This is a genomic window from Sedimentibacter sp. (assembly GCF_038562225.1).
Lineage (GTDB): Bacteria > Bacillota > Clostridia > Tissierellales > Sedimentibacteraceae > Sedimentibacter.
In genome coordinates this window covers 1-57,671 of record NZ_JBCFAS010000007.1, presented here as the reverse complement: position 1 = coordinate 57,671, position 57,671 = coordinate 1, and the positions used below count along the sequence as shown (strand labels likewise).

60 protein-coding genes and 1 riboswitch are annotated in these 57,671 nt (G+C 37.2%); of the genes, 13 read left to right on the top strand and 47 right to left on the bottom strand.

Annotated elements, in window-relative coordinates; all coding sequences use genetic code 11:
• Positions 1–297 precede the first annotated feature (297 nt).
• Genes AAGU76_RS18705 through AAGU76_RS18695 form a run of 3 tightly spaced genes read left to right on the top strand, consistent with a single transcriptional unit; the run spans position 298 to position 4,154 of the window.
• Positions 298–1,377, top strand: coding sequence for an ABC transporter ATP-binding protein (locus AAGU76_RS18705; protein WP_342487042.1), 1,080 nt, complete (start codon positions 298–300; stop codon positions 1,375–1,377).
• Entirely contained in the window at positions 1,374–2,240 is an 867-nt protein-coding gene (locus tag AAGU76_RS18700) for an ABC transporter permease subunit (protein ID WP_342487041.1), read from the top strand. The genes AAGU76_RS18705 and AAGU76_RS18700 overlap by 4 nt, the downstream gene beginning before the upstream one ends.
• Entirely contained in the window at positions 2,241–4,154 is a 1,914-nt protein-coding gene (locus tag AAGU76_RS18695; protein ID WP_342487040.1) for an extracellular solute-binding protein, read from the top strand. It begins immediately after the preceding gene.
• 146 nt (positions 4,155–4,300) lie between these two features.
• On the opposite strand, the gene AAGU76_RS18690 is transcribed toward AAGU76_RS18695, so the two are convergent.
• The 8 genes from AAGU76_RS18690 to AAGU76_RS18655 form a co-directional block, all read right to left on the bottom strand.
• Positions 4,301–5,005: a peroxiredoxin gene (locus tag AAGU76_RS18690; RefSeq protein ID WP_342487039.1), complete on the bottom strand. Its 705-nt coding sequence runs from the start codon at positions 5,003–5,005 to the stop codon at positions 4,301–4,303.
• A gap of 161 nt (positions 5,006–5,166) precedes the next feature.
• A complete protein-coding gene (locus tag AAGU76_RS18685; protein ID WP_342487038.1) occupies positions 5,167–6,087 on the bottom strand; it encodes a DUF2935 domain-containing protein in 921 nt (306 codons plus the stop codon).
• 120 nt (positions 6,088–6,207) lie between these two features.
• Positions 6,208–7,392 (bottom strand): acetyl-CoA C-acetyltransferase, encoded by a 1,185-nt coding sequence (locus AAGU76_RS18680; RefSeq protein ID WP_342487037.1) that lies wholly within the window; start codon positions 7,390–7,392, stop codon positions 6,208–6,210.
• A 347-nt stretch (positions 7,393–7,739) separates the two neighbouring features.
• The gene (locus AAGU76_RS18675) at positions 7,740–8,093 is read right to left on the bottom strand and encodes a helix-turn-helix domain-containing protein (RefSeq protein ID WP_342487103.1); all 354 of its coding nucleotides are present in this window, start codon (positions 8,091–8,093) and stop codon (positions 7,740–7,742) included.
• Between the two features lie 93 nt (positions 8,094–8,186).
• Positions 8,187–9,431 (bottom strand): AraC family transcriptional regulator, encoded by a 1,245-nt coding sequence (locus AAGU76_RS18670; protein ID WP_342487036.1) that lies wholly within the window; start codon positions 9,429–9,431, stop codon positions 8,187–8,189.
• 113 nt (positions 9,432–9,544) lie between these two features.
• Entirely contained in the window at positions 9,545–11,425 is a 1,881-nt protein-coding gene (locus AAGU76_RS18665) for an FAD-binding protein (protein ID WP_342487035.1), read from the bottom strand.
• A gap of 336 nt (positions 11,426–11,761) precedes the next feature.
• The gene (locus AAGU76_RS18660) at positions 11,762–12,691 is read right to left on the bottom strand and encodes a substrate-binding domain-containing protein (RefSeq protein WP_342487034.1); all 930 of its coding nucleotides are present in this window, start codon (positions 12,689–12,691) and stop codon (positions 11,762–11,764) included.
• Positions 12,692–13,150: 459 nt separating this feature from the next.
• Positions 13,151–14,920 (bottom strand): bifunctional diguanylate cyclase/phosphodiesterase, encoded by a 1,770-nt coding sequence (locus tag AAGU76_RS18655; protein ID WP_342487033.1) that lies wholly within the window; start codon positions 14,918–14,920, stop codon positions 13,151–13,153.
• 220 nt (positions 14,921–15,140) lie between these two features.
• On the opposite strand from AAGU76_RS18655, the gene AAGU76_RS18650 reads away from it, so the two are divergent.
• Positions 15,141–16,937: a HAMP domain-containing methyl-accepting chemotaxis protein gene (locus AAGU76_RS18650; RefSeq protein ID WP_342487032.1), complete on the top strand. Its 1,797-nt coding sequence runs from the start codon at positions 15,141–15,143 to the stop codon at positions 16,935–16,937.
• Between the two features lie 62 nt (positions 16,938–16,999).
• Here AAGU76_RS18650 and AAGU76_RS18645 read toward each other — a convergent pair whose 3' ends face one another.
• The 7 genes from AAGU76_RS18645 to AAGU76_RS18615 all read right to left on the bottom strand — a co-directional run bounded on the left by AAGU76_RS18645 (position 17,000) and on the right by AAGU76_RS18615 (position 20,931).
• Positions 17,000–17,452: a GNAT family N-acetyltransferase gene (locus AAGU76_RS18645; protein WP_342487031.1), complete on the bottom strand. Its 453-nt coding sequence runs from the start codon at positions 17,450–17,452 to the stop codon at positions 17,000–17,002.
• Positions 17,453–17,488: 36 nt separating this feature from the next.
• Positions 17,489–18,379: a DUF3658 domain-containing protein gene (locus AAGU76_RS18640; protein ID WP_342487030.1), complete on the bottom strand. Its 891-nt coding sequence runs from the start codon at positions 18,377–18,379 to the stop codon at positions 17,489–17,491.
• Complete coding sequence (locus AAGU76_RS18635; protein ID WP_342487029.1) at positions 18,376–18,879, bottom strand: GNAT family N-acetyltransferase; 504 nt, start codon at positions 18,877–18,879, stop codon at positions 18,376–18,378. The genes AAGU76_RS18640 and AAGU76_RS18635 overlap by 4 nt, the downstream gene beginning before the upstream one ends.
• A gap of 23 nt (positions 18,880–18,902) precedes the next feature.
• Complete coding sequence (locus AAGU76_RS18630) at positions 18,903–19,865, bottom strand: hypothetical protein (RefSeq protein WP_342487028.1); 963 nt, start codon at positions 19,863–19,865, stop codon at positions 18,903–18,905.
• 55 nt (positions 19,866–19,920) lie between these two features.
• On the bottom strand, positions 19,921–20,049 hold the full coding sequence (locus AAGU76_RS18625; RefSeq protein WP_342487027.1) for a hypothetical protein: 129 nt from the start codon (positions 20,047–20,049) through the stop codon (positions 19,921–19,923).
• 25 nt (positions 20,050–20,074) lie between these two features.
• Positions 20,075–20,290: a hypothetical protein gene (locus AAGU76_RS18620; protein ID WP_342487026.1), complete on the bottom strand. Its 216-nt coding sequence runs from the start codon at positions 20,288–20,290 to the stop codon at positions 20,075–20,077.
• A gap of 62 nt (positions 20,291–20,352) precedes the next feature.
• On the bottom strand, positions 20,353–20,931 hold the full coding sequence (locus AAGU76_RS18615) for a hypothetical protein (protein WP_342487025.1): 579 nt from the start codon (positions 20,929–20,931) through the stop codon (positions 20,353–20,355).
• Between the two features lie 211 nt (positions 20,932–21,142).
• On the opposite strand from AAGU76_RS18615, the gene AAGU76_RS18610 reads away from it, so the two are divergent.
• Together AAGU76_RS18610 and AAGU76_RS18605 are read left to right on the top strand one after the other, a co-directional pair.
• Complete coding sequence (locus AAGU76_RS18610; protein ID WP_342487024.1) at positions 21,143–22,237, top strand: PfkB family carbohydrate kinase; 1,095 nt, start codon at positions 21,143–21,145, stop codon at positions 22,235–22,237.
• Positions 22,231–23,148, top strand: a complete 918-nt coding sequence (locus AAGU76_RS18605; RefSeq protein WP_342487023.1) for a pseudouridine-5'-phosphate glycosidase — start codon at positions 22,231–22,233, stop codon at positions 23,146–23,148. Before AAGU76_RS18610 ends, AAGU76_RS18605 begins: the two co-directional genes overlap by 7 nt.
• A gap of 62 nt (positions 23,149–23,210) precedes the next feature.
• Here AAGU76_RS18605 and AAGU76_RS18600 read toward each other — a convergent pair whose 3' ends face one another.
• The 6 genes from AAGU76_RS18600 to AAGU76_RS18575 form a co-directional block, all read right to left on the bottom strand.
• Positions 23,211–23,918, bottom strand: a complete 708-nt coding sequence (locus AAGU76_RS18600) for a B3/4 domain-containing protein (RefSeq protein ID WP_342487022.1) — start codon at positions 23,916–23,918, stop codon at positions 23,211–23,213.
• Between the two features lie 47 nt (positions 23,919–23,965).
• Positions 23,966–24,058, bottom strand: a riboswitch (guanidine-I (ykkC/yxkD leader).
• 321 nt (positions 24,059–24,379) lie between these two features.
• Positions 24,380–25,096: a redoxin domain-containing protein gene (locus AAGU76_RS18595; protein ID WP_342487021.1), complete on the bottom strand. Its 717-nt coding sequence runs from the start codon at positions 25,094–25,096 to the stop codon at positions 24,380–24,382.
• Between the two features lie 145 nt (positions 25,097–25,241).
• Positions 25,242–25,844 carry a manganese catalase family protein gene (locus AAGU76_RS18590; protein ID WP_342487020.1) on the bottom strand — a complete coding sequence of 201 codons (603 nt, stop codon included), beginning with the start codon at positions 25,842–25,844 and terminating at the stop codon, positions 25,242–25,244.
• Between the two features lie 17 nt (positions 25,845–25,861).
• Positions 25,862–26,125: a spore coat protein CotJB gene (locus AAGU76_RS18585; protein WP_342487019.1), complete on the bottom strand. Its 264-nt coding sequence runs from the start codon at positions 26,123–26,125 to the stop codon at positions 25,862–25,864.
• Between the two features lie 11 nt (positions 26,126–26,136).
• The gene (locus tag AAGU76_RS18580) at positions 26,137–26,379 is read right to left on the bottom strand and encodes a spore coat associated protein CotJA (protein WP_342487018.1); all 243 of its coding nucleotides are present in this window, start codon (positions 26,377–26,379) and stop codon (positions 26,137–26,139) included.
• Positions 26,380–26,619: 240 nt separating this feature from the next.
• The gene (locus AAGU76_RS18575) at positions 26,620–27,159 is read right to left on the bottom strand and encodes a hypothetical protein (protein WP_342487017.1); all 540 of its coding nucleotides are present in this window, start codon (positions 27,157–27,159) and stop codon (positions 26,620–26,622) included.
• Between the two features lie 612 nt (positions 27,160–27,771).
• Here AAGU76_RS18575 and AAGU76_RS18570 point away from each other — a divergent pair.
• Complete coding sequence (locus AAGU76_RS18570) at positions 27,772–28,329, top strand: TetR/AcrR family transcriptional regulator (protein WP_342487016.1); 558 nt, start codon at positions 27,772–27,774, stop codon at positions 28,327–28,329.
• Between the two features lie 80 nt (positions 28,330–28,409).
• On the top strand, positions 28,410–29,090 hold the full coding sequence (locus AAGU76_RS18565) for a hypothetical protein (RefSeq protein WP_342487015.1): 681 nt from the start codon (positions 28,410–28,412) through the stop codon (positions 29,088–29,090).
• A 163-nt stretch (positions 29,091–29,253) separates the two neighbouring features.
• Here AAGU76_RS18565 and AAGU76_RS18560 read toward each other — a convergent pair whose 3' ends face one another.
• The 7 genes from AAGU76_RS18560 to AAGU76_RS18530 form a co-directional block, all read right to left on the bottom strand.
• A complete protein-coding gene (locus tag AAGU76_RS18560; protein ID WP_342487014.1) occupies positions 29,254–30,741 on the bottom strand; it encodes a tripartite tricarboxylate transporter permease in 1,488 nt (495 codons plus the stop codon).
• A gap of 18 nt (positions 30,742–30,759) precedes the next feature.
• On the bottom strand, positions 30,760–31,212 hold the full coding sequence (locus tag AAGU76_RS18555) for a tripartite tricarboxylate transporter TctB family protein (RefSeq protein WP_342487013.1): 453 nt from the start codon (positions 31,210–31,212) through the stop codon (positions 30,760–30,762).
• A gap of 104 nt (positions 31,213–31,316) precedes the next feature.
• On the bottom strand, positions 31,317–32,342 hold the full coding sequence (locus AAGU76_RS18550) for a tripartite tricarboxylate transporter substrate binding protein (RefSeq protein WP_342487012.1): 1,026 nt from the start codon (positions 32,340–32,342) through the stop codon (positions 31,317–31,319).
• 103 nt (positions 32,343–32,445) lie between these two features.
• Complete coding sequence (locus AAGU76_RS18545) at positions 32,446–33,273, bottom strand: DUF6282 family protein (RefSeq protein ID WP_342487011.1); 828 nt, start codon at positions 33,271–33,273, stop codon at positions 32,446–32,448.
• A 45-nt stretch (positions 33,274–33,318) separates the two neighbouring features.
• Entirely contained in the window at positions 33,319–34,572 is a 1,254-nt protein-coding gene (locus tag AAGU76_RS18540) for an SLC13 family permease (protein WP_342487010.1), read from the bottom strand.
• Between the two features lie 93 nt (positions 34,573–34,665).
• Entirely contained in the window at positions 34,666–35,367 is a 702-nt protein-coding gene (locus AAGU76_RS18535; protein ID WP_342487009.1) for an RraA family protein, read from the bottom strand.
• A 21-nt stretch (positions 35,368–35,388) separates the two neighbouring features.
• Positions 35,389–36,363: a hydroxyacid dehydrogenase gene (locus tag AAGU76_RS18530; protein ID WP_342487008.1), complete on the bottom strand. Its 975-nt coding sequence runs from the start codon at positions 36,361–36,363 to the stop codon at positions 35,389–35,391.
• Between the two features lie 255 nt (positions 36,364–36,618).
• Between AAGU76_RS18530 and AAGU76_RS18525 the strand changes: the two genes are divergently transcribed.
• On the top strand, positions 36,619–38,535 hold the full coding sequence (locus AAGU76_RS18525; RefSeq protein WP_342487007.1) for a sigma 54-interacting transcriptional regulator: 1,917 nt from the start codon (positions 36,619–36,621) through the stop codon (positions 38,533–38,535).
• A 101-nt stretch (positions 38,536–38,636) separates the two neighbouring features.
• Here the strand turns inward: AAGU76_RS18525 and AAGU76_RS18520 are convergent, their stop codons facing one another.
• Together AAGU76_RS18520 and AAGU76_RS18515 are read right to left on the bottom strand one after the other, a co-directional pair.
• Entirely contained in the window at positions 38,637–39,272 is a 636-nt protein-coding gene (locus AAGU76_RS18520; RefSeq protein WP_342487102.1) for an ABC transporter ATP-binding protein, read from the bottom strand.
• A gap of 1 nt (position 39,273) precedes the next feature.
• Positions 39,274–39,825: an ABC transporter permease subunit gene (locus tag AAGU76_RS18515; RefSeq protein WP_342487006.1), complete on the bottom strand. Its 552-nt coding sequence runs from the start codon at positions 39,823–39,825 to the stop codon at positions 39,274–39,276.
• A 139-nt stretch (positions 39,826–39,964) separates the two neighbouring features.
• On the opposite strand from AAGU76_RS18515, the gene AAGU76_RS18510 reads away from it, so the two are divergent.
• The 3 genes from AAGU76_RS18510 to AAGU76_RS18500 all read left to right on the top strand — a co-directional run bounded on the left by AAGU76_RS18510 (position 39,965) and on the right by AAGU76_RS18500 (position 41,396).
• A complete protein-coding gene (locus AAGU76_RS18510) occupies positions 39,965–40,411 on the top strand; it encodes a MarR family winged helix-turn-helix transcriptional regulator (protein ID WP_342487005.1) in 447 nt (148 codons plus the stop codon).
• 77 nt (positions 40,412–40,488) lie between these two features.
• Positions 40,489–40,677: a DUF1858 domain-containing protein gene (locus AAGU76_RS18505; RefSeq protein ID WP_342487004.1), complete on the top strand. Its 189-nt coding sequence runs from the start codon at positions 40,489–40,491 to the stop codon at positions 40,675–40,677.
• A gap of 119 nt (positions 40,678–40,796) precedes the next feature.
• Entirely contained in the window at positions 40,797–41,396 is a 600-nt protein-coding gene (locus AAGU76_RS18500; RefSeq protein ID WP_342487003.1) for a nitroreductase family protein, read from the top strand.
• A gap of 68 nt (positions 41,397–41,464) precedes the next feature.
• On the opposite strand, the gene AAGU76_RS18495 is transcribed toward AAGU76_RS18500, so the two are convergent.
• The 5 genes from AAGU76_RS18495 to AAGU76_RS18475 form a co-directional block, all read right to left on the bottom strand.
• Positions 41,465–41,830: a hypothetical protein gene (locus AAGU76_RS18495; RefSeq protein ID WP_342487002.1), complete on the bottom strand. Its 366-nt coding sequence runs from the start codon at positions 41,828–41,830 to the stop codon at positions 41,465–41,467.
• Between the two features lie 38 nt (positions 41,831–41,868).
• Positions 41,869–42,048, bottom strand: coding sequence for a hypothetical protein (locus AAGU76_RS18490; RefSeq protein ID WP_342487001.1), 180 nt, complete (start codon positions 42,046–42,048; stop codon positions 41,869–41,871).
• A 76-nt stretch (positions 42,049–42,124) separates the two neighbouring features.
• The gene (locus AAGU76_RS18485) at positions 42,125–42,649 is read right to left on the bottom strand and encodes a hypothetical protein (protein ID WP_342487000.1); all 525 of its coding nucleotides are present in this window, start codon (positions 42,647–42,649) and stop codon (positions 42,125–42,127) included.
• A gap of 119 nt (positions 42,650–42,768) precedes the next feature.
• The gene (locus tag AAGU76_RS18480; RefSeq protein ID WP_342486999.1) at positions 42,769–43,017 is read right to left on the bottom strand and encodes a DUF2249 domain-containing protein; all 249 of its coding nucleotides are present in this window, start codon (positions 43,015–43,017) and stop codon (positions 42,769–42,771) included.
• Between the two features lie 129 nt (positions 43,018–43,146).
• The gene (locus tag AAGU76_RS18475) at positions 43,147–43,680 is read right to left on the bottom strand and encodes a hypothetical protein (RefSeq protein WP_342486998.1); all 534 of its coding nucleotides are present in this window, start codon (positions 43,678–43,680) and stop codon (positions 43,147–43,149) included.
• A gap of 603 nt (positions 43,681–44,283) precedes the next feature.
• Here AAGU76_RS18475 and AAGU76_RS18470 point away from each other — a divergent pair.
• Positions 44,284–45,354, top strand: coding sequence for a DegT/DnrJ/EryC1/StrS family aminotransferase (locus tag AAGU76_RS18470; protein ID WP_342486997.1), 1,071 nt, complete (start codon positions 44,284–44,286; stop codon positions 45,352–45,354).
• A 105-nt stretch (positions 45,355–45,459) separates the two neighbouring features.
• On the opposite strand, the gene AAGU76_RS18465 is transcribed toward AAGU76_RS18470, so the two are convergent.
• The 12 genes from AAGU76_RS18465 to AAGU76_RS18410 form a co-directional block, all read right to left on the bottom strand.
• A complete protein-coding gene (locus AAGU76_RS18465; protein WP_342486996.1) occupies positions 45,460–46,215 on the bottom strand; it encodes a creatininase family protein in 756 nt (251 codons plus the stop codon).
• A 42-nt stretch (positions 46,216–46,257) separates the two neighbouring features.
• Positions 46,258–47,334 carry a M42 family peptidase gene (locus tag AAGU76_RS18460; RefSeq protein ID WP_342486995.1) on the bottom strand — a complete coding sequence of 359 codons (1,077 nt, stop codon included), beginning with the start codon at positions 47,332–47,334 and terminating at the stop codon, positions 46,258–46,260.
• 14 nt (positions 47,335–47,348) lie between these two features.
• The gene (locus AAGU76_RS18455; protein WP_342486994.1) at positions 47,349–48,107 is read right to left on the bottom strand and encodes a creatininase family protein; all 759 of its coding nucleotides are present in this window, start codon (positions 48,105–48,107) and stop codon (positions 47,349–47,351) included.
• 65 nt (positions 48,108–48,172) lie between these two features.
• Positions 48,173–49,756: an ABC transporter substrate-binding protein gene (locus AAGU76_RS18450; RefSeq protein ID WP_342486993.1), complete on the bottom strand. Its 1,584-nt coding sequence runs from the start codon at positions 49,754–49,756 to the stop codon at positions 48,173–48,175.
• 54 nt (positions 49,757–49,810) lie between these two features.
• Positions 49,811–50,770, bottom strand: a complete 960-nt coding sequence (locus AAGU76_RS18445) for an ABC transporter ATP-binding protein (RefSeq protein ID WP_342486992.1) — start codon at positions 50,768–50,770, stop codon at positions 49,811–49,813.
• Positions 50,771–50,786: 16 nt separating this feature from the next.
• Entirely contained in the window at positions 50,787–51,746 is a 960-nt protein-coding gene (locus tag AAGU76_RS18440) for an ABC transporter ATP-binding protein (protein WP_342486991.1), read from the bottom strand.
• 22 nt (positions 51,747–51,768) lie between these two features.
• Positions 51,769–52,671 (bottom strand): ABC transporter permease, encoded by a 903-nt coding sequence (locus AAGU76_RS18435; RefSeq protein WP_342486990.1) that lies wholly within the window; start codon positions 52,669–52,671, stop codon positions 51,769–51,771.
• 8 nt (positions 52,672–52,679) lie between these two features.
• A complete protein-coding gene (locus AAGU76_RS18430; protein ID WP_342486989.1) occupies positions 52,680–53,627 on the bottom strand; it encodes an ABC transporter permease in 948 nt (315 codons plus the stop codon).
• Positions 53,628–53,806: 179 nt separating this feature from the next.
• Positions 53,807–54,619, bottom strand: a complete 813-nt coding sequence (locus AAGU76_RS18425) for a Nif3-like dinuclear metal center hexameric protein (protein ID WP_342486988.1) — start codon at positions 54,617–54,619, stop codon at positions 53,807–53,809.
• A 79-nt stretch (positions 54,620–54,698) separates the two neighbouring features.
• Positions 54,699–55,592 carry a MurR/RpiR family transcriptional regulator gene (locus tag AAGU76_RS18420; protein ID WP_342486987.1) on the bottom strand — a complete coding sequence of 298 codons (894 nt, stop codon included), beginning with the start codon at positions 55,590–55,592 and terminating at the stop codon, positions 54,699–54,701.
• A gap of 598 nt (positions 55,593–56,190) precedes the next feature.
• Positions 56,191–56,694 carry a hypothetical protein gene (locus AAGU76_RS18415; protein WP_342486986.1) on the bottom strand — a complete coding sequence of 168 codons (504 nt, stop codon included), beginning with the start codon at positions 56,692–56,694 and terminating at the stop codon, positions 56,191–56,193.
• A gap of 241 nt (positions 56,695–56,935) precedes the next feature.
• Positions 56,936–57,385: a hypothetical protein gene (locus AAGU76_RS18410; RefSeq protein WP_342486985.1), complete on the bottom strand. Its 450-nt coding sequence runs from the start codon at positions 57,383–57,385 to the stop codon at positions 56,936–56,938.
• Positions 57,386–57,671 lie beyond the last annotated feature (286 nt).

Below are 57,671 nucleotides of genomic sequence, written 5' to 3'. Positions count from 1 at the left end.
CAGAAAAGATTCCAAACCAAGCTGATAGCCTCAATGTTTTTCAACTATAATTTCTGAATTGCAAAGCAAGGTTCATGACCTTGCTTTTTCATTGAAATCTTGCCAACTCCGGCAGAAAATTCACCCTCAGTAAACGAATTCAAAATTTTTTTATAAAAATGAAAATTTTATATTGTAAAACTTTGCATCTGCTACTATAATTATAACATTCTGAATAAATTCTAATTTATCCAGCAGCAATTTTTTCAGAGTGCAAATCAATACTTTTTATTTTAAGGAGGAAGATAATTAAATAAAATGGTAAGACTTTTGAATGTCTCGAAGGATTTTGGGGAGCAAAGAGTCATTGAAGACCTGAACCTTGACGCTGAACAAGGCGAGTTTCTGACTTTGCTGGGCCCAAGCGGTTGCGGAAAAACAACTACATTAAGAATGATTGCAGGATTTGAACAGCCCACGGACGGACAGATTCTGCTGAACGGAGAAGATGTTTCTCACAATCAGCCTTATGAAAGAGATGTAAACACTGTATTTCAAAGTTACGCTCTCTTTCCTCACATGAATATTTTCGAAAATATAGCCTTCGGTCTTAAGTTGAAGAAACTGAACAAGGACGAAATTAACAAGAGAGTCATGGAAGCATTGAGATTAGTCCGATTGGATGGTTATGAAAGCAGAAAGCCCAATGAAATAAGCGGAGGCCAAAAGCAAAGGGTAGCAATTGCCAGAGCCATAATCAACAATCCAAAGGTGCTTCTTTTGGATGAACCCCTCGGTGCCCTGGATCTTAAACTTAGGAAAGAAATGCAGATAGAGCTGAAGCATCTTCAGCAAAAGCTGGGCATTACCTTCATCTATGTAACCCATGACCAGGAAGAAGCCTTGATCTTGTCTGATAGAATTGCCGTCATGAACGGCGGAAAAATAGAACAGCTGGGTACACCCAGCGAAATTTATGAAAAACCAAGAACCAGGTTTGTTGCTGACTTCATAGGTGAGACAAACATATTTGAAGGAACGGTCCGCTCCCTGTCACAAGACTGCGTAGCACTGGCGGTTGACTGCGACAACGAAATAACCGTGTCAGGTCCTTGGGTTGAAACATTGTCACTTAGGGTGAACCAGCAGGTTTATGCAGCGGTTCGTCCTGAAAAAATGCAGTTGGTGAATTCACCTGAACATGGCAAAAATAAAATTAAGGTTAAAATAAAGGAAAGAATTTATGCAGGTTCCGTAAACAAAACCATAGCCATAATGCCAAACGGCAGCGAAGTGATAGTAAACGAGCTGAGGGACAACGCAGGCATTTCCGGCGATGCAAACAGCAACGTGTTTGTGCAGTGGGATTACGGCGACGGGGTGGTGATTCTGCCATGACTGTAAAGGCAATAAGAAAAAATAAAGGTCCCCTGTGGACGCTTTCACCCCTGGTAGTGTGGCTTTCAATACTGGTAGCCATTCCTCTGTTGTTTGTTGTTGTTATGGGTTTCTTGAGCCGCGGAGTTTACGGCAATGTGGAATTTAAGTTGACGATTGAAAACTACTTGCGCGTATTTAATCCCATGTACCTTAAAATGCTGCTTTCATCGCTGTGGCTTTCTTTGGTGACAACCGTAATTTGTCTGGCGGCAGGTTATCCGTTTGCATACTTTATAGCAAACGCACCTAAGAAAATACGCGGAATACTGCTGATGCTCATAATAATACCCTTTTGGACAAACTCACTCATAAGGACTTACGCCTGGATTATTCTGCTGAGGACAAGCGGCATCATAAATTCCTACCTTATGCAGTTTGGAATCATCAGTGAGCCCATACAGTTTCTGTACACAAACGGAGCCGTGGTGCTTGGCCTTGTCTACACGCTGTTCCCTTTCATGGTTCTGCCTCTGTTTGCATCCATAGACAGCCTGGATAAGAGATATCTTGAAGCTGCCTCTGACCTGGGAGCAAGACCATGGATGACATTTTGTAAAATCACCGTTCCTCTTACCATGCCCGGAATCGTGGCAGGCTGCATATTGGTATTCATACCAACCCTGGGTCTGTTCTTCATACCGGATCTGATGGGAGGAAGCAAAATAATGCTCATAAGCAACTTCATCAAGAACCAGTTCCTGACTGCAAGAGATTGGCCTTTCGGCTCAGCAGCCTCTATCGTATTGATAGCGCTCACGTTTGTCTTGCTCGGAGTATACATCAGGATTCTAAAGAAGAACAAAAACATGGAGGTGATGTAAATGAACAGAAAATCAAGCGGAAAGTTTTTATCGTTATATTCGTTTTTCATATATTCAGTCATATACATTCCGATTGTCATATTGATAGTGTTTTCTTTCAATGATTCAAAGATAAACGCCATGTGGCAGGGATTCACCTTCAAGTGGTACCTGCAGCTTTTGAGCGACAGGGACATAGTATCAGCCATGACCAACAGTCTGGTGGTTGCATTTGCCAGCTCACTCATATCAACTGTCATCGGAACTCTGGCTGCGGTGGGAATGTATAAGTACAAATTCAGAGGAAAAACAGTTCTGGACGGGTTGTTGTACGTTCCAATCATCATACCTGAAATTGTAATGGGCATAGCTCTGCTCATGTTTTTCTCTCAGATTAAAACGCTGGTCAGTATTCCTTCAGGAGCTCTGACCCTCATATTGGCCCATACCACATTCAGCGTTTCTTACGTTGTAATAGTGGTGAAGGCAAAGCTTGAAGGTTTCGACCCTTCCTTGGAGGAAGCGGCAATGGACCTGGGCGCCAGACCCTTTGAAATATTCTGCAGAATTACGCTGCCCATAATTGCACCGGGCATACTTGCAGGCTCTCTTCTGGCATTTACGCTTTCCATGGATGACGTGATCGTAAGCTTTTTCGTTTCAGAGCCGGGATTCACTACCCTGCCTCTGAAGATCTTCTCTATGGTTAAATTCGGCGTAAGCCCGGAAATCAACGCCTTGTCCACGGTGATGCTCGTCATAACCCTGAGCATAGCGCTGATGTCCGAAAAATTGCGTTTCAAATCCGATAAGGAAGTAAAGATAAAAGAAAAAATAATTTTAAAGGAGAAAATTAACTTGAAGAACATTAAAAAAATCGCTGCCTTGATTTTTTCTGTCCTGTTGATGGCAGGTGTGTTTGCAGGCTGCAGCAAATCCGAAAGCGGAGCACAATCAAACAACGGCAGCGAAGAAGCCGTGCTGAACGTTTTTAACTGGTCAGAGTATCTACCGGAAGAAGTTATTCAGAAGTTCGAGGAAAAGTACAACATAAAGGTTAACTACACAACATATGCCTCCAACGAAGAAATGCTTGCCAAGATAATGGCCGGAGGTTCACAGTTTGACATAGCAGTTTCAACGGACTACATGGTGGATGTTATGATAAAACAAAATCTGGTTCAGGAAATCAACATGGACAACATACCAAACTACAAGAACATCGGCGATGAGTTCAAGAGTTTGACATTTGACCCTGAAAACAAGTATACTGTTCCTTATATGTGGGGTAATGTAGTTGTAGCTGTGAATTCAAAGATGGTTGATACAGAAATAAACAGCTATGCGGATCTCTGGGACAGCAAATTTGAAAACAGCATGGTTGTGCTGGATGACCAGAGAGCAGTCATAGGCATGGCGCTGAAGAAACTTGGCTACTCATTCAACGAGACTGACCCTGCAAGGCTTGAAGAAGCTAAGAACGAACTTATGAAAGTGAAAAACAACATAAAGATATTTGACTCAGACAGCCCCAAGACTTCGCTTATAAACGGAGAAGCATCCGTAGGATTAGTCTGGGGAGCTGAAGCAGTGCTGGCACAGAAAGAAAATCCGGACATCAAGGTTTACTTCCCTAAGGAAGGGCTGTACCTGTGGCAGGACAACTTCATAATACCAAAAGGCGCTCCTCACAAAACCAACGCAGAGCTGTTCATCAACTTCCTGCTTGAACCTGAAATCAGCGCAGAAATTTCAGAGAGTTTCCCTTATGCCAACCCCAATGTGGAGGCACACAAGCTGATGGATGCAGAAACACTTGCCAACAAGGTAATTTATCCTGACGCTGAAGTTGTCCAGAAAGGCGAACATCTGCAGGATTTAGGAGAAACCACAAGGCTGTACGATCAGATCTGGACCGAAATGAAAAGCAACTAAAAAGCAAATGGGATACATTATACAATCCCTCTTAACAAAAAGCTTCAGGCAATAGCCCGAAGCTTTTTTGTCTGTATCTGAACAGGAACAAAAATAGCAGAGACAGCTCTGCTATTTTTCATCAATAATATAATTTTCAGCTTTGATTAGGTAGTATTGATTGCTGTATTGTAATCCTCATAGCACAAGTACCAGTCCATGCAATTTCGCCCTGAAATTTCAGCTTGCGAATTCCTCTTCAATGCTTCTTCCAACGTATGGGGAGGAGGGACAATAACCGGCTGTCCAGGCATCCAATCTGCAGGAGTATAGAAATTGTGCTCCTGCGTTAATTGTATGGAATCTATGACTCTCAACAGTTCATATGTATTCCGGCCGCATGAAACAGGATATGTTATGATGGCGCGTATCTTTCCTTCAGGATCTATAATAAACGCATCCCTCACACTTTCTTCAAATACCCTGTCCGGGTTGACCATACCGTAAAGATTTGCAACTGCTGCATTTCTGTCGGACATTAGCGGGAACGGAATAATGAGTCCTGTCTTTTCGTAAATGTCCACAAGCCAGTCAATGTCTGAAAAAGTGCTGTCTATTGTTATAGCTAAAAGCTGTACATTTCTATTTATGAATTCCTGATGCAGCTGAGTAAATGATATCAATTCGGTTGTGGAAACGGGAGTAAAGTCTCCGGGCTGGCTGAAAAACAGCACCCACTTTCCCCTGTACTGTGATAAAGTAATGACCCCCTGAGTGGATGAAGCAGTAAAGTCAGGTGCCAGCCTTCCTATTGTAATGCAGTTTTTCGGTCTTTCATTTTCGGTTTCGGAAGCAACATAATTAGAAATCATAACCCCTCCGTGACAATCCTCATATAGAATTATATGTTTAAAAATTGTGTCTATGAAGATGAAAATGAAAAATATAATAAAATCATAAAACATCAGACCATATAGTATAAATAGTTTAAAGGTGCCGGAAAAACCGGCACCTCATATCATATTGTTATTGATTACATCATCCGCAATGATTTCAAATAATGGTTTGCTTCCCTTAATACGTGGTCACTTAACAACGGAAGTATGGTTGATCTTATCTTGCATTCCAGAATCCCCATGGTTCCCTGCTGTTTGAAGTTTCTGAGGTTGGTTGTGGCAGTAATGCTTCTGTTTGTGGTTCCCTGCAGGGCTGCAAGATTGTTCATCGCTTCCCTGGCGGCATTGGTGAGTTCTTCAAACTCCATAGCATACCCGTTTGACAGCCTTATAAGCTCTTCTTCCGTAGGATCAAGCATACCTCTTATGAACTTTGCATGTTCTCCCATTATGTTATTCCAGAACATTTCATGCATCGCCATCTCATTAGGACTGTCCATCATATCCTCGCCTTTTTGCAATGCCATCAGATGCTCCAGGTAATGTTCAGCTTCTCTGGTTACATGATCCAGCATCAGCGGATACAAATGAGTGTACATTTTGCAGGAGAGCACGTTGTTAAGGACAGCATTCTGAGTTTGAATGGTAGCATTAAGCAATGCTATTATCTGCTGATTAAGTGCATTGACTGCATTAACAGTTTGTTCATTGATGTTGTTTCCATATGTTACATTTGCCATATCCGCTTCCATGCGGGTAATATCAGTGTTTATAGGAATACCCGTGAAGTACTGCGTTGCAATTTCTGCATTTAAAGTGAACGGTGTTATGATGTCACCTGCTGCAAGAAGCTGCGGGCTCATCATTCCTCTGGAAAGTGACATGGTGTTAATGAGCAGCTGTTCGAATCTATTTTTCATATCGAGCAGGGAATTTGCCATATTTGCATCCTTAAATGTAAGAGCGGCGGCAGCAAAAATCATGTGCTCCTTCATGATTCTTAGAAAAAATAAGTTTGTTTCGATAGATTTCCTGATATATTCAGTTCTATTCAACATATATAGCCTCCTTATTGTAATTATACAATTCATTATATGTCGAATTTCTAATTTGTACTCTAAGTGCTGCACAGTTGATTTCACAAATTCCTCGGATACACCATGGCGTGATGGATATGATTAACCGTTAATACGCTCTACAATCATTGATGTTCCCATTCCTCCGCCTATACACAATGTTGCCAGTCCGTATCTGGATTTTCTTTTTTGCATTTCAAATAACAAGCTGACCAGAATCCTGTTTCCCGATGCTCCAACCGGGTGCCCCAAAGCAATAGCACCTCCGTTGACATTGACCTTTTCCATATCAACCCATCCCAGGTCCCTGGCTACAGCTATTGACTGGGCTGCAAACGCCTCATTTGCTTCAATCAAGTCCAAATCCGTTATCTGCATTCCAATTTTCCTCAAAGCCATTTGCGTTGATGAAACAGGTCCTATTCCCATTATGCGTGGCTCCACGCCTGATGATGCATAGCTTAGTATCCTGGCCATTGGTTTAACACCCAGTTCCTTAGCCTTTTCTTCCGACATTACCAATACAGCAGAAGCCCCATCATTTATGCCTGATGAATTTGCAGCTGTAACACATCCTCCCTGCTTGAATGCCGGTCTCATAGCCGACATTTTTTCCAGTGTTGAAGCACGGGGATATTCATCCGTATCAAAAATGATGTCTTCTTTTTTATCCCTTATTTTAACGTGAACTATTTCATCCTTGAACTTTCCTTCTGCAATGGCAGCAGCGGCTCTCTGCTGACTCCTGAAAGCAAATTCATCCTGCTCTTCCCTGGTGATTCTCCATTGTTCGTTTATGTTTTCGGCAGTGATGCCCATGTGGCAGTTTTCAGACAATTCGCACAGGCCGTCATGTATCAGCGTATCTATTACAACTCCATCCCCCATGCGGTATCCGTTTCTAGCTTTTGTCAGGGCATAGGGTGCTGAACTCATGTTTTCCATTCCGGCAGCCACAATGCAGTCAGCATCTCCTGCCTTTATTATCTGTGCTGCCAGACTGACAGCTCTTAACCCTGAACCGCATACCTTGTTAATTGTCATGGCTGTGGTTTCTATGGGAAGACCTGCCTTCAGCGAGGACTGTCGGGCAACATTTTGTCCCTGTGCCGCCTGCAGCACACAGCCGCATATGACTTCTTCCACCGTTTCAGCCTTGATGCCGGCTCTTTTTACTACCTCTTCTATAACAATCTTTCCAAGCTCCACCACCGAAACATCCTTAAGGCTGCCGTTAAAAGATCCTATGGGTGTTCTGCATGCACTTACAATAACTACATCTTTCATGGAAATTCATACCTTTCTCATATAATTTTACAACAATCAGTTGTTATAATTGTAAGTTTCTTCATTTGTTTACCAAATATACAAATATAGCCCCTCCATGCACTAATTTCAGTAAAGAACAAATAAACCATGTTACATTCTCAAGCATTTCAATCTGCACAACAAAAAAGGAAAGGCACTGTTGTTAAAAATCATCAGCATGTATAACACCAGTGAAATAATTTTTTTGTACATATTACTCTTCCTTATTTGATAATTTTAACTATTAATCATCAAAAGTTTAACATGCACAAAAAACTTCACAAGCTAAAACATTCAGAAAAGTCAGAAATATTTAATTCTATTTACTATTTGTCAATATTCTTATTTTTGTATTGTTCTCCCCATAAAAACATTGAATCAAGTATCGGTTTTAAGCTTTCTCCTGTTTCCGTAAGGGAATATTCTACCCTTGGAGGTATTTCTGCATATGCCTTTCTGTTAACAAGCCCATCTTCCTCCATATCCCGAAGCTGTTGTGTAAGAATCTTCTGGCTTATGGAACCGATGGATTTTTTTAATTCGCCGAAACGCTTGGTTCCGTCAATCAAGTCCCTCAGTATAAGTATCTTCCACTTATCACCTATGATGAACAGGGTGGTTTCAACCGGGCAAAGCGGTAATTCTTTTACCTGGAAAACGCAAAAGCAACAATTGCAGATTTTTCAGGAAATCCCCCATTGGAATATTCCCTTTAGCAAAAAAACTCACTGCCTGTGTAAGGGCAGTGAGTTTGTCAATTTATAGACCATAACTTAATTTCTGTTGTCCTCGTGATATTGCTGCGGTGTTACACCAACATGCCTTTTGAAAATCTTACCGAAATAATTTGCATCTTTTATACCGACAGAATTTGCAACTTCAAACACTTTCATTCCGGTTTCACTTAACAGTTTCTTTGACTTTTCAATTCTTAATCTTGTAAGGTACTGTGGAATGCTCATTCCGATTTCCTTATTAAAAATCTCACTCAAATAAGTAGGTACAACTTTAACATGGGAAGCAATATCATTTAAGGAAATTTCATTATTGTAATTGTTTTTAATAAATCTGATGGCATGCTGAGAAATATAACATATCCCGTTACCGTTTTTAAGTGCCGCATGTGAACATGTCTGTATGATTTCATCCAACGCTTCATACATTTCAAAAATATTCGAATATGAACTCAATTTGAATTTGCTTTCAAGTTCATCGTCTAAATTCAAATCATATAAAATATTGAATTGATAAACCTGCCTCTTTAGTTCAGTTAAAATGTCCCAGCACAGTGAAATATCATATGAATGTCTCATATTTTGAAGAAATAAGTCTTTTGCCTTTTCCTGACACTGCTGCACCTGACCGGTTGATATCAGTTCAATTATTTCCGACATCAAATTGTTGGCTTGAGCATATGTGAAATTCCTTTTTATGTCCATTAATCTTTTATGGTCCATAACCATTGACTTGTTATGAAAAAATGACAGCTTTCCGATTTCCTGAAGGTCAATGAAAGCTTGTGAAATCTCACTGTAATCATTTAATATATTGGACACAACCGTGAAGTTATAGTATCTTTTTTCTCCCTTAAATATTATCTGTTCATACATGTTTTGAAGAACATTATTGATGTACTCTGTACACCCTTCCACTTCAGAATCAGAATTATTATTTCTATTAAAGAATATACACATTTGCTTTGTATTGAAATAAAGGTACAAAAATATCTCATAATCAAAGCCTTTTTCTGTAAGATATTCAGAAATGGAATCCCTCGCTGAATTGAATATCTTCATGTAATCTCCGGCCTCTATGTGATAGGCACCATAATACACTTCTTTTTTTAGTCCTGTAAGCAATATGTAATAATCACTGAACCTGACATTCAATTCAGCACTGCCATGTGAAATCAGTTCATTTCTTACATATTCTTCCTTTTGCCCAATAACAATTTCGTTCAGTAAAATCATACGGACAAATTCATCGTTATCCCTGAATTCTTGGTCAATACAATCCATAAATTGCCTCCATGTTAATATTATAGCATATTACAACAAAAAACCCGCAGTATTTTCTTTGGGTTTCTTGTCACTTGAAGGATATGCGAAATCAGATTTTACTGTTATATATACTATTTTGTTTTCGACAATGCATCCTTTACCGCTTCGATTATTGCCTTGCTTGTAACAGTGGCTCCGGAAATTGTATCAACATCTGCAGACTGAGCCTTCACAATGGCTGCTGGAATATCAGAAATTGCCTTGTCAGATATATTAGGTGTTTCGCTGTGCTTTAATATTTCAACAGAAGCTATCTTGGTTCCGTCCATTGTCACCTTTACTGTCAATGTACCTCCCATGCCTGAGCCTTCGCCTGAATATTCATTTTCACCCAGTTTTATATCATCTTCAGCATTCAGGTCTGATGGTATTGTATTTTCCACAACTGTAGCAGGAGCGTCATCTTTTGGCTGAGCTGCATTTTTTCCTGAAATTCTTCCAAAGAATATGCACTCAGCCAGGTTTCCGCCTCCATTATATATATCAGCATACACTGATCCGAGTTCTCCGGCACTGTACAAATGCGGAATAGGGTTACCGTCCAGGTCAAGCACTTCTCCATTTTCGTTACGAACAGGGCCTCCCTGAGTGTTGGTGAATGATGGAACAAGTTTTAAAGCATAGTATGGACCGCTTTCAGAAAGGGATTTCAGGTTTTCAGGAGCACGGTCAAATTGAGGGTCATCTTTGTCTGCACAATATGAATTGTATTCTGATACCTGATTTGTCAGGCCTTCGGCATTTACTCCTACTTTTTCCGCAAGTTCCTTAATAGAATCAGCTTTGATGATCCAGCCCTTTTCAATTTCTTCAGAACTGTCCTTGCTCCAGGACGGATAGATTGGTCCTTCCAAACGTGCAGCTTCATCAAATACAGCATAGGCTGGAGACGGGATCTGCATTGAAACCCATGTGCCGCTGTTGTTTATATGCCCGTGTCTTGGGAAAAATGCTTCATTGACGAAACGAGTGCCGTCAGAGCCTACAAAAATTATGCTCTTCTTATTAAATCCATATAGTTGCAACGCATACCCAAATGTAGTTTCACTGTCAGGATCCTTGAAATTCAGGTCAGGTCCGGACAAAGTGCTCATGTGCCACAAATCGGCTCCAACCCTCATAGCCATTTTTATTCCGTCCCCGGTGTTGTAATGAGCGCCTTTGGAGAAACATTCCGGCATCTGTGTATAATTTTCTACCATTGTTTCATTGTTTTCAAATCCTCCGGTAGCAAGAACTATACCGTTTTGTGCACGGACTTTCAAAGTCTTCCCGCCCTTTTCAACTTTTATGCCAAGAACTATCTTGCTTTCAGGATCCTGAATCAGTTCTGTTCCGGGAGCCTCAAACCACACATCAATATTGTCCTTGTGCTCTTTTACATTCTTTTTGAGAAGACTCCAGAATTTGCCTGTGAATATTTCTTTTTCGTCAATTATTACAGAGCTGATTCCATCAGAACCCGGTGCTTCAGGATATTCTATTAAAGGATATTCTATTATTTCCTTTGCGCCGTGGGCAGTCAGCCATTCTCTTATGGCCATGCTGCCGTCAACAATGGTTTCAACTATTGCATCACTTTGATTGTCATAACCTCCACGGATTGCTTTAAAGTAAGTCAGGGCTTTTTCCCTATCTGTTGGAGCCAGTATTATCTGTGCCGCATATTTTGTGTTTCCGCCTTCCTGTCCTTCAGGTGCCTTTTCAAGAAGCAATACCTTAGCTCCTTCTTCAGCAGCTGTTAAACTGGCTACAGCTCCTGCTCCTCCATAACCTACAACAACTACATCATATGCCGCATCCCATTTTATTGTATCAGCATATGACTTTACTTCTGGTTCAGAAGCTGATGGTTCTTGAGCTGCAGTTTGCTTTTCTTGAGAACATGCTGCAAGTGAAAACATCATAGCTGCAACTATTACTAATGAAATTAATCTTTTTAAATTTTTCATTTTGTTTCTCCCCTTACTGGTGATTTTGTACATATGTTAATATAATAACATTCTTGTGCATTATTGGTAGAGTAAAGAGTTATAAACATAAGGAAAATATTAGGTTTTTTCAGATAAAATTCTTGTTATATCGATTGTTGCCTAAAAACATTTTATATGAAGCTGGAATTAATACAAATTTCCATGATAATAATACAACCTAAATATTGCTTCTTCTATGTTATTGTACAGTATTGCCTTTCCTCAAATGTTTCAACTACAAATAAAAAACACCAACCTGTTGATTGGCGTCTTTCATCATGCGTTTGTTATTTATATTTTTCCTGGAAGGACCAACTATTTTACTTCAGACCAATTTGTTATTTCGCCTGTGTATATTTTTGTTATAGTTTCAGATGACAAGTCTTTTACCGGATTTTCCTTGTTCAATATAACCGCAATGCCGTCTATTGCAAGCGTGTATTCCTTCAATTGGGACTTTTCTTCATCTTTCAATGCTCTTGAGCTCATGCCTATATCATATGTTCCTTCAATGGCTGCCTTTATTCCCTGTGATGAGCCGTTTGACTGCATTTCAAATATAACGTTCGGATTAAGTTCCTTGTAAACTTCCTGAAGCTTTTCCATCAGGGGTGTTACTGATGTGGATCCTGCAACCTTGATTGTTCCGGACAGGTTTGAAGCCTTGTATTCAACCGGGCTGTCTACTGACGGTATATAGTGCTTTCCTGAAACAATTTCCTGTCCCTGCACGGATTCAGTAAAGGCTATGAAATCTTTAACCAGCTCGCTTTCTGTTCCTTTGGTTACCAGGAGGAAGGGTCTTGCAACAGCATACTTGCCGCTTTTTACATTTTCGATTGTGGCTTCAACACCATCAACGCTGGCTGCTGAAATTCTTTCGCTCACTGAGCCCAAAGATATATATCCGATGCCGTACTTGTCTCCTTCAACAGCAGTGATTACCTTATCGGTTCCGTCAAACTCCAAGGCTCCTACTACCAGCTTGTCAACCTCGGTATCTCCTTCTTTAACCTTTATTTTCATAAGTTCATGAAACGCACCTCTTGTTCCGGAAGCCGCATCTCTTGCTATAACAGTTATGTCGCCATCAAATGCTGCCGGCTGCTCTGATTTCTGCTCTGTCTTTTGTTCTGCAGGCTGCGAAACTGCCTGCGCCTGTGAATTGTCCTTTGCACATCCTGTGAATGCCATTGCCATTACTATTACTGATGATACTATGGATAATATTTTTTTTGCTCTCATCTGAATTTTCTCCTTCAATTTTTATCTGTCCTAAATATATCCCTCACCGGTAAAAAGACAATCATGAGAATGTAAATATTGTGTAAATATCTTCGGCAGCAATTTTTACATACACCCTGCAAATATATACCTGATTTTAACATACAATACACCTTTAAATTATTTAATCTTACAAACATGCTTTCAAGACGTTGACGTATGTTTTTTCAATGCAATAATATCATGTATTCGGGATGCAAAGCATGTTAGTGTCTTATGGTGAATTTAAAACTGATTTTACAAAAGATCTGGCTGAAATAAACAGCAAGACAAAGAATATTACGATTATTTCTAGATAGTTGTGTACAAATTGAAATAAGCAAAGTCACAAGGAGGTACGACAAAGAGTTTTAATACATACGGTAGCGAAAATTATTAAGTATTTTAAACTCCGCTTCAAAACGAAGCGGATATTTTTTGTCAGCTGAATTCATATGTTAAGCATTTGATGTTAAGCATTCTTAAATGTTGCTTTGCAGTTTTTTTTAAATTTGCAAGCCTTTCTGTAAGATCAAATATGTTTCTTGAATTTCCATCATTACTGCTAACAACCACGCAGGTAAGTGTCATGAGAGGAAATTTCTCAGCTTCACCTCTTCTGTTTACAGATTCAATATATCCTTTTTCTCTGTCTTCCACACTATAGTATTTCAACACTTTACTTTTGAATTCATTTTTGATGCTTCTGAAGTAATCACAGCTTAAGCACTTTGCCGCAATAGCCACAAAATCATCTCCACCCACATGACCGATGAAATGCAGTTCCCCTGAATGTCTTCTTAATATATCTGACAGCAGCATGATAATCCTGTCTCCCTTTTCGAATCCATAGACATCATTAAAGGCCTTAAAATTATCAATATCCAGATAAGCAACACTGTATTCCGCAAAATCTTTCAACAGCCGGCTTAGAGTCTGCTCTATTATTATATTGCCCGGAAGCCCGGTTAAAGGATTTTGATGCTTTGCTGTTGAAACCTCAAGTTCAGTGGATTTTTGAAGCAAATCTTTAATTGTGACTGTTCCAATGTACTTCCCCCCCTCTGTTACAACTATAAAATCATAAAGTCTCTCGTTGGAGCGTTCCATAGCCATATTAGATACAACCTTTATAGGTACATCCTGTTCAACGGATAGAAATTGCCGATCCATTATATCTGAAATGCTCTTGTTGTTATAAAGAGAATATCCGTAATTGCCGCTTAATTTCAATGCAATGCCTTCTCTTGTGGTTATACCTACGGGCACAAATCCATCCAATACACAAATTCCGAAACAATCATTGTTTCTTTTGAAAATTTCATAAACACTTCCAACTTTCTCAAAGTTCTGAACAACAAATGTTTTTTTTTGCAATTCTTTTATACAGGTGCCTGAGACTGTATCCAGAAATTTGAAATTCTTCCTTGAATTGATTTCCCTTATGGTTCTCTGAACGCTCTCGCCCATTTCTCTCACTATTTCATCCGGTCTTTGAAGGTAGTATCCCTGACCATATGGAACCCCAAGGTTTATTAATGTGTTCAATTCCTCATATGTTTCAATACCTTCCGCTATTATTGAAATATTTGAAGCCTTTGAAAACTCCACCATGCCTTTAACCAATGAATATTTCAGCCTGTCCTTGTTTATTCCGCGTATAAGGTTCATGTCAAGCTTTATGAAATGAGGATTTACATCACTTATAAGATTCAGTCCTGAATATCCGGATCCCGCATCATCTATTGCAATGCTGTAATCCTGGCTTTTGTAATACATAATTGTGGATTTGAAACTGTTGATGTCCGTTATGGCATCTTTTTCAGTTATCTCAAAAATTATGCTCCTGGGATCAATGTTGTATTGCTTCAAAAATTCTTTAGTAAATCCTTTTTTGAAGTTTTCGTCGTGCATGGTGTGAGGATTTACATTAATGAACAGCTTTTTGCTGTATGGAGGAATCATGAAAACAAATGCAGCTTCCAACGCTTTTGTTCTGCATAAAAGCTCCAGCTGCCACAATCGGTTGTATTTTACGGCTGCTGCAAACAATGTTTCCGGATCCCTTATTTCGCATTCACATGTGATTCTACTCAATGCCTCATGGCCGAATACACTGCCGTCCTTGAGTGAGACTATTGGCTGAAATACAGTTTTTATGTATTTATTGTCAATAATATTATCCAATGCTTCTAGTGTTTTTTCTGTCATATTTCAACTCCATTTCATATTAATCGACGCATATACTACCGGATTCATATCATTTTTGAGGCAAATACATGTAAATGTTGTGTTATTTTATGGTAAAATAAGATTAAATTTAAATATTTACACTAATTTTACATTCTCCTGCCTTCGTTTTTACCCGATTAGCTTATATTTATGGTTGGTTTTACACTTAAACCGCAACTTACATAAAAGGAGACCAATCATGTTCAGCAAAATCTGTAAAATAATCAAAGAAAAAAGCAATAAAATCATATCATCAGTTTCAGAAATAAGAAAGCAACGGATATCTCAAAGGAAATTTGTAAAACCTGGAAAACATGAATTCAATCTAAAAAAAATAAGCTACGGTAACCTGGAGTTGGAAACTAAGCTTACAGTTTCTTTTGCAGCATTGATCATATTGTTCATCTTTCCTATTTCTGTAAGCCTTTTAAAGTTCAACGAAACTGTCAAGCTGCTGAATGAAATCAATTCCGTTACAATATCAGAAGTAAATACGGCATCATCTGTTTCTGTAAATCTTAAAGAAATAGAGAAAAATTTGTATGCATCGGCACTAACAGACAACATCACAAAAAAGGAAGATTACGCACAAGCCAGCGAAAACATACATAACGTATTGATAAGCGAACTGCAGAATCTGAAAAGTCTGCTTCCAGAAGATATTAACCTTATCGATAAAGTGCTCGCTATGCTGAAAAAGGAATCGGCTATAAGGTATGAGATTATGAACAGCAAGTACAAGAGCGATGCAACCAGGATTATATTCAATTCATACGAGCCCGTAATAAATGATATAAACTCGAGTCTGAACATTATAACAGAAAACATTAATGTTTCAGTGCAGGAAAAAGCGGTTGAATCTCTACAAACAGTCAAATTTTCTCTTTTGATGACTGTCTCTGCTGCTTTTTCCGCATTAATGCTGGGCATTATAATATCAAAAGTAATAACTAAAAGCTTTTCAGACCCAATCAACCAGATAGAAGGGCTGGCTATGGCCTTATCCGAGGGAAATCTCAGCTATGAAATAACATATGAATCAAAAAATGAATTAGGCAGATTAGCTGAAAATTTAAGAAAGTCAACCAACTCACTGACATCATACATCAATGAAATTGACGCTGTCATGAACCAATTGTCTGAAGGAAGACTTGATATTAAATCCGACAGCAAATTCAACGGAGACTTTAATAAAATAGAACTCTCCATCAGCAAATCTTTTAACATGCTTTCCGAAACGCTTGAGGACATAAACCGCCTGTCATCGGAAGTATCTGAACGTTCAAGTCACCTGATGAAAAACTCTCAAAACATATCCAAAGGTGCAGCCGACCAGTCAAGTTCAATTGAGGAATCTTATGCAGCCATCGAGGAAATTTCCGACTATGTGAAAGCCAACACTGAAAACACATATGATGCTAAAAACAAATTGATAATTATTGACAGCGAAATTGCAATCTGCAGCGCCATCATGAACGAAATGGTTGGAGCCATGTCTGAAATTAGCATCAAGTCAAGAGAAATAGAAAAAATAATTAAGGTCATTGACAACATTACCTTTCAAACAAACATACTGGCACTAAACGCAGCTGTGGAAGCAGCCCATGCAGGAACAGCAGGCAAAGGGTTTGCAGTGGTGGCTGACGAAGTCAAAAATCTTGCTTCAAACAGCTCAGAAGCAGCCAAAAACATAGCCTTGCTTATTGAAGAAACAAGGAAAGCTGTATTAAAAGGAGACGAACTTGCCAATAAAACCGCATCCTCTCTGTCCAGGGTTATTGTAAGCGCTAATGACGCAACCGATAAAGTTAAGGAAATTTCAAAGGCATCGGAAGAACAATCTGCGGCCATTGAACAAATTAAGGCAGGAATTCAACATGTTTCAAATGTTGTGCAGGCAAATTCATCTGCAGCAGAACAGTCCTATTACGAAAGCCGTGAGTTATTCTCGAGTTCACAGTCACTTTACAGCCTGGTGAACAAATTTGTTTTCTGATAACATCAGGACCTCATAATTAATAATCTCCTTCGGATACTCTGAAGGAGATTATTGTTTCGTTACAGACTTTTACTAAAGCAAACGCTGTTCGTATTGCCGATGTATGGTCCGAAATTATCTGTTGACTCATAGCCCATACTTTTGTACAGGTTGATTGCTTCAAGTTGCTTTATTCCTGTTTCCAAAATCGCATTCTTATATCCTTTGACTTTAGCCGATTGTTCCAGCTCAGAGATTAACAGTCTTGATAACCCCTGATGCCTTTTATCCTTTCTCACAAATATACGTTTCAACTCAATGGTGTCTCTGTTGTATTCCTTGTATGCCCCGCAGGAAACAGGTTCGTCATTTTCATATATGACCAGCGCTTTATTTAAGTTATCAGCCTTATTTAGTTTGTCATATTGCTTTTGTGCTATCCCATATCTTTCGGACAGGTCATCATCCAACATTCTTGTAAGATTTAAAAAATCCAAGTTAGTGTAGTCCGTGTCCATTATTCTTAAACGCATGCATTCAACCTCCTTTATTTTCTGATTATATAATCATTACGGCCTTCTTAGCACCTGACTGTAAATCTCTTTATTTTTTTGTACTATCTCCAGGTCGCCCTGTTCTATCATGTAGTTGATTCTCTTGGCGTACCACCAGTCCCCTACTCCAAGCTGATATTTGCCTAGAACCTTTCCGATGAGGCGAGCCATGACAAATTCTCCCTCCGGTATCTCTTTTTTTATTAGGTGATCATAAAAGTCTTCCGGAACACCGATCACTTTGCCGCTTACAACTGCGCGTAGGGAACTGTCCTCACCCTTCAATTCACCCCATGCAGATGAAAAGGAACTCAGTTCGCATTCAGATAACTCCTTTGCCAACGGAAGAAATTTATAAAACTTTCCGGCTTCCACTTCACCCCAGGACGAATAAAACTGAATTTCATTGTCTGAAGTTTTAACATGATCAGGTAGCTTTACCATAAACACCCTGCAACTATAATCTTTCAGAAGGCTACATGCATAATGAAACCCACAGGCAGAATATGGGGCATCGCTGTACCATAAGCGGATGTTCTCTCCGTGTTCTGCAAAATTCTTCAGCCTCTCCACCTCTGATAAATACTTGTTCCAAGTCTTTTCAAGACTTTTTAAGGTGTTTTTATCATCAATTCCGTTTATGGTGTACATGTCCATTATGATGTTTTTTCTGTGCTCGTTTTCTACCGGAACGTTTATGTCCCCAATATCCAGCATGAAAGGAATACAAATCACCTCTGACGAATTACCGCCCACTGCTTCTCCGTCAAACATTTTATCAAGCTCTTCCCTGGATGGCTTTTCCCCAAACCAACCTATTGCCATATTGTCTATATCCGGCTTTTGGTAATTCTTCGCCATCTTCATGGCTCCACCTTCACTCTCTCCGAACATTACTTCTATCATGAAATTTCTCCTTCTTCATTTTTGTCAGCTTCGTTAAAGTTCTTTACAAAAAAATGCATATCCGCAGACTTATATCCCAACTTGGTGTAGAATTCATATGCAACCGGGTTGCTAAACTCCGACTGGAACTGCAATCTCTTATATCCATTTTCCTTAGCGTAATTTTCAATGTATGCCAAGGCCTGCCTGCCCAGTCCTTTTCCCCGATGCTCATCGCATATGAAAAGGTCATCAAGTATCAAGGCCTTACCGTGAGCCCATACGCTGAATATGGTCATCAGATTGGCAAATCCGACAGCTTCCTTTTCCTCTTCTATCATCATCATGGTAATTAATTCAGGGTTTTTCAATGCTACTTTAAAAATGGTTCCAAACTGCTCATCCGATATTGCATCAGCATTATTCCAAAACCCTTCATCGGACATCTCATAGGCCATAAATGCCCTGTTGAGCCTGATCCAGTTATTCCTGTCATTTATGCTGCATAATCTGATATTCATTCCATACCTCAGAAAAAATAGTATTATATGTTCAAAACACTGAAGCGGACCACATATATGGGCTGACCGTTATAAAAGACCATTGTGATGTTGTGGTCCCGTTCAATATATAATTCATCAGCACTTAGTGAAGTCATCTGCAAAAATACATTAATCCTGCCCGTACTATCCACCAATTCTGCGCTCAAGTATTTGTCCCTATTTGGTTTCAGGAAGCTTGACTTTGTATTTGCCAGCGATTCGGGAACAGCTTCTATTTCCTTGATTTTTTCTAAACGTCCGTGTATAACAAGTTGTTTTAAATAAATATCTCCATCAGCAATAGGCGGAGCTTCTTCCTTCATTTCAGCCACAGTGCTGTTGTGTATTATTATGTTTTCAGCCTCAGCGAATTTTTTCCAACCTTCATTTAATGAAATCAAATAGTCTTCATAGGACTCATCAGGCATAATGAGCAACGATACAATCTGATTTTGGTTCTGGTCAAGCATTGGCTTAATTTCAGCTTTTATGTGATCATCACCTGCTCGTCCTGCCCAATAAACACTTTTCTCATAGTTGCTTTCACTGGTAAGGTAATACTCCAGCAGCTCCTTTAATTCCTTGTCTGTTTCTTTTTTGTTGCCGTAGAACGTACCCGACAAATCAAAGATTTCCGGCAATTCATTGCGGTAAAAATCATCATAATCGCTTTTGGTTAAATCGCCCGGCAAAAAACACACCATGCTCAGAATTTTTTTGTTATCTCTCATTTGTGAATCTATGCCAAATGATATTGTATCACCCTTTGTTAATGTGATTATGCTTTGAGCCTCACTTACTGCATTGACATCCTTGATGAACCAGTCTGAATTCTGTTTAGCCAGCACTTCTTTCATAGCCTGCTCGCTGATTGGAAAATCATATTCTGCTTCCTTGCTGCCGCATGAAGTGCTGAACAATATCAGGACTGTTACAAACATAATTAATGAACTTCGTATGGACATAATCCGCACCCTCTTAATATATTCCACCTCCCCCCAGGAGATGTTTAAGATTCCATTAAAGGATATTATCGTCTTTCAATTCTTTTATTGCATGTTTGACTGCCAGCTTAATTACAAAATACAGAATAACCGCTGGGATAACTAAGTATATCGGAACTAAAACAATACCAATTCTTGACATCATGATTTCCTCCTCTCTCACTTTTGTGCTAATCTTGTTTTTCTTTCATCAGCTGCTCGATTTTCTTTTCAAGCTCGTTGATTCTGGAATCCTGATTTATGAATCCATTGGCAATTATCGATAACACCAGTGACACCACAAAAAAAGCACCCCAAATATTTTCTAAAATAAAACCTCCAAAGAAAAAGGTAACAACTACACATGCAACAAAGCACATTATAAACACTGCAATAAAATCCTTCATTATATTCGCTCCTTCACCAACATGTTAAATAAACACTTAAACTGCTGTCTGTTTCTCTTATGCTAGATATTGTATAAATTGTACAAATAGTACATCGCCAATAAAAAGGCACCCATGAGTGCAGCCGGCACCGCTGCTGCTTTTATATAGTAAATGAGGTAGTCTTTAAAAGTGTATTTTTTCCTGTTATCATACAGGTATTTCCCAATCAATGATAAGCATTCTTTTATTTGTGGTTCACTGACCTTTTCAAATATGACTTTGTTAGATCCCAGTGATATGTCAGATGTGCCTTGCAGATTTTGACACTTATATTCCTGTATTATCTCTGTTATCTCATTTCTGTTTTTCTTGACAAATTTTTTATCCATGCCCTTGAAAAAATAAAATTTTGCCTTAATGAACACAATATTGATTAAGATAAAAACTGCCGGAAAAATCAGCAGATTAAAGGAATCGTGTGAATCAAAAGAAAATCCGCTGAAAGACCACCTGACGACAAAGACAACAAGATACAATAAAATTACCAATAAATTGTTGTAGGTCCCCGGTATGAAGTTTTTTAGCCTAAAATCCATTGTCAGCGTAATAGCTATGGATAACACGAAAACTAAATACATCTTTACTAATAAACCTTCCATAATCCCTCCGAAATTTAGAAAATACTACCAATAAGTATGACGGGATTAATGAGGAATAAGTTCACTGACTGAATCATTTATTTGAAGTTCTTATCTATTTTAACGACGGATTAAAAAAGAAAAAGAAAACAGTTGTAAAACAATCTGAGTCGTGTTACAATTTTATAAACAATAGCTTAGTATGTAAGCATATACTTATTCGGAGGAACCAATGACCAACAGGGAGCAGGAAATACTTGATTTGATAAAAAAAAATCCTATGATTTCACAAAATGAACTGGGAGAAATCCTTGGAATAACAAGGTCGTCTGCCGCAGTCCACATAACGAATCTTGTTAAGAAAGGCAAAATTTTGGGCAAGGGCTACATAGTCCAGGATAATCCCTATGTCACGGTGGTTGGCGGAGTCAATATGGATATTCACGGTGTTCCGAAAAACAAACTGATACCGGGTGATTCTAATATAGGGTCTGTTAGGATGTCCCTTGGGGGAGTTGGAAGAAACATCGCTGAAAATCTAGTAAGACTGGGGATAGAGACCAAGCTCATAAGTGTGCTGGGCGATGACATGTACGGCTCTAAAATAATTGAAGAGTCCGCTTTGATAGGATTGGACATGAAGGACAGTCTCATACTGAAAGGCGAAAGCACTTCAACCTATCTTGCTGTGTTGGATGAAACCCATGACATGTCTGTAGCCATTTCCAGCATGGACATCTATGAAAGAATGACAGTTAATTTTATTAAGGAAAAAAAACATGTAATTGACAACTCAAGGCTTTGTGTACTAGATACAAACATTCCTGCAGGTGTAATAGAGTATCTGCTAAGCAATCACAGAAGTACGGATTTTTTCCTAGACACCGTTTCAACTGCAAAGGCAAAAAAAGTTAAGCACTTAATAGGAAACATTCACACCTTGAAATCAAATACCATTGAAGTTGAATCCATTACTGGAATTGAAATCAAAACTGAAGATGACTTGAAAAGAAACTGTGACTATCTCATGAACAAGGGAGTTAAGGAAATATTTATCACCCTTGGAAAAAACGGTGTATTTTATTGCAACCAAACAACAATGAACCATATTAAGGCAGACAATGTTAAACCCGTCAATACGACAGGAGCCGGTGATGCGTTTATGGCTGCACTGGCATATTGCTACCTTAACGATATTGACATAAATGAAAGTGCAAAAATAGCCACGGCTGCATCTGTAGTGGCACTGTCCCACGAAAATACCATAAACCCAAACATGTCTGTTGAAAACATAAAATTAAAAGTGAAGGAGTTAGAATTATGTTAGAAAAATACTTGGAAGTAAACCCTGAGGTCAGGGAAGCAATAGAAAGCGGTAAACCTGTAGTCGCATTGGAATCAACAATTATATCACACGGAATGCCTTATCCGAAAAACGTAGAAACAGCACTCAATGTTGAAAGAATAATAAGAGATAACGGTGCAATTCCTGCAACTATTGCCATTCTCAAAGGAAAACTCAAGATTGGTCTTACAGCAGAGGAAATTGAATACCTGGGCAAAGCTGATAATGTAATAAAGACATCGCGAAGAGATATACCCTTTATTATTGTCCAAAAGGCAGATGGAGCCACAACGGTAGCTTCAACCATGATAATTGCTGCTCTTGCAGGAATTAAAGTATTTGCCACAGGCGGCATAGGCGGTGTTCATAGGGGAGCCACTGAAACATTTGACGTTTCTGCCGACCTGGAAGAACTTGCGCATACTGATGTTGCGGTTGTATGTGCAGGAGCAAAATCCATATTGGACATTGGCTTGACTCTTGAATACCTTGAAACCCATGGAGTGCCTGTGGTAGGGTACCAGACTGAAGAAATGCCTGCATTTTATACAAGAAAAAGCGGTTTTCGCGTTGACTATCGCGTAGATAGTCCTGAAGAAATTGCCGGTGCATTAAAAGCAAAATGGGACCTTGGTCTTGAAGGAGGAATGGTAATTGCCAATCCTATCGAAGAACAATATCAGATGGACTATGACACCATTACCTCAGCCATAGAAAAAGCTCTTGAAGAAGCTGAAGAAAAAGGAATCAGGGGCAAGGAATCCACACCGTTTCTTCTGTCTAAGGTTAAGGAGATCACCGGAGGAGACAGCCTCGAATCCAACATAAAGCTCGTATACAACAATGCGGCACTGGGAGCAAAAATAGCTTCAGAGCTTTCAAAACTTTCTTAAATTAAATTATTAAAATGCCGTAAGGTTTTAATCTTACGGCATTGAAATATTCCAGGACTACGTTACATTATTGATATTTCTTTGTTGCCGGAGTCAAGGATTGAAACCTTGCATGCTCCTCCTAAATTTTCCTGTACTGCTTTTGCCAGATCGTTCAAGGCACTCTCAAATTCCGTTAATCTTCCTTCATCAACCAGTTCAATGCACAGAAAAGCATTTTTCGTATTTTCAGTCAGCATTGTCCTTACCGACTCGCGCCAGTTCCAGCATCTGCAGATTGCCCCTTCATCATCCTTGTATACCACTTCCCCTTCATAGGGCGGTTCGCTTTTATCCGATCCCAGTGTAACAAAATCTTCATTTCCAACTGCCTTGGTAAGCCTGATATCTCCGGCGAAAGTATCGATGTCCTCACCACCGCAGGGCAATGCATATCTTAATGAAACAGAGTTGTAAATATCCACCAGAGGATTGATATTTCCCAGGTTGTTGCCATTATGTATTCGCTTTAGCAATGCCTCGATGGATGACCTGGCACCCTTCTTAGTCTTGAATTTCTGAAACGCCTCTCTCCACACCTTTATGACTTCGTTGCTGCTGAATTCAGCATTGCTCAGATATTTTAATGCTTCCTTTTCTGAACTGCTTATCATTTCCTTATATCTTTCAGTATCCTTTACGGAGTTATCTATGCCATGGCAAACAACAACCCCAATCCTTGCGTTTGGAAACAGGTTCCAAAAATCATCTTCAACGACAAATTTTTTCATTACTACCTCCTAAATAAAATAAAAAAGCCATAGAAATATTATTAAATATCTCCCAGGCTTTTATCCTTCCGTGTACACAGTCACTGTGTGTTTTCTCTCGGACCTGCCAGCTAAACTGCGGAACCCTAGAAAACTTAAACATATTCACATATTCATAAATTTTAAATTTGTATTAAAACTTTAGCACATTGTAAAGAGTAAGTCAACAATATTCTTTTTCATAGCGATCAATCCTGTAATTAAGCCTGTCCAGAATTATTTTTGTTTCAAACGATTTTTGTTGCATCATCGGATGCTTTACTGAAAATGATCTGGAAGGCTTGGCTGTAATCAATTGCCTGAAGGCTACGAGCATGCCTCTAAAAGAAATTACAACATTCATGGATTGGTGCGTTCAAGGAAACTCAACTTTAAGATATTCAACTTTGTATCTTCATATTTTATATACTGCCGCAAAACTATTAATCGCTGCTATTTATACTGGAATTGTCCTGATTGATGCCTTCCAGCGAATAATAATCAATATAGCAGTTATACCACGATACACAATTAAGTCCCAGCCTTGTATCTTTTTGATTTCTTAACATGGCTTCATCGGCAGTGTGAGGAACAGGAACAATAACCGGGTCTCCAGGCATCCAGTTCATAGGGGTATATACATTATACTTTTCAGTCAATTGAAGCGAGTCAATTACTCTGAGCAGTTCATATGAATTTTTACCGCAAGAAGTAGGGTAAGTGATTATTGCTTTAATTCTTCCGCTTGGATTTATAATAAAAACATCTCTTACACTTTCTTCGTATATTCTGTCGGGATTTACAATATTATACATTCTGGCTATGGTTGCATCTCTGTCCTCCAATAATGGAAAGAGAACCCTTATTCCATAATGGTCATAAATATCTACCACCCATTCAATATTGGCGAAATTGTTGTCTATTGTCAAAGCAAGAATTTGTACATTTCTTTTTCTGAACTCTTCATACTGCTGAGACAGTCCTAAATACGTCGTGGTTGTAACAGCCGTAAAATCTCCGGGATCACTTAACAATATCACCCATTGCCCTCTAAATTGTGATAATGTCAGAACCCCTTGTGTAGAAATTGCAGTAAAATCAGGAGCCATTCTTCCTATAGTAATACAACCGGTACCAGTATTGTCATTATTCATGCTCATAATTACCTCCTTTAGTTTACCATATATAGTATGTTAACTATTTTATAAGGTTAATTACAATGCTGTAATTACCTGACATCCAACGAAAAAATCTCCATACATTTTTGGGCATGGAGATTATATTTCATTGCAAGTTAATCTTATCTTATTTTTTCATAAAATCAGGCACCGGCATTATAAACAGACGGGGCTCCTGCAGGTAGTCCTGAACTCCTCTCAATGCTTCGCCAAACCTTTGATAATGTACAACTTCCCTTTCTCTTAAATATTTCAACGGCTCAATCACATCAGGATCATCAGCCATATTTATCAGCCATTCATAAGTACCCCTTGCCTTTTGTTCGGCTGCCATGTTTTCTGTTAAATCAATTATCGGGTCACCCTTCACTTGTATATGTGCTGCCGTGAACGGTGATCCTGCCGCACTTTGGGGATATACCCCCTTGCCGTGATCCGTATAGTAATCACCGGCTCCGGCTCTTTCGATTTCTTCGGGCGTTGCATTTTTCATGAGCTGGTATATCATGGAGCCTACTATCTCCAAATGTGCCAGTTCTTCCGTACCGATATCATTCAATGTTGCAATGGCCTGTGGAGTAATCATTGTAAACCTTTGACTCAAATACCTGATGGATGCTGCCAGTTCTCCGTCCGGTCCGCCGTACTGAGATATTATCATCTTTGCCATTGCCGGATTAGGATTTTTAATTTTAACAGGATACTCCAATATCTTGTCATATGACCACATATTATTTTCCTCCTACCTTATAATTTGAAGTTCGCATCATATTCCCAAGGCCACGGTTCTTCAATCCATTGCCACGGACTTTGGCTCAGCGAGTCATCTTGATTAATCATTCCATAACGTTTATTGTATTCATCCTTAAGAATTTTAAGCTGTTTGGCAAATGCATTGCGTTTTGCTATGGCACCTTGATCGGCAGGATGAGTGTTAAGATATAGCTGCAAATCTTCCAGCATCATGTGTACTGCTGTAATTTCCTTCTTCAATTCCATCATATCATTCATATCAAATCCTCCTAATCATACTGAGCATACCTGAAAGGCGTAGGTTTTTTGTCTTTCCTGTCATATGGGCTGTACAGTTCCGGAAATGCTGTTCCCTTTGCTAATGCTTCCATCGGATTAAAAAGGTCGCACAGAAACTGGAAAGGAACATATCCTGCCGATAATCTTACGTTTTCGATTGACATTTCCTGCGGTATGCAGTTGGCAGGGCCGGCAATGTAGGAATTGTCTCTGAATCTTCTATTATTAATCATGTCGCGGGTTCCTCCTTATACGTTAACCTATTCCATAATATGACAAAATATCTCTTATGTTCTCTGATACTGACCAAAAACAAAAAAGGACACAACCTGAAGGCTGCTCCTCTTCTTATTATTAAACAAATTTTATCAATATTTACATTCAGCTTCCAGCTTACGGGCAAATGTTTTTGCATTCTGCGCTTTTCATCTGACATGAAAACAGAACTATATCCCAAGTCCCTTTACACTTTTTTAATTCACCACTATTTCTTTTGGATACTCCAACCCTCTGTAGTCGGATACCTTCCAATCATTTCCTTCTTTTGTGAGCCTCATAAAGCCCTTGCCGGAATCTGTATCCAATACAGTACCGTCCTTTGATACGAATCGGACTTTAACTTCAAAGTCGTAATCAACTCTGCCTGCTTCAGCTCCGCCTTCTTTTTCGGTTAATTTTACATCCATAACCTGCATAGTGCAATCATTTAAGGCGCAATACTGCGCAAACATGAGATTCTGCCTGTTGTTGACCAACACATTGTACGACTTGTCCGTCATCATGGATTTCAAGGCATCGTCATTTGCTTCTATGGCTTTTACAAGTTCATTTACATCAGCAGGCCTCAATTCCAGGAACCTGTTGTAATTCTCAGCCTCTTCTGAACTCACTGTATACAGTTCCTCAACAAACTTTTCCGCTGCAATTTGCATGCTTTTATCAGCCGGCTTAGCACAGCCAGCCATAATTAATGCTGCAAGACACATGACAAATAGCAAAGACAACTTTTTCATACAATCCTCCTTAAATTAGCAAAATAAAAATCAGGAAATTATATCCACATATATAATAGGACGAAAATTTCCTGAAATAGTTCATTTCTGAAAAAATTAGAAAAATGTTGATCAATGAATTTTGTTTTCCGTTAAAAAGTCTCTCACAATAGCCTTGAACAACTCCGGTTTTTCGAGATGATTCATATGCGATGCCTTTGGAATAACGGCCATATGGGCATTGCAAAAAGCCAGCTGATAATCCTTTCAATAAAACCTTCACGCATTGATAACACCTCCAATAATAATTGTTAGCCAAAAAACGTTATTGATATCCATGTATATTATATGCTTGAACATGAAATTTTTTCCAAATTCTACTTACCCAGTAAATCGTCTCTTAATCATAATTGACATTTACTTAACAAATCAGATGTTAACAAATCATAACAGACAACAGAGGACGAAATTGTACCTGCAGTGCTGATTGCAGAAATCGTGCTGCTGTTGGAATCTTAATGATCTTGAGGTTAACTATGAGACAGGTTGCTGGCATACTGTGAAATAAAAACAGTTGACAAACATATATTTTTACTTTATAATGAACATTGTTCAGTTTGAAAGGAGAAGCACATGAATACAATAGTAACCTCTAAGGAAGCCATTTTGAAGGCAAGCAAGGAAATTGCCGCCCTGCATGGATTTCAATCTCTTAATATGCGTGATGTTGCCAAGCACTGCAATGTTGCAGTAGGTTCAGTATACAATTATTTTCCTTCCAAGGCAGATCTTGTGACTGCAACGGTGGAAGATATTTGGAAAGATGTATTTCATGAAATGAGGGTTACCGATAATTCAGATAACTTTACAGACAGCGTAGCATGGCTTTTTAAAACTGTCAGCAGCGGAGTAAAAGAATATCCTGCATTTTTCACCGTACACCCTATGGGCTTTTCAAATGATGATAAAGAAAAGGGCAGAGAAGCCATGATCCGTAATTTTGGTCACATAAAGAATAACCTGCTGAGTTCACTGAAAAATGACAGTAATGTCAAATTGGGTACATTTAATGAAACCTTTACGCCGGAGAATTTCGTCGACTTTGTATTCTCTAATGTCCTTACATTGCTGATAAACAAGGAGCAATCCTGCTATATGCTCACTGAAGTCATAAAACGCACAATTTATTAATCCCAGCAATTCCCCAACATATGTTGGGTTTTTATAAAAGCCAAAATGAACAACGTTCAATTTAAAGGAGGACTAACTTTATGCAAGCTATATTTGAAACCATATTCGATGTTGTATACCTGATTGTAATAATTTCAACAGGCATCACAATAATTTTAAAAAGCAAAGGAAACAAACAATATCTGCTGTTCGGAATCATGGCTGTGACTCTTGGAGCAGGTGATTCGTTTCATCTGATACCGCGAGCCTATGCCCTTAGCACGACCGGCCTTGACAACTTCGTCATTGCGCTTGGAATAGGCAAATTTATCACTTCAATAACAATGACCATATTTTATATATTGCTGTACTACGTATGGCGATTTCGCTACAAGGTGAAAGACCATCACGATCTTACCTTAATCATGTATTCTCTTGCAGCATTAAGAATTGTTCTTTGCCTGTTTCCTCAGAATGAATGGACCAGCGTAAATGCTCCGCTGTCCTGGGCTGTATACCGAAATCTTCCTTTTGCTGCAATGGGAATCATCGTTATAATTCTGTACTACAGCAAATCCAGGCATACATCTGATTATGCCTTCAGGTTCATGTGGCTGACTATAGTGCTAAGCTTTGCATTCTATATACCTGTAGTGCTGCTTACGGATATCATACCGGCTGTTGGTATCTTAATGATTCCCAAAACGTGCGCCTATGTGGCAACTGTAATGATAGGATTTTCAGAAATGAAGAGAAATGTTGATAAAACGGTTGCAGCATAATTGCTAAAAAGACGTTGGGGTTATATACATCTCCCAACGTCTTTTTATAAAAATTTCTATATTGTTTATTGTCTTTGCAAATTAATATTATTTATTTATCACTTAATCGCACACGTGATAATCCCTTCCTGAAGTCAGGATGGAACATAACTGCAACTATAGTCTAGGCATTAGCCTTTTTACTGTTCTTATAGTTTCTTATTAACGGTGCTGCCATGGATGCTACTCCAACAGCTATGAAGAAGAAGCTTATGGGTCTTGTGAACAATATCATGGGATTGCCGTTGGACATGAGCAGTGACTGCCTCAAACCTGTTTCCGCCATGGGGCCAAGAATTATTCCCAAAACAGCCGGCGACGCAGGTATCTTGAGAAGTTTGAACATGAGTCCCGCAAGTCCGAACAAAAACATTACGCCAACATCAAACATGTTGTTGTTTATGGCGAAGGAGCCGCTTACGCACAATACAAGGATGTATGTGGCAAGAATCGGCTGAGGCAGGAACAACACCTTGGCAAACAAGCCTGCTCCCGCCAAGCCTAGAATGAGCATAAGCACATTTGCTATGAACAATCCGAAGAAAAATACAGTCATGATTTTTTCATTTGCACCTGAGAACAGGTCCGGTCCGGGCTTAAGTCCATGTATGAGCAGTGCTCCGATAAACAGCGCAGAAACCGCATTTCCGGGTATCCCCAGCGTCAGCAGCGGAACCAGTGACCCGCCTACACATGCATTGTTTGATGTTTCGCTTGCCACGATTCCGTCTACTATGCCTGTTCCGAACTCATTGCTTCTTTTTGACATTCTCTTTGCTTCATTGTAAGCAACAAATGAAGCAACGCTCGCTCCTGCTCCGGGCAGTATTCCCACTATTGTTCCGATTATGGAAGAAACAGTGAAGTTCCCCATGTTTCTCTTGACTTCTTCCCTGTTGGGAAGCAGCCTGCCCTTCATCTCAGCAAGGCTTCCCTTTGATACCTTTGTTGTTCCCAGCATAAATGCTTCACAAATCGAAAACATTCCTATGAGCAACGGAACCAGTGCGATTCCGGAAATCAGGTTAATATTGCCGAATGTGAATCTCATGGCTCCCTCCACGGGATCCATGCCTACGGTTGCCAATAACAGTCCGAACACTCCTGAAATGAGGCCCTTGATCATGTTGTTCTCAGACAAACTGACGATGATTGTAAGTCCGAAAAATGCCAATGCGAAATATTCGGGCGGTCCGAATCTCAGTGCCTGTTTAGCCAAAAACGGTGCAAACAGCGCCAGCACGATTACGCTGAATATTCCCCCGATAGCTGACGATAAGGTAGCAGTTCCAAGAGCAAGCCTGGCTTCACCTTTCTGTGCCATGGGATAACCGTCAAATGTTGTAGCTGCAGCTGAGGGCGTTCCCGGAGCATTTATGAGTATGGCCGATATGGACCCTCCATAGATGGCTCCTACATAGATACCCCCCAGCATGATAAGTCCGGTTTCAGGTTCCATTACAAAAGTAAAAGGTACCAAAAGGGCAACTCCCATGTTTGCAGAAAGCCCTGGTATGGCTCCGATTATTATTCCGCCGGCAGTACCCAGAAGAGCCATTAACAGGTTAGAAGGCGATAAGGCTGCAATCAGTGCATGTAATATACTTTCCATTTAAATTCCTCCTAAACATTATTGATATAAAAACTCAAAGATTCCGAGCGGCAGCGGAACATTCAATAAACTGCTGAACGAAAAATATACAATCAGGGTAAATACTGCCGAATTTATAAACAATGCAGATTTCTTTCTATATCCCAACAAGTATTGCACTATAACCAAAAATATAAAGCAAGCCGGCGCAAACCCTATAACCGTAAGTCCACCAATAAAAAGCGTGTACCCTGCAATCAATATTGTAAAATGTTTATGTTCCTTAATCAGTATAGCCAGCGGATTAGGAGATTTGTCTGTCTTGCTTTTTATATGTGATGTTACGTACAGCAAGACCCCCAAAAATGCCAGCAATCCGGATAAAATCATCGGATATAACCTTGCTCCGAAAGGCAGTCTTAGACCTTTGGCAATGAATCCGAATGCTATTAAGATGAAAACTATGGCAGTGATCTTATTAGCCTTTGACATGTAATCCTCCTTGTATGTTTTAGCGGGATAAGCTCAATGATTTATCAATGGTTATCCCGCCTCATTTATTTCAGTATTTCATTATTTCAGTATTTCAATTTCAGTTATTTTCCGATAGCTTCCTTGTACATTTCATAGGTGTTCATTATTTTGCTGCTGAAGTCTTCATTGCTCAGATAATTTACGCTGAGCTGTGAATTTGTCATCTGCTCGATGTATTCAGGATCTTCCATTGCATTTTTGAATGCTTCATGCAGAATCTGCACTACTTCATCAGAAGTATCATCCGGTGCGGCTATGCCTCTCCATGCGCCTGAATAAACATCGTATCCAAGTTCCTTTATTGAAGGAACATCCGGAAACATTGGATTTCTCTCTTCTGTAAGAGAAGCTATGGGTATGAGCGTGCCTTCCTTGATGTGATTATCAAATGAAGAAGGTCCTCCGATTATGGCATCCACATGGCCTCCCAGTATGGCTGTTATTGCCAGACCTGATCCATCAAACGGTATGTTGCTGGCGCTTATTCCCGTAGCCTTTATCATTGCTTCGTTGGCCAGGTCATCAGTCGTTCCCTTTCCTGAACATCCGAATTTGATTGTATCCGGATTTTTCTTGGCATACTCTATGAATTCCTGAAAATTCGTGTATTCCTTTCCGCTTTGAACTACCAGAAAATCAGTTTCTTCTGTCAGCTGTATGATACCCCTGAAATCCTCCACAGAATATGGAGCTTCATTCAACAAGGGATTGATTGTAACAGAAGTAGTAACCGTGGTCAGTGTGTATCCGTCAGGTTTTGCCTGAGCCCCTTTATTCTGGCCGACCATTCCTCCGCCGCCCGGTGCATTTTCAACTATGATAGTCTGTCCCAAATATTTTTCTGCGCTTGAAGCCAGTATTCTCGTGGTTAAATCAGCAGAACCGCCTGCTGAAAAAGGAACAATGATGGTCACAGGTTTCTTTGGAAAATCGACGCTTTTTTGTTCCTTGGCAGGTTCTGTGGTGTTTGTGCTGCCGGAAGTGTTTGAACTTCCCGAACCTGATGCTGAACATGCTGTCAGCGATGCAACAGCCATTATTAACGCAAGTATTAGTGATACAACCTTTCTACCTTTGGACATAAACATAATATACCTCCCATAATTTAATATTGTAATATCCTAAAAAAGGAATACGTTATTCTTTAATGCAAGTTTAATCTCTTGGCACCAGACTCCTAGTTAATGACTGTCAATACATATCTGAAAGGAGCCAATCAGGATTTGTTCTGATCATCTGGTCGATCTCACTTTGATACATTCCTCGCTCCAGAAGTCCTTTTACAAACTCATTCAGGGAATCGTCCGGATATGGATTGGACACTTGCCCTAAGTCACTGGAAAGCACTATGTGCTTGCTGCCGATATTTAGTATTTGTTCCTTCATGAGATCCCATGATGTAGCTTTAACCTCTAAGGTAAAACTTGAATGTTCAATAAACGCTCCTTCCTTGACAAATTTAAGTTGTTGCTCACAATCTGTAAAAACTGACGGAGAATCCGCATGCGTTAAAATCATCTTTGTAATACCCCGCATATGACCGGCTTGTATGAGCGCTAAAGATTCTCCAAATGAAATATGCCCCGTGCACAATATCATCTTGTATTGTTTTATCACATCGAGCACATCATATACTTCAGGAATCAAAACCCCGTCCTTCAGTATTGAAATCTTACTGCCTGTATCCTTCTTCTTGTAGATGCTGTAGCTTAATGCATCCATCGTCGGAAACCATACAAATTTAGCACCAGTTTTTGCCGCTTTTTCAACCGAATCTGCACAAATGCCGCCAACTGACTGATTTAAAGTGATTCCTCCGGCTGCATTAAGATTCGGGTATTTTTTGCTTACAGCTGCAGCGCGTTGTGACGTATCCTGATAATGATTTTTTATTACAAATCCCTTCATTCCTCTTGCAGAGGCCCTTTTAGCCATCTCTTCATCATCAAGCTTTCGCTCAACTACATCCGGACTTGTATGCAGATGAATATCATATGCGTTTACTAAATAATTTTCCATTAAGATTCTCCTTTGTTTGTTCCCCATATCCTTACTACTTATGCTCTAATATGGAAGAAAAAACGGTATAACTGCAACTACTGCCAAGTACGTAATAAGTACCATTGGAAGTCCAATTTTAACAAAATCCATAAACTTATATTTTGTCCAACCGAGTGTCATCATGTTTTGTGGTGCTGCAAACGGCGTCGCATATGATGCTGCCCCTGCCAGCGTTATGGTCATCACAATTGGATATGGGCTTACACCGATAGTGTTCGCAATTGACACTCCAATCGGAAGAAATAATAAAATTGTGGGTATGTTGGACATAAATTGTGTAAGCACCGAAGCAGTAAAGAAAATTGCAGTTGTTATCATAAACGGACTCGGATTTGAACCGAGGAATTTAACGATAGCATCAGCCACCAGTTTCCCGGCACCGCTGGATTGTACTCCGGAAGATATTGCACTTAATGCTCCTACAATTATCAGCGTTATCCAATCGATGCTGCCGATTGCTTCTTTTGTTGTCATGCATCCTGCTCCGACAATAATCAATGCACCTATTGTTGATGCAATATGCATTGGGAATGCTTTGAAGTTTCCTGCAATGACAATTAATACTCCAATCATTGTAAATCCCGAAATCATTGCTTTTTTCTTATCGAACGACTTTTTTTCAGCAGTTGCAAATTCCGGAATATAGCCAGTGTCCGGAATTAATTTTCTTCCGATAAATGTAAAGTATAATATACCAAGAATTGAAACAGCAATTCCAAACGGTGTAATATCAAAGAATCCGAATGGATTAAGACCCAATTCCTTCATTGCATTGGCTGCAGCCACATTAGATCCAACGCCTACCAGTGTCAGAAATCCTCCAAATTGGGCTCCAAACAGCAACCCTAATATTGCCTTTGACGGTCCTATTCCGGCTGAAACACAAATTGCCGTAACAACGGGAACCAATGCAACCATAACTCCTATGTTGCTGCATACGCTGCTTAATAAACAAGATACAATCAAAGTGTACAGAATAATTTTCACTTCGGATTTTCCCGTCACCTTAATCATTTTTTCGCCAATTAAATCTGTAACTCCGGTGTGAAATAAAGATGCTCCGATTACCATCATGCCTGCCAGCAGTACAATTGTGTTGCTGTTGTATCCGCTAAATACAGATTTCACTTCAATAATACCGGCGTAGGCATATGCCAGTGAAGCAGCAATTGAGGTTACGACAATAGGAATCGGTTCTTTTATAAATAAGATTACTGTGACAAGAAGTATCAGTAATGCAATTAAAACTGTATTCATACTTACTATAATTCTCCTTCATCTTTGTTTAAGAACAACTCTAAAAATTTATAATAACTTACAAAATTCTCCCCCGCTGTTTGCAAATCATTCCTAATACTCAAAACACCCGTCTATTATTTCTGTATCTTTTGCCTTTAAGGATTCATCAACCCAACCTCTGTTCGCAGTTCCTTTTATGACTGCTTCCAGCTTTGCAGAGTCCTTTTTTGCATATTCGATTGATGCTTCCAATATTTCTTTTGCATATTTTTTTGGAATAACTATCACTCCATCAGTATCTCCCAAAATTATGTCTCCCGGCATAACAGCTACATTGCCGATTGATACGGGTACGTTCACCTCGCCGGGTCCTTCTTTAAACGGTCCTCCCGGTGTTGAGCCTGTACCGTAGATGTAAAAGTCCATCTTTGAAATCTGATCAAAATCTCTTATGGGACCGTCAAGCACTATTCCCGCTACCTTTTTTGTGGAATTTGCATATGTCACCATTATTTCACCCATAAGTGATTGGGACCTGTCGCCCTCATTTGAAACAACTATCACATCGCCTTCCTGTGCCATGTTTAAAGCCTTGTGCAGCATCAGGTTGTCTCCGGGTCTCACTTTTACTGTAAGCGCTACTCCAACCATTATAGGAGCAACAGGAGACCCAATCAGTCTGATTTCTGAACTCAATGCGCACAATCTTGACATGGTATCCGCAACATTTGCAGCCGGAAGATTCCTAAAACCTTCAACAACATCGCTGTCTGGCATATCTCTTTTTAAAAACACTCTGTTTCCTACACTCATTATAATACTCCTTACCAAAAATCAATTATTTTTTATCATGTCTCTCAATTCCGGCACTATGTACTTGGGAACTCTGCCGTTCAGATAATCATCAATTCCCACTGCACAAAACAGCGAGGATCTGCCGGATGCTTCTTCTGTTGCTGCCCCTATATGAGGTGCCGTTAAAACATTGTCCAGCTTAAGCAGTGGATTGTCCTTGTTCACAGGCTCTTCCTTCATAACATCTAACGCTGCTCCTGCTATTTGTTTATTGATCAATGCTTTATACAAAGCATCTTCATCTACAATTGTCCCTCTTGCTGTATTGATTAAAAAGGAAGTTTCCTTCATCAGTTCAAATTCCCTGGTGCTCACGCTGTTGACAGTATCCTTGGTGGCCGGCACATGAAGCGATACATAATCGCTGTCGGTAAAAATTGCTTCCCTGTTATCCACCAGTTTGATGTAATCAGGCAGATTCTCTTTTTTTGCAAAAGGGTCGAAGGCTATTACATTCATGCCTAGTCCCAAACTTGCTTTTTCAGCTACCAAAGAGCCGATATTTCCTATGCCTATCAACCCAAGAGTTTTTCCGTACAACTCATTCTTTTTAGTCTTCAGCTTGGAATAAAAATAATCATCAATGTATGTTTTCTGCACCAGCTTAAAATTTCTTGAACAGTAAAGCATGTAAAATATGACCAGTTCAGCAACTGAAACGCTGTTGGCACCCGGCGCATTCACCACAAGTACATTATGTTTTCTTGCAGACTCTAAGTCAACACCGTCATAGCCGGCCCCATGCCTTGCAACTATTTTCAATTTTTTTGCTGCATCAAATATCTTTTCAGTGATCTGAGGCGTCCTTACTATAATTGCATCACAATCATGTATGTCTTTTATTATATCCTGCTCAGATATGCCATGTCCATCAACTATCTCATAACCCTTTGATAAAAGGTAATCTCTCCCTTCTTTCATTATCTGCTGTGGTAATAAAACTTTATACGTCATAGTAATCCTCCTTAGCTTCAATAAAGCAATTTGTGTGCCAAGGAAAAAAACATTTTGCAGGAACACGCAAGCATTGCAAAATTTCGTTGGCCTTTGCTGATGAAGACGTTGACATCGCTGAGTCTTATCGTTTAAAAATTTTACTTTTTCTAGAAAAATAATAAATTTGACAGCAGCCTTGAAAACGTGATATATTACCGATATGAAATCAAATGAAATGAAATGTATTTCATTTATGAAATCTGTGAGGCGATAATGAACGAATTTAAAAATATAATTATTTTTTCAGCTTCTGAAGCATTTACTAAGGTTTCAAAAAATATAATTAAGAAGAATAACCTCAGTGAATTAATAGAAACAATTGAAATGACCGGAGAAGGTATTATCGATGTTGCACAAATGGCTGTGCAGCATGGAACAAAAGCATTCATTGCCAGAGGAAGAAATGTTAACCTGCTCCGTGAAAACATAACAGCTCCGGTTATAAATGTTCAGTACACCTATGAAGACATTTATTACTCCATTCAAAAATCCAGGTACAAATGCGAGAATATTGCTTTGATTGGTTTTGACGAAGCATTCGAAGCTATGAAAAATTTCAAGGAAGTATCCGGATGCAACGTTCAGATAATTCAGCCCAAAAAAGTTGACAGCATGGAAAACGATATAATAAGCGCATTAAATTCAGATATAAAATCATTGATTGGAGGCATATCCGTAAAAAGGGTTGCGACGCTTCATAACCTTGAACACGTCATGCTTGATGTGAATGAAAACTCTATTGAGATGGCAGTGAACAGCGCTTTGAACATATTAGAATCCCAGGATGAAAAGGATCAGTATCTTCAAACCATATTGACTACAATCAACGGAACTTCCGAGGCAATAATCAATATCAACAAAGACGGAGAAGTAATATTTTTAAACAATAAGGCAAAAAAAATATTTAATAACAGCACAGACGTCGAAACATATAAAATTTTGTTTTCTGTTATAGATAAGGATATAATTTTCAACAGCAAAAATCCCATATTCGATAAGGTATTGACTATTAAGAACAAAAACTACATCGCAAATTTCAAACCTGTAATAGTCAACAGCAAGGTACAGAGCGTAGTAGTGATAATTCTCGATGCAAACTTTATCCAATCAAGTGAAAAGCAATTAAGATTAACTTTTAACGCTAAGGGACGTGTGGCAAGAAACACATTTGACAATGTTATTGGAAAGAGCATCGAAATAGCAAACACAATATATAAGGCTAAAAAATATTCAAAATCTAACTGCGCAGTATTGATAACCGGCGAAACCGGAACCGGAAAGGAAATATTTGCTCAAAGCATACACAATTACAGCGACAGAGCCAACGAGCCTTTTGTTGCCATCAACTGTGCTGCCTTGCCCAGTTCAATTTTGGAAAGCGAGCTGTTCGGGTATGTAAAAGGTGCTTTTACGGGTGCAAAGGACGAGGGGAAAATAGGAATATTTGAGCTGGCACATAACGGCACAGTATTCCTGGACGAAATAGGCGAAATGGATATAAATATTCAAGCTAAAATTTTAAGGGTCCTTCAGGAAAAGGAAGTCAGCAGGCTTGGCGACAATAAAATCATTCCCATTGATGTAAGAATCATCAGCGCAACCAACAAGGATCTGCACGAGCTTATAAAAGAAAAAACCTTCAGAGAGGACTTGTACTACAGACTTGGCGTTCTTGAACTGACTTTACCTCCTCTAAATGAGAGATTGGACGATATACCATACTTGGTCGATTACTATTTAAAGAAGAACAGCTATGATGTTTCTTTTTCAAATGACGCAATTGAACTGCTATGCTCCGGTTCATATCCAGGAAATGTAAGGCAGCTGTTCAATATTCTGGAACGGTCCATTGTGTTAGCCGACAGCAGCTATATTTCCGCAGAGGATTTAAAAAGCATTATTGATATAAACAATTTTGAAATCAAAGCCGTTCCCAGCGATAATTCGTTGAAAAATTCAAACAAGAATCACGAAAGCAGCAAAATAATCAGGACATTGGACAAATACAACGGAGACAGAAAAAAGACAGCCCAGGAACTGAATATAAGCCTAACCACACTCTGGCGGAAAATGAAAAAATACGGCATAACTTATAACGGTGAAGATGATAACGATAATCTTACCGACTAGCAAGAGATTACAATCAGCATGTCAGAGAAACGGGGTTGTTGTCATATCTGTCGACACCCCCGGCACCTTGACTCTGCATCTACTTGTCACCTAAAAACGGCTCATATAAGGATAACCTTATCTGCAACGGCATCAACATCATTGCGGTCATGAGTTACCAAAATAGCGCTCATGCCGAATCTTTTCAATAATTCTTTGATTTCCTTTCTTACGGACTTTTTTAAACCTTCATCCAAATTTGAAAATGGTTCGTCTAAAAGCAAAATGTTCGGCTTTGCAGCTAATGCTCTGGCTATTGCAATTCGTTGCTGCTGACCGCCTGAGCATTCATGTGGAAACTTATACATATGGTCTTCCAGTTCTACCATCTGAATATACTTTGCAGCCAGCTTTTCCCGCTTCTTTTTGCTGTTTTCTTTAATCCCAAAAGCAACATTTTCTATTACGTTCAAATGAGGAAACAAACTATAATCCTGAAAAATCATTCCGACGCCTCTTCTCTGGGGAGGTGTATTATTCCCATTATCAAACATAACTTTCTCATCTATAACCAGCTTCCCAGACTTTGGAGTTTCCAGTCCCGCTATCAAACGCAGGACAGTGCTTTTTCCGCTTCCGCTGTTTCCAAGCAGCGCTGCAATTTCTCCTTTTTCTAAGTCCATCGAAAAATTTTTTATTATATTATCCTTTTGTTTCGGATAGTTGAAGCACAGATTACTTAGCTGAAAATATGATATATTATCTTCTCCCTTCTTTTTTAATGATTCCTGTTATAAATATCATGCTTATTATGATGATGAATAAACTGGGAACCGCCGATTCTGCTAACATTTCATCACTTGCATACTGATAGACCTGCGTTGCAAGGGTGTGAAAATTAAAGGGTCTCAAAATTAACGTAAGTGGAAGCTCTTTTATTAAATCTATAAAAACCAACGAATACGCACTAAATATAAAAGGCTTTAAAATTGGAAAATCAACTTTAAATAATGTTTTATAATATCCGTTACCAAGAGTTCTTGAGGCTTCATGGTATTTAAGCCCTATTTTTTGATAACCGTTTTCAAGGTTTTCATAAGCCGCTCCTAAGTATCTTATGACATATGCGCATATAAGCATTGCAATTGTTGTTGACAATGAAATTCTTAGAAAATTATCAACCTTCATAAAAAATATTATAACCATCATTGCTGCCACTGAACCGGGAATAGCATATGAAATTATGGTTAATTTCCCGTAAAGCATTCTAATATTGTTAGAACTAACCCTTGTATAGGATGAAAGTATCAAAGCATCTTTTTTATAAATTTTATATGAATAGTATGTTTTGATTAGTTCTAATGCCGCTATTGAAATGTTTAACGGTTTATCAAAAAATATTTTTTAAAAAGTGCTTGACAATATTACTAATTAGTAGTAATATTCATCCATGAACAAGAAAAAAATTAGTTATGGTTTAGATAGTGATTTAAATTTAAAAACATTGATAGCCTTATCAAGATGCTACAACAGCGTGCATAAAAGAGAAACTAAAACAATAAAAGAAACAGGGGTGACAGTTTCACAGTTTGCGGTTTTAGAACTTTTATATCACAAGGGCGACATGAGAGTATGTGAAATAACAGAAAAAGTGCTCTCTACTTCCGGAAACATGACTGTTGTAATAGAAAACCTGGTAAAGGATGGATTTGTCGAAAGAAACATCGACCCGACTGACAGGCGCGTTAACCTGATCAGCTTAACAGAAAAGGGGAAAAAACTTATAGCTGACAACTTTGTTAAACACACGGATAATATAGACAATATTTTCAATGTGTTATCTGATGCAGAAAAAGATAATTTGATCAAATTATTAAAAAAATTATCAGGTGTATGACTACACCAAATTTTTTAACTATATATTACTAATTAGTATTATATTTTACCCTGAATTCCTTCAAAAGGAGGTACAACATGACAGTAACAAAAGATACGTTGGTAAAAGACATCGTTAATCTAGGTCCAAAAGCAATAGATGTGTTGTTTGAGTTTGGTATGGGCTGCATAGGGTGTCCGGCTTCGCAAATGGAAAGCATAGAAGATGCCGCAAACGTTCATGGAATAGACCTAAAAAACTTACTTTCTAGTTTAAATAATCTATAACACAGTTATTCAGCAGAAAAATAAATCACTCAGGTAAAAACAAACCTTTAAATTTATTATCAATAAAATATTATAAGTTGAACAAAATATAAAAAACAATTCAAATAACGGAGGAAAACATGGCAAAAGATTTTTTGACATCAATATCAGAAAGACGTACATTTTATGGAATAGGCAAAGAAAAGGTCGCATCAGACGAAAAAATAAAGGAAGTTGTGGAACAAGCAATAAAATATACCCCTTCAGCATTTAATTCTCAAAGCGCAAGAGTTGTACTGGTATTGGATAAAGAACACGACACATTCTGGAACATTGTTATGGAAGCATTAAGAAAGGTAGTTCCGGCAGATTCATTTAAACCTACGGAAGATAAAATATTATCATTCAAGAACGGATATGGAACCGTATTGTACTTTGAAGATATGAGCGTAGTAAAATCGCTTCAGGATCAATTTCCAACCTACAGTGACAACTTCCCAGTATGGTCTCAACAGTCAAATGGAATGCTTCAATTTGCATTGTGGACCGCACTGCAAAATGAAGGATTAGGAGCATCATTGCAACATTATACAGAGCTGATCACCGACGAAGTGAAAAAAGAGTGGAACGTTCCGGCCGAATGGAAGTTCATAGCTCAAATGCCTTTTGGCAGCCCGACAGCTGAACCTGGCGAAAAACAGTTTAATTTCATCCAGGAACACTTAAAAATATTCAAGTAAGAAATCTATTAATAACAAATGTCACAGGGACTGGGTTTATCGTTGTCAAACCCCGTCCCTTGTCGCTATTATCCTCGTTTATAAATTTCATCTGTTATTAATGACTTTGAAATGTTCATTGCTCTTATTATGTTATTAAATCGAGTGTGATTAGAGGTGCCTTCCGTAAATTTAAGCTTTGCCTTCTCACACTTGCTGATAATTGAAGATACAGGTCTTATTGCATCTATTAATTCTTCTTTTGCATATTTGTCCGTAACATTTTCTCTTGATATCAATGACTTTGAAATGTACATTGCCTTTATCCTGTTCTTAAGCAGCGTGTGTTGAGAAGTGCCTTCCGCAAATTTAAGCTGTGCTTTTTCACATTTATAGATGGTTGAAGATACAACCTGCAGAGCTTCATCCAATTCTTCTCTTGTGCTTTTGTCCATATAATTTTCACCTCAAATCTTTTATCATGTCAATTAAGTTAAATTTTTCTTTGTAAATCTTTACGTTTGTCCTTATTGTCCGTAAAATATCCATACAGCACAAGACCAATTCCTATTATTCCAAACAAAATGGCTGCTGCCCAAACTCCGATAAAAAAAAGTGTAATGGCAATTAATACAAAGGTAATTCCTAAAAGCATATCTTTTATTTGATTCATACAGAGTTATCCCCCTAATAACTTGTTACAAATATATAAAAATCCTGCAATTTAATATGTATTGTTACAAATATTCCTACTCATTTACTACAACTGATGAAATAGGAACCTCGTTGTTGTTTATGTCGTAAACAGTCACTTTTCCGCAATTATTTGGCAAGACAACAGCAAACGGCTTTTCACTGTCTATACTGATAGTATTGATATTTTGGCCATCGTCCGTTTCTATAAGTTTAATCTTTTCCGTGTTTCTTGAAATAAGAGCTGTTCCATACTCCCTAAAATAAAATTCACATATACCTTCATTTATTTCACTTCTGGAACCTCCACTTCGAAAAAAGTATCCAAAGGAGAAGCCCCTCCTGTTCAAGTATATGGAGTAAATAGAAGCATTTGATTCAGCATCATAAAACAGCATAGCCCCTACAGGATACAAAACAGATTTTGATACTTCCCAATTGTCATCAATTCCCTGCCACTTTCGCGCATCTGATTCAATGCTGTATTCCAATGAGCCTACTGTTCCATTTACATATAAAGCAAATATGAAACATACGACAACAATCAATATTATTATAATGTTTTTATATGCTTTTTTCACCTAATTCACTTCCCTTCACCAGCTGCTCCTTTGATTATACCACGCAAGTGTTTGCAGTTCTATTATTGATTGTCTATAAATATAGACAATCAATAACTCCCTCCATTTTCTACTTCCATCTAATTATCCTTTATTTTTATAACCTCTACTCTCCATACCTCTGGTCCTTGCTCTAAATAGTTCCATTCATATTGACCAGGAAAGTCTTCAGGAAATTTGTATGTAAAAATTGGTTTAAAATCATGGTCATTTAATAATTCCATTTTTTCTCCAACCTTTAACGACTCAAACGTCCCATGAACAGTTGGGTATTTATCCTGGTGCGGCATTATTTCTCGTATATCAACTCTTCCTTTATATTCTGACATAACAACACTCCTTTGCAATTTTTATTAGTCTTGGTAGGAGCATTTTATTTATACATATTTATTTTTAGCATGCGATCAGGCTTGCATTACATGATTATTGCAGATCTAGGATCTGCTTTCTCAATTTCGTCAGTCTATTATGCCGCTCATAAGCATCCTGTTAATTTTGATTGCGTCCTCCCGATTATTACATGGTGCTGCAATTCTTTGAGTAGAACTTATGCCGGATTCTATTGGAACAATATTAATCATAGAAAACTTTTTATCCATACAAATATGCCAACAAACCGCATTGCTATCAAAATGTTTTAAGAGAGAATCTGGATGAAAACTCCATCCTTTGCCTTCTTCAAAATCATCTAAATACAAATTATTAGTATCCCGTAAACGACTGAATAAAAGTGGTTTCGTAATTTCTATGCTTGTATTGCCTATAGAAATATTGCCGACAAAGGCTTTCGGTTTTAACCAGGCATCTTTGCTTATCTTACCGTTTATTACAACATTAACAGATTCAGCCAATTCAGAATTATCATTGTCATAGTATATTCCTTCATATTCATAGTTTACTTCTGTAGGAGCATAAATGGTCGATTGAATGAATATGGCTCCGAAAAATATTACCATAATACACGTAATTAAAATTATTATTGATTTAAACATATACAACCTCCTTTACAGATTATGTATGCCGCCATATTGGTATATCCAAGTGCTGCTTCTTTAAACTATGTTTTTGTGTATTACAGCACTAATTTCCATATTATGTTAGACTTCACTTTTCTGTAATTTGTTCCATATTCTGGGATTACTATTTTTGATTATAATTAACAGCATAGCATTTGACTTATAATTTGTAATAATCAAAAAACTAAAAAGACACCAACCTGTTGCAGTCAGTGCCTTTCTTCAATTGGTTAATTACATATTGCTTACTTCTTCGTGCTCATGTGCTTCTTTATATTTTAAGCGAGTAGCTTTACCTCCCCAAATCTTAAGGAAAAAAACGGTATTAATACTATTTGTAAAATTCATTGTTTTTATAGAATTCCCTTCATTCTGTTTTATACTGAATTCTTTGATATCTTCTTTAAATCTATTGTTTCATAATTCGTTTCTTCTAATGAGACGGCTGTCCTAATATTTATATATAACAATTGTATTAACACGTACTGTGTATTATAATTAATATAAAAAGCGGTGACATCCACACACCATTTTTAACACTATTTGTGCCGTCAGCGGTAGCGGCAAATGGAGGCTCATATGAATGAGATTGGCGGTTTTTTTTGTAACGAGGAACTGAGTGAAAATAGAAATAACTTTTTAAAAAGTATGTGCCCCATTGATGGTGATTTGGCATATTTAATGTCCGGTCGTTGCGGCATATACTATGCATTAGAGGATCTTAAATTAAAAGATGATAAAAGAATAGCGTATTTACCAGCATATACTTGCGAAACCGTAATAGCCCCTTTTTTAAAATCCGGTTATGAGCTGATGTTTTATGATATAGATAAAAATATGAAACCTATTTTTAACAATGAATTGATTGCAAAAATCAGTGTAATTTTAATATGTGGATATTTTGGATTTTGTTATTACGATAGGAATTTTATTAAACAATGTTCAGAAAATGGTGTTTCAGTGATAGAAGATACCACTCATTCCATGTTTTCAAGAAATGGCATTGACTCTAGTTGTGACTATATAGTCGGAAGTCTTCGAAAATGGATAGGCATTGCATCAGGCGGATTTGCAATTAAAACACATGGAAAATTTATCTTTAGTCTATTAGATTCTGATAAAAATCATATTGCTGCCAGAAATTTAGCCATGAGCATGAAAAAAGAATATTTAGAGCATTCAGATTCCGACAATTTACAAGAAGCAACAACAATATTCTGGAATGCTGAAATGAATTTACGAAAAGTATTTAACATATATAAAAGTGATGAAGACTCCATACAAGTTGCAGAGCATTTTAATGTACAAGCTTTGGTTGAAAGAAGAAGGGCTAATTATCAATATCTCATTGATCATCTGAAAGAAAATTCAAATTTCACATTAGTATTTCCTGATCTTGATGATGATTCTGTTCCAAGCCACCTTACAATTTATTCAAATAAAAGATCAGATTTACAAAACTATTTAACAAGTAATAAAATCATTAGTACGATTTATTGGCCTATAAATGATTCAGTAAATTTAGAATCTTTCCCAAATGCTAATTACATATATAATAATGTTTTATCGATTTCTTGCGATCAAAGATATAATGAAAAGCACATGCAATATATTTGCGATACTTTAGAAAAATTCGAATATAATTTATAAATAAATTTCAAAAGAAAAAAGCCAATTTAAATGAAATGGCCTTTTTCTTTTTATTAGAGGGATGTGTATTAAAAAAGTAAAATATTGTTTGTTAAACCTCTATGTTTATAGCTTTACTTTCTCAAACTTTAAAATAAAATCTGCTATATAATCAACAGTACTTTCAAGCATTTCTTTACCCCATTCAGCTGTAGCTGTCTTAATATTATCGGTACCGTACCAACCAGACGTCGATAATTTTTCAACTGAGCGTGGCACAGAAATGGGTATTCCATTACATAATACTTCATTTGCTACTGCATAAACTAATTCATCCGATAAATTCTGTGCATGAAATTCTTTTGCATAATCCATATGTACATAGTCAGGATTTATGTAAAGCATAGCTGAAGTTTCCTGTGCCCCAGCATGCCCACCTTTCCAGTTTGGGTCTATTTGCCCTGCAAGAGTCCACCAGTCGATTATAGCACAAATAGCACCCTTTTTATTCATATTTAATGCAATTCTATTAAGAACAGGCGTATTTCCACCATGACCATTTAAAAATATAATTTTCCTTGCACCATAATTAAATAATTGATCTGTTATTTTTGTCATTATTACAAACAAACCATCATGCCCTATAGATATTGTTCCTGGAAAATTCATATGATGGTCAGCCATGCCAAAGGGCATAACAGGAATGCTTAAAATATCTACTTTGCTTTCCAGCAAATCTATAATTTTATCAGGTATTATGAAATCTGTTCCCAAGCCAAGATGTGAACCATGATTTTCCACACTTCCAAGAGGTAAAATGACAATATCTTTTTTTTCAAAATATTCTTGTATTTGAATCCATGAATGATGTTCTAACCTCATAGCATTTCTCCCTTTGAATCATTATATAGTTATGTTTGAAGCTTAAAAGTTATTTAAGACATCTACATTTAAATTTTTAATGATCTCACAAGCCAAAGCCACTCCGTTAGCATAATCTTCATATGAAGATATGCCGAAATGAGTGTGAGCATATCGAACTGGTATTCCTATAACAATTGTTGGTACGCCCTTATTTGATAAATGAATTGCTGCTCCATTTGTAGAACCAGATCTTCTTACAGATTCTTGAACCGGTATATTATTCTTCTTACATAAATCCAAAGCAAAACGTTGAAACCTCGGATTAGTTATCATTTTTGAATCAATATGCCTCAACATGGGTCCTTTTTTTATTGCAGTTTGTATTTCATACTCAGGAACAACAGTATCATCAGCTGGGCAGCCTTCAAATACTATTGCTATATCAGGTTTTACTATATTTGTGGTCAGTGTGGCGCCTCTAACCCCTACTTCCTCTTGCGAAGCAGTTGCACCCACTATATCAACATTCAATTCTACATTTTCAAGTTCCTTAAGCGTACTAATAATTGAAGCACAGCCTAACCTACAATCAAAACTTTTTCCTATCATTAAATCATGTTCATCAATATACTCAAAAGATACTGTCGGGCAAATAGGTTCCCCAATTCTAATTTTAAACTTATCGGTAGCCTCCTCTTTTGACGTAGCACCAACATCAACTGTGATATCACAAATATCCAATGGATTCCTTCGTTCTTTTTCTGTCATAAAATGAGGTGGTTTGCTTGAAGTAATACCTAATATATATTCACCTTCAGAATTTCTAACCCACACTTTGTGAGCAGGTATATTGCTGTTTATCCACCCACCTATAGGTATTATCTGCAATGTTCCATTTGGTCTAATTGCTTGTACCATAAATCCAACTTCGTCACTATGAGCGTCCAATTGAACTATCGGCCTGTTTCCTTTATTTCCTTTCCTATATACATACAAGTTTCTAAGAGTATCTTCTTTTATGATACCTAAATCACTTGAATATTTGCGCAATTCATTTACCACTAAATCTTCAAAGCCGGAAGTCCCATTTGCATTAGTTATATCAGCAATCATTTTTAAAGTATTTTTTTTATCCATGTTATTCACCAATTTTAAAGTTTTACTAATTTTAATTCTTCAATTAAATCTACTATATAGTTGGCAGTTGTTTGGAGCATTTCTTTACCCCATTCCACTGTTGCGGTATTAGGATGGTCAGGACCAATCCATCCATTATCAGTAACATTAGGTGTATTCCTTAGCACTTCAAACTCTACTCCTTTAAAACGAATAGTTCTAAACCCGGTGGCTACTAAATTGTCACTAATATTTTTCAATTCTAATGGCCCGCCTATTTCCTCTTCATCTACTAAAGATGGATCAACTCCCATCACACCGGCAGTTTCTTCTCCACCTCCGTGCCCACCTTTCCATTTTGGGTTCATGTCCCATGCCATGAGCCACCAATTAAGCATCACGACCATCGCACCTTTCTTTTCGAATGAAAGTCCAATCCTTTCAATAACTTTTATATTTCCTCCATGCCCATTTAATATTAAGATTTTTCTTGCACCATGCCTATATAAATTGTCTATAACTGAATATAAAAATTGATACAATACCTCATTATCAATATTAATTGTTCCAGGGTAATCCTCCAACGATTGGCAAGCACCATATGGGATAGTAGGCGCAATTAGTACATCGCTTTTTTCTTCGATAAGTTCTAATATTTTATCCGGTATTAATGTATCTGTACCTAAAGGTAAATGTCTACCATGGCATTCAATGCTTCCGATTGCTACAATAACCATATCATTTTCATCAAAATACTTTTTTGCTTTAGGCCATGTTAAATTTGATAATCTCAATCATTTTTCCTCCTTCTTTTTTTAAAAGCACAATCCTACTGCATAAAGTAGGATTGTACTTAAAATTATTTTGCTACCTTTACGTTTGTTAACTTGTGATATCCTATAGGATCCATAACAAACCCTTCAACTTTAGCACTAGCACCTGCAGTTATTGTTGAATAATATATTGGTGCATTATTATTGATCTCTTTAAGTAAAATTGATAAATCTTCATAAGCTTTTAATCTAACACTTTCATCTGTACTAGTTCTTGCTTTCTCAATCAATTTATCAACTTCAGGGTTATTCAAAAATGACCTGTTACCAGCAGCACCTTGTTGTGAAGAATGCTCTAAAGAATAGTATGTGTAATCAGCATCAGTCGTTGAAGTAACCCATCCAAAGTATCCCATGTCATGTTTTCCTGCAGAAGAATCGGCAATAAATTTACCAAATTCAAGAACCTCAACCTTTGCTTCGATGCCAACTTCCTGTAACATTGCTTGAATAGCCTGGCATACTTCTATACGTATCTGATTATCATTTACCCAGATACTTGTTTCGAAGCCATTAGCATATCCAGCTTCAGCTAACAATTGTTTTGCTTTTTCAGGATTGTATTCATATTTACCAGGGCTAAAATAACCGAATACTGCGGGAGCAATTATGGCATCTGCTGCTTCACCTGAACCTGAAGCAATTGTATCAATTATTAAATCCCTATCAATAGCTATACTTATAGCCTCTCTAACTTTCTCATTGTCAAATGGCTTCTTATTCGTATTCATAGAAATATAGAAACATGTTAATGATGGAGCTTCAAATAATGTTAAATCAGGGTTGCTTCTAACTTTAGCCAAGTCATTAGGTATTATATCATACGCCAAATCAATTTCACCAGTTTCCAATGCTATTGTTCTTTGTGCAGCTTCAGGTATAACTTTCATAACTAATTTATTAGTTGCCGGTGCTCCAGCATAGTAATCATTAAAAGCTTCAAGTGTTGCAGAATCACCTTGTTTCCATTCTACAAATTTGTATGGGCCTGAACCAATTGGGTTTTTAATAAAGGCATCAACATCTTTTTCTACTATTGCTTTAGGAATTATAGCTGAAAATGGTACCGACAGATTTCTTAATGCAGGGGCATATGGCGCATCTAATTTTACCTCAACAGTATAACTATCAATAACTGTAACAGTATCAATAAAGTCTACAATATAAGAAACTGCAGCAGAAGCAATTGCCCTGTCTAGAGAAAATTTTACATCATCAGCTGTAAGTTCTGAACCATCATGGAACTTTATACCCTTTCTTATATGAAAAACATAAGTTGTATCATTAGGTTGATCCCAACTTTCAGCAATTTGAGGTTCCAATTCACCTGTTTTCGCATTTACCACTGTTAGTGTGTCAAATATTTGATCTGTTACTTGTACTGCTGTTGTTTCCTTACCTTGGTGCGGGTCTAAAGATGTAATGTCAGCTCCTTGTGCCCAAACTAATGTATCTTTGTACTGCTTTTCTGTGTTTTGCTGTCCATTGTCGCTTTGTTGTTTGTCATTGTTTGCCGGAGTATTATCCGCATTCTGAGAGCAAGCCACCGTCATAGCCAACATAGCAACAATCATTGCAAATAATGCGAGTTTTTTTAATTGTCTTTTCATATATTTCTCCTTGTCCTAATTTTTATAAAAACTGTTTTACAGTCTCTACCAAGTTTAAGCTAATACACAATTTACAAAATGTCCCGGTTCCACTTCTTTAGTTGCAATATCTCCACCGATACAAGATTCAGTAGCATAAAGACATCTTTTTGCAAAACGGCATCCAGGCTTTGGATTAATAGGTGATGTTATTTCTCCCTTAAGCAATATTCTTTCCATCTTATAATCAGGATCCGGCACCGGTATTGCAGAAAGTAAAGCCTTTGTATATGGATGAACTGGATTTTCAAATAATTTTTTTGAAGGGGCCTTCTCAACCATTTGACCTAAATACATAACCGCTATGTCGTTCGCAAAATGCTTTACAACTGAAAGATCGTGTGTTATAAACATATAAGTCAAATTTAACTCGTCCTGTAAATCCTGCATTAAGTTCAATATTTGAGCTTGAATTGATACGTCTAAAGCTGAAACAGGTTCATCGCATACTATAAATTCAGGGTTAACAGCTAATGCTCTGGCAACACCAATTCTTTGACGTCTACCTCCATCAAGTTCATGAGGATACGTATTTATCAACCTTTTGGCAAGACCAACTAACTCCATTACTTTATCAACTTGTGCATTTAATCCTTCTTTATCTGACTTTAGGAAAATCCCTTGTACAATTAAAGGTTCAATTATTGCTTCACTAACGGTCATCCTTGGATTAAGAGAAGCAAATGGGTCTTGAAAAATTATTTGCATCTTTTTTCTCATATTTTTCATCTGAGCTTTATTATATTGTATGATATCTTCACCTTTATATAATACCTTCCCAGATGTTGGTTCATGAAGCCTTAATATTGCACGGCCCATTGTAGACTTTCCACATCCTGATTCTCCAACTACCCCTAAGGTTTCGCCTTTTTTAATAGAAAAATTCATATCATCTACAGCATGTAAAAGTCCGCTTGGTGTATCAAAATATTTTTTTAAATGTTCGACTTTTAATAATTCATTATTTTCAATCATATTATTATCCTCTTTTCTACTGGTAAAGAATGCATCTAACCTGATGAGTTTCACCCAGCTGAACCATATCCGGTAGTTTTTCTGCGCAAATAGGTTTTGAATATTTGCATCTATCATAAAATTTACACCCTTTAGGCAGTTTTGTCGGGTCCGGCATTATTCCAACTATGGCTTGCAACCTGTTCACATTTACAGTTAAACTTGGAATAGAGCCAAATAATCCTTCAGTGTAAGGATGTTTTGTTTCTTTATAAATCTCTTTTAATGAGCCATACTCCACTATTTCTCCTGCATATATAATTGCTACATAGTCGCAGTTTTGAGCAACCACCCCCAAATCGTGCGTAATTAGCAACATGGATGTATTGTTTTCTGATTTTAATTTGTAAATCATGTCAAGCACTTGTGCCTGAATTGTAACGTCTAAAGCTGTAGTTGGTTCATCAGCTATAAGAATTTTAGGATTGCAAGCCAATGCAATAGCTATAACAACCCTTTGCTTCATGCCTCCTGAAAATTGATGCGGATATTCATCATATCGTTCTTTTGGAATACCTACCCTCTCCAACATATCCTCGGCCAATTTTCTCGCATTTGCCTTTGTTATTTTATTATGGTTAATTATAACTTCCATAATTTGTTCTCCAACCGTTAAGACAGGGTTTAAAGAGGTCATGGGATCCTGAAAAATCATTGAAATATGTTGCCCACGTATTTTTTGCATTTCCACATTTGCTAATTTTGTTAAATCTTTACCCTCATATAAAACTTGGCCTTCTACTATCTTACCTGGAGGATTTGGTACAAGTCCCATTATACCTCGTGCCAAGGTAGTTTTTCCTGCACCGGTTTCACCGACTAAACCAAGAGTTTCTCCAACGCCCAATTTAAGGTTAACGCCATTTAATGCTTGTACAATACCATCATCTGTTTCGTAATATATAGTTAAGTCCTTAATATCTAATAAATTACCCATATCATCGTACCTTTCCAATTTATTAATTTTTTAGTCTTGGATCTAGTGCATCCCTAAGCCCATCACCAACAAGATTTAGTGCAAGTATAGTAAACATGATGCCTAACCCGGGAATTGCCGTAACATGCCAAGCATCTCTTATATAAGTTCTTGCATTTGATAACATTGCGCCCCACTCTGGTGTTGGAGGCTGAATTCCCAACCCTAAAAATGATAGCCCTGCTATTGATAGAATTGCGCTAGCAATTCCAAGAGTAAACTGTACAATTAACGGAGACAGTGAATTTGGAATAATATATTTAAAAATAATTCTAAAATCACTACACCCAATTGCTCTTGCTGCCTCAATAAATTCTTGGTCTTTAACAGTAAGAACTGATGCACGTACTGTACGTGCAAATCTTGGAATCAATGATACTGCGATTGCTATTAAAACATTAATTAAGCTTGTTCCAAGCGAAGCAACTATAGCTATTGCTAAAAGCATGGAAGGAATAGCTAAAAGAATATCCATTAACCTCATTATTACATTATCTGTCACTTTTCCATAAAAACCTGAGACAGCTCCCAAAACTCCTCCGACAATACAAGATAACACAATTGCTATTGTCCCCATAAATAACGAATAACGTGTACCCCAAAGCATTCTCATCAATACATCTCGACCAAATTCATCCAATCCGAAAATATGCCCAGGGCTGGGTCCCTCTAGTCTTCTGCGTAAATCTTGTTTAATTATATGTTGGTTATAAAAAGATTGATCTGTTGCTATATCTATAAATATGGTGGCAAACGCTATTATGACAAGTATAATCATAAAGTATAAACCAATCATAGCCATTTTGTTTTTTTTGAATCTTCTCCAGGTATCCTCCCATAAAGAACGTTGCTCACTTACTTTATTTGCATTTTTAACTTTTTCCATGTGATTACCTACTTTCTCTTATATTGCGACTTTATACGCGGATCAACAAATGCATAGACTATATCTACAATTAAATTTACAACTGTAAACATTATTGCAAGGAAAATAACCGAACCTAATACCAACGGAATATCCTTAGATTTTATTGAGTCTATCATCAGACGTCCAACACCAGGCCAGGAAAAAACAGTTTCTGTAAGCATTGAACCTCCTAAAAGCGTTCCAAACTGTAACCCTACTGCAGTTATAATAGGTATCATAGCATTTTTTAGCATATGGTGATTTGTTATAATCTTTTCAGATAACCCTTTTGCTCTTGCAGTACTAATATAATCTTGACGAGTTACGTCCAACATAGATGACCTAGTCATTCTTGCAATTACAGCTGCAGACATAGCTCCCAAACTAAATGAAGGTAATATTAAACTTTTAATAAGCGGTATAAACCCTACGCCCATACCTTGTGAAGGTAAAATTTTTAAATTTAATGCGAAAAATATTACTAACATTAATCCTAACCAAAAGACCGGCATAGAAACACCTATTAAAGCAATAATCATTGAAATGTTATCCATCATTGAGTATTGCTTTAGCGCAGAAGTTATCCCTGTTGGTATCCCAATTAATAATGCTACAAGTGTACTTATTACAGCTAAAATAAAAGTATTAGGGAATCTTTGCATAACTTGATCCCAAACATCTAAATTGTTTCTGTAAGATGTACCTAAGTCCCCTTGTACTAAATTAACCATATAATTGCCATATCGAACAAATATCGGGTCGTTTAATCCCAACTCCTCACGTTTCATTTCCAATGCTTCCGCAGTTGCTTGGTCACCTAAAATTATTGCTGCCGGATCTCCCGGTGAAAGATTCAAAATAAAAAATACAATGAATGTTACGCCAATAATTACAGGTATCAACATCAATACGCGTCTAAATATATACTTATACATGTCTCACACTCCGTTAAAAATACTTTCTATTTTTTTATTTTGTATTCTAATTATTTACTTATATCTAATCCTTTTATTAAGAACCTTAGTATTATCATGTTTGTACTATCATTGCTGCCTCCTTCCCATAAAATAAAAGGATGTGCATAATATATAACAACATGCGATGATTCACCTTTCTATATATCACTCATATTAGGCTTTTCTTCTATGAATTCGCATGGTATCCCAAGTTTTATAAAACAATTTGAAATGGATATTAAAGCAAATTTCTCTGTTGAATAGTGCGTGCCTCCAATAATATTAATTTCGTTACGCTCAGCAAGCTCGTGTATTTTGGGAACCCAAAAGACTTCCTTGTTCGTCACGCCTGTTACAAATGTGTTAATGCCTTGTTTTTTAAGAAATTCATATATGTCTTGTTTTGCGCAGCCAGCCATAACCGCAATACGCTTATTTTTAATTCCCGTGTCGCCGTAAGCATATAATTTCACATCATGTCCCAAGATTTTTTCCATGCTTGTGCACAAGTCAGCCACATTCCCATAACCTCCATAGCAAAGTTCCCCCATATATACACCGTTTTGAAGATAAAATGTATCATATGGTTTTAAACCCAATGTTATGGCTAGGGTATAGCTTGGAGAAAATATGCTGTGCCTATCTAAAGGGATATGGTAAGAAAAAAGATTAATACGATTTTCCTTCATTCGATGTATTAAATGGTCTGGTATATCCGGATACGCCAAGTTCTCATTTGCTTTAGGCGGAACAGGATGATGTGTAAAAATCAGAATATCCTTTTCATTCCTTGACAAAACTTCATTTATTACTTTCTCAGAAGCAAATGTTGAGGTATAAATTTTTTTTACTAAATCAGTATTGTGATGCTGTATGCCAACCCTTGGAAAAATATCCGTGCATTCCTGCGGTCGAAAAATTCGTTCTAATGATTTATATAAATCCCCTGCATTTTTTTCTGAAAAGTTCATTTGATTTATCCCCGTAATTTTATATTTTTACAAAAGAGAATATTCCCCAAACTTTATTTTATAGATGAATAAACATTAGCTAATAATCTTTATCACTTTCTGTTTCCTCTGAAAATTGTGTGTTTTCATTAATAAATTGACTTACCAACAGCTCTTCCTTAACAATCTTGTCCAATTGCTCACCAAGCTGTATTGCAATAAACGATGTAAGAAGTTCTATAAATTTCATTGGCATAGCTAATGAATTGTAAAAAAATGGCGTTTCAGTCTTACATAGAAAATTGTATCCATCTTCGGTGATAACGGGTGAATTTATACTATCAGTAATAGTTATAATTCTTGCACCTTTCATCTTAGCATATTTTATTACTTCCACGGTTGGTAAATGATAAGGGGGAAATGAAAACAAAATAATGAAATCATTGCTATCAATCCTTGCAAGGGCAGTCCTAACAGCATCATTATCCTCTAATTTTATAGATGATGCCTTTAATCTCAAATAGATTAACCTATAGGACAAATAATCAGCCAAGGTTTTTGAAGCATTATGGCCAAAAATAGTTATATCATTCGCATTCAATAATTCATTTGCACATTCAAAAAACTTGTCAACCTCTACGCCTTTTATCATATCTTCAACATTTTTTCGTTCAAGAAAACAAATCATTTTGAATAAGCTTTTCATTTTTTGTTTTGAATCTGACGAATGCCGCGCCATATATTCTATATCTTTAAAACTGAAATTGCTTTTTTCATTATCACGTAAAGCTTCTTTTAATCCTATAAAATTTTTAAACCCCAAATTTTCACATAATCGCAATATTGAAACTTCCGATGCATTAGCACGCCTTGATAGTTCCTTTAAAGATAAAAAAGCAACATCTTCATAATTGCTTATGATATATTCATATATTTCCTGTTGTTTTTTTGTAAGTTTATTATATTTTTTATTAAAAAAACTTATATTAGTCATACATACCTCTTTATAACGTTTGCTTTATTGTACTATGACATATTGGTGTTGTCAATTAAAAAAACGTTGTCAAATCAATATTGTTTAAAGTGTTTACTTTACTTGTTGCTGTATTGTTAACATTTCCATTTAAACAAGTTGTAAATAAAAACAAAAATTTTATTAATAACATTTCAATTTCTGCATTTTTTATTTATTTTTTTTAAAAACCCTGAATCGACAATAAATATTTGCCGTTTCAAGGTTCTGCTTTTTAATAATTTGTAATAATCAAAAAACTAAAAAGACACCAACCTGTTGCAGTCAGTGCCTTTCTTCAATTGGTTAATTACATATTGCTTACTTCTTCGTGCTCATGTGCTTCTTTATATTTTAAGCGAGTAGCTTTACCTCCCCGAATCTTAAGGGGTAGAACGGTATTAATACTATGTGTAAATTTCAGCGTTTTCATGGAGTTCTCTACATTTTTATTAATACCGTTTTATATTGTTTATTATGAAGATTTGCCCAGGATTTGCCCGAAAAATTTTTAAATTTATACTAATATTATGTTTTTTATTCACTTCTTATTAGATTATTATGTTTTTTAAAATGTAGCTTATTTATAATAATGGTTTAAATCATCATAATACGGTTTTAAAAGTGCATTAAGTGAATTTAGGTTTTCATAAAGTTCTTTTATTTTATTTTTATCTAACTCTAAACGACTTCCGTTTAAATTTATTGATTTTGTTATCAATTCTGAAGAAGAAAGAAGTTCCCTATTTACTGTGTCAACTACTTCTGCCCCTTCATAAGGTGATATATCCTTCTCAATCAAGCCCTTCTTATAACAGTCTCTCATGCTTTTATAAAGCGAAGTCAAAGTGCTAGACATTACTCCCATTCTAAATTGTATTTCACTATAGTTTTCGATAGTAGGCATCTCAACAAAAGTATCTAATGAAATCATAAGTCTTTGATAATTTTCTTCAAATCTATTAACATCATAGCTGTATTTCTCATATGTGTTTTTGTTTATACTTTCTATAACGCTCCACCCGACCAAAAGTATACCTATTGTTAATAATATTATAATTAAATTTTTATTATTTATTTTCATAAAAATTCCTACTTATCTTTTTAATATATCTCTTTCAATTCAAGACACACTTATTGCATTTTGCAATAAGTGTGTCTGTATCAATTATAGTTAACATCCATATAAAACATGTGGATACTTGCATATACTTGATGTTCTAAATAACGCCTATATGTAAGTTGTTAAACCATTGAGACATTCTTTACATAGACAGATGTAGAATAATCACCTCCTAAAACCGTAAGTCTCATGCCCAAGTTGTTCATTTAACACCGCTCCATAAACTTTTTATGTTATCAATCCAATGCTCAGTTTCAGTTGGTAATATTATATATGTTTTATTATTTATTGTAATATATTCATTTACTTGATCGGTATTAATACTTATCACTAAAACTTTATTAATACCTATCAAAGTGATTCTATAAGTCTTATTTGGTTGAATTGAATAAAACTCAGGAACAATAATACATCTGCGTACTCTTAAATTCTCTAAATATTTATAGAAATCTATAATTTGTTCCGTTTCTTTTATTGAATATTCATTACTCGTGAAAGCGTTAACAAGATTTATAATCTCAATACTTTTTATCTCATGAAAATTTATTTTCCTATTTAACACTTTTTCAATTTTAAAAGGTATAAATGTATAGACAATAAAAATTAAAAAAATAATTATTATTATATATTTCGATCTATTACTAACTTTCATTGTTTAAGCTCACTCTTAAATGTTTTTATTGTTGCTTCAATGATGGTGATGGTAACGTATAAACGGACATATTTCTACGATTGATGTAATTATTATATGCTTCATTTTTTGTTACAGTCTGATTAAAAAAGTTTGTAGTACCAAATGTTTGACGTGGCATCGTAGTTCATTCTAATCACCTTTTCCTTTTCATATTTTTTATCTCTTTACCATATAAACAATTTAAATATGAATTTGGGGACAAGATTTTTGAAATATTCTTAAAATTTTTAGAAATTTATTTTAT

What these genes read in the sequence shown, in the direction of transcription:
- AAGU76_RS18445 (WP_342486992.1), bottom strand. Translation starts at nt 50,770, where the DNA reads ATGATTGAAAATAATGAATTATTAAAAGTCGAACATTTAAAAAAATAT.
- AAGU76_RS18450 (WP_342486993.1), bottom strand. Translation starts at nt 49,756, where the DNA reads ATGAAAAGACAATTAAAAAAACTCGCATTATTTGCAATGATTGTTGCT.
- AAGU76_RS18475 (WP_342486998.1), bottom strand. Translation starts at nt 43,680, where the DNA reads ATGTTTAAATCAATAATAATTTTAATTACGTGTATTATGGTAATATTT.
- AAGU76_RS18480 (WP_342486999.1), bottom strand. Translation starts at nt 43,017, where the DNA reads ATGTCAGAATATAAAGGAAGAGTTGATATACGAGAAATAATGCCGCAC.
- AAGU76_RS18535 (WP_342487009.1), bottom strand. Translation starts at nt 35,367, where the DNA reads ATGAGTGTAGGAAACAGAGTGTTTTTAAAAAGAGATATGCCAGACAGC.
- AAGU76_RS18705 (WP_342487042.1), top strand. Translation starts at nt 298, where the DNA reads ATGGTAAGACTTTTGAATGTCTCGAAGGATTTTGGGGAGCAAAGAGTC.
- AAGU76_RS18680 (WP_342487037.1), bottom strand. Translation starts at nt 7,392, where the DNA reads ATGAAAGATGTAGTTATTGTAAGTGCATGCAGAACACCCATAGGATCT.
- AAGU76_RS18670 (WP_342487036.1), bottom strand. Translation starts at nt 9,431, where the DNA reads ATGGATTGTATTGACCAAGAATTCAGGGATAACGATGAATTTGTCCGT.
- AAGU76_RS18695 (WP_342487040.1), top strand. Translation starts at nt 2,241, where the DNA reads ATGAACAGAAAATCAAGCGGAAAGTTTTTATCGTTATATTCGTTTTTC.
- AAGU76_RS18465 (WP_342486996.1), bottom strand. Translation starts at nt 46,215, where the DNA reads ATGAGGTTAGAACATCATTCATGGATTCAAATACAAGAATATTTTGAA.
- AAGU76_RS18510 (WP_342487005.1), top strand. Translation starts at nt 39,965, where the DNA reads ATGAACAAGAAAAAAATTAGTTATGGTTTAGATAGTGATTTAAATTTA.
- AAGU76_RS18605 (WP_342487023.1), top strand. Translation starts at nt 22,231, where the DNA reads ATGTTAGAAAAATACTTGGAAGTAAACCCTGAGGTCAGGGAAGCAATA.
- AAGU76_RS18565 (WP_342487015.1), top strand. Translation starts at nt 28,410, where the DNA reads ATGCAAGCTATATTTGAAACCATATTCGATGTTGTATACCTGATTGTA.
- AAGU76_RS18690 (WP_342487039.1), bottom strand. Translation starts at nt 5,005, where the DNA reads ATGATTTCTAATTATGTTGCTTCCGAAACCGAAAATGAAAGACCGAAA.
- AAGU76_RS18575 (WP_342487017.1), bottom strand. Translation starts at nt 27,159, where the DNA reads ATGAAAAAGTTGTCTTTGCTATTTGTCATGTGTCTTGCAGCATTAATT.
- AAGU76_RS18580 (WP_342487018.1), bottom strand. Translation starts at nt 26,379, where the DNA reads ATGATTAATAATAGAAGATTCAGAGACAATTCCTACATTGCCGGCCCT.
- AAGU76_RS18500 (WP_342487003.1), top strand. Translation starts at nt 40,797, where the DNA reads ATGGCAAAAGATTTTTTGACATCAATATCAGAAAGACGTACATTTTAT.
- AAGU76_RS18685 (WP_342487038.1), bottom strand. Translation starts at nt 6,087, where the DNA reads ATGTTGAATAGAACTGAATATATCAGGAAATCTATCGAAACAAACTTA.
- AAGU76_RS18540 (WP_342487010.1), bottom strand. Translation starts at nt 34,572, where the DNA reads ATGAATACAGTTTTAATTGCATTACTGATACTTCTTGTCACAGTAATC.
- AAGU76_RS18625 (WP_342487027.1), bottom strand. Translation starts at nt 20,049, where the DNA reads ATGATGTCAAGAATTGGTATTGTTTTAGTTCCGATATACTTAGTTATC.
- AAGU76_RS18645 (WP_342487031.1), bottom strand. Translation starts at nt 17,452, where the DNA reads ATGCGTTTAAGAATAATGGACACGGACTACACTAACTTGGATTTTTTA.
- AAGU76_RS18440 (WP_342486991.1), bottom strand. Translation starts at nt 51,746, where the DNA reads ATGGGTAATTTATTAGATATTAAGGACTTAACTATATATTACGAAACA.
- AAGU76_RS18545 (WP_342487011.1), bottom strand. Translation starts at nt 33,273, where the DNA reads ATGGAAAATTATTTAGTAAACGCATATGATATTCATCTGCATACAAGT.
- AAGU76_RS18620 (WP_342487026.1), bottom strand. Translation starts at nt 20,290, where the DNA reads ATGAAGGATTTTATTGCAGTGTTTATAATGTGCTTTGTTGCATGTGTA.
- AAGU76_RS18495 (WP_342487002.1), bottom strand. Translation starts at nt 41,830, where the DNA reads ATGGACAAAAGCACAAGAGAAGAATTGGATGAAGCTCTGCAGGTTGTA.
- AAGU76_RS18560 (WP_342487014.1), bottom strand. Translation starts at nt 30,741, where the DNA reads ATGGAAAGTATATTACATGCACTGATTGCAGCCTTATCGCCTTCTAAC.
- AAGU76_RS18435 (WP_342486990.1), bottom strand. Translation starts at nt 52,671, where the DNA reads ATGGAAAAAGTTAAAAATGCAAATAAAGTAAGTGAGCAACGTTCTTTA.
- AAGU76_RS18610 (WP_342487024.1), top strand. Translation starts at nt 21,143, where the DNA reads ATGACCAACAGGGAGCAGGAAATACTTGATTTGATAAAAAAAAATCCT.
- AAGU76_RS18490 (WP_342487001.1), bottom strand. Translation starts at nt 42,048, where the DNA reads ATGAATCAAATAAAAGATATGCTTTTAGGAATTACCTTTGTATTAATT.
- AAGU76_RS18595 (WP_342487021.1), bottom strand. Translation starts at nt 25,096, where the DNA reads ATGAGCATGAATAATGACAATACTGGTACCGGTTGTATTACTATAGGA.
- AAGU76_RS18635 (WP_342487029.1), bottom strand. Translation starts at nt 18,879, where the DNA reads ATGAATATCAGATTATGCAGCATAAATGACAGGAATAACTGGATCAGG.
- AAGU76_RS18630 (WP_342487028.1), bottom strand. Translation starts at nt 19,865, where the DNA reads ATGTCCATACGAAGTTCATTAATTATGTTTGTAACAGTCCTGATATTG.
- AAGU76_RS18555 (WP_342487013.1), bottom strand. Translation starts at nt 31,212, where the DNA reads ATGTCAAAGGCTAATAAGATCACTGCCATAGTTTTCATCTTAATAGCA.
- AAGU76_RS18650 (WP_342487032.1), top strand. Translation starts at nt 15,141, where the DNA reads ATGTTCAGCAAAATCTGTAAAATAATCAAAGAAAAAAGCAATAAAATC.
- AAGU76_RS18590 (WP_342487020.1), bottom strand. Translation starts at nt 25,844, where the DNA reads ATGTGGTCATATGACAAGATATTGGAGTATCCTGTTAAAATTAAAAAT.
- AAGU76_RS18600 (WP_342487022.1), bottom strand. Translation starts at nt 23,918, where the DNA reads ATGAAAAAATTTGTCGTTGAAGATGATTTTTGGAACCTGTTTCCAAAC.
- AAGU76_RS18460 (WP_342486995.1), bottom strand. Translation starts at nt 47,334, where the DNA reads ATGGATAAAAAAAATACTTTAAAAATGATTGCTGATATAACTAATGCA.
- AAGU76_RS18430 (WP_342486989.1), bottom strand. Translation starts at nt 53,627, where the DNA reads ATGTATAAGTATATATTTAGACGCGTATTGATGTTGATACCTGTAATT.
- AAGU76_RS18615 (WP_342487025.1), bottom strand. Translation starts at nt 20,931, where the DNA reads ATGGAAGGTTTATTAGTAAAGATGTATTTAGTTTTCGTGTTATCCATA.
- AAGU76_RS18700 (WP_342487041.1), top strand. Translation starts at nt 1,374, where the DNA reads ATGACTGTAAAGGCAATAAGAAAAAATAAAGGTCCCCTGTGGACGCTT.
- AAGU76_RS18640 (WP_342487030.1), bottom strand. Translation starts at nt 18,379, where the DNA reads ATGATAGAAGTAATGTTCGGAGAGAGTGAAGGTGGAGCCATGAAGATG.
- AAGU76_RS18410 (WP_342486985.1), bottom strand. Translation starts at nt 57,385, where the DNA reads ATGAAAGTTAGTAATAGATCGAAATATATAATAATAATTATTTTTTTA.
- AAGU76_RS18655 (WP_342487033.1), bottom strand. Translation starts at nt 14,920, where the DNA reads ATGACAGAAAAAACACTAGAAGCATTGGATAATATTATTGACAATAAA.
- AAGU76_RS18570 (WP_342487016.1), top strand. Translation starts at nt 27,772, where the DNA reads ATGAATACAATAGTAACCTCTAAGGAAGCCATTTTGAAGGCAAGCAAG.
- AAGU76_RS18550 (WP_342487012.1), bottom strand. Translation starts at nt 32,342, where the DNA reads ATGTTTATGTCCAAAGGTAGAAAGGTTGTATCACTAATACTTGCGTTA.
- AAGU76_RS18420 (WP_342486987.1), bottom strand. Translation starts at nt 55,592, where the DNA reads ATGACTAATATAAGTTTTTTTAATAAAAAATATAATAAACTTACAAAA.
- AAGU76_RS18415 (WP_342486986.1), bottom strand. Translation starts at nt 56,694, where the DNA reads ATGAAAATAAATAATAAAAATTTAATTATAATATTATTAACAATAGGT.
- AAGU76_RS18470 (WP_342486997.1), top strand. Translation starts at nt 44,284, where the DNA reads ATGAATGAGATTGGCGGTTTTTTTTGTAACGAGGAACTGAGTGAAAAT.
- AAGU76_RS18530 (WP_342487008.1), bottom strand. Translation starts at nt 36,363, where the DNA reads ATGACGTATAAAGTTTTATTACCACAGCAGATAATGAAAGAAGGGAGA.
- AAGU76_RS18665 (WP_342487035.1), bottom strand. Translation starts at nt 11,425, where the DNA reads ATGAAAAATTTAAAAAGATTAATTTCATTAGTAATAGTTGCAGCTATG.
- AAGU76_RS18585 (WP_342487019.1), bottom strand. Translation starts at nt 26,125, where the DNA reads ATGAATGATATGATGGAATTGAAGAAGGAAATTACAGCAGTACACATG.
- AAGU76_RS18505 (WP_342487004.1), top strand. Translation starts at nt 40,489, where the DNA reads ATGACAGTAACAAAAGATACGTTGGTAAAAGACATCGTTAATCTAGGT.
- AAGU76_RS18425 (WP_342486988.1), bottom strand. Translation starts at nt 54,619, where the DNA reads ATGAACTTTTCAGAAAAAAATGCAGGGGATTTATATAAATCATTAGAA.
- AAGU76_RS18660 (WP_342487034.1), bottom strand. Translation starts at nt 12,691, where the DNA reads ATGAGAGCAAAAAAAATATTATCCATAGTATCATCAGTAATAGTAATG.
- AAGU76_RS18525 (WP_342487007.1), top strand. Translation starts at nt 36,619, where the DNA reads ATGAACGAATTTAAAAATATAATTATTTTTTCAGCTTCTGAAGCATTT.